This window comes from Meiothermus rufus DSM 22234, from assembly GCF_000423425.1.
In the GTDB taxonomy this organism is placed as follows: Bacteria; Deinococcota; Deinococci; order Deinococcales; family Thermaceae; genus Meiothermus; species Meiothermus rufus.
Genome location: NZ_AUHY01000004.1, coordinates 1 through 56,270 on the forward strand (window position 1 = coordinate 1; position 56,270 = coordinate 56,270).

Annotated in this window: 52 protein-coding genes and 2 pseudogenes (1 of these 54 running past the window's edge); 30 read left to right on the plus strand and 24 right to left on the minus strand. The window is 63.4% G+C overall.

Features of this window, described 5'->3' with window-relative positions; genetic code table 11:
• Positions 1–220, plus strand: a pseudogene (locus tag G552_RS17035) (hypothetical protein); the annotation flags it as partial.
• Between the two features lie 97 nt (positions 221–317).
• On the opposite strand, the pseudogene G552_RS0100435 reads toward G552_RS17035, so the two are convergent.
• Positions 318–509, minus strand: a pseudogene (locus tag G552_RS0100435) (IS481 family transposase); the annotation flags it as partial.
• A gap of 129 nt (positions 510–638) precedes the next feature.
• Here G552_RS0100435 and G552_RS17040 point away from each other — a divergent pair.
• Both G552_RS17040 and G552_RS14495 read left to right on the plus strand, forming a co-directional pair.
• On the plus strand, positions 639–857 hold the full coding sequence (locus tag G552_RS17040) for a hypothetical protein (protein ID WP_425411424.1): 219 nt from the start codon (positions 639–641) through the stop codon (positions 855–857).
• Positions 857–1,303 carry an LOG family protein gene (locus G552_RS14495; protein ID WP_425411425.1) on the plus strand — a complete coding sequence of 149 codons (447 nt, stop codon included), beginning with the start codon at positions 857–859 and terminating at the stop codon, positions 1,301–1,303. Before G552_RS17040 ends, G552_RS14495 begins: the two co-directional genes overlap by 1 nt.
• A 78-nt stretch (positions 1,304–1,381) precedes the next feature.
• Here G552_RS14495 and G552_RS0100445 read toward each other — a convergent pair whose 3' ends face one another.
• A complete protein-coding gene (locus G552_RS0100445; protein ID WP_027881218.1) occupies positions 1,382–3,301 on the minus strand; it encodes a sensor domain-containing diguanylate cyclase in 1,920 nt (639 codons plus the stop codon).
• Positions 3,302–3,945: 644 nt separating this feature from the next.
• The gene (gene lon, locus G552_RS0100450; protein WP_027881219.1) at positions 3,946–6,393 is read right to left on the minus strand and encodes an endopeptidase La; all 2,448 of its coding nucleotides are present in this window, start codon (positions 6,391–6,393) and stop codon (positions 3,946–3,948) included.
• Between the two features lie 224 nt (positions 6,394–6,617).
• Here lon and G552_RS0100455 point away from each other — a divergent pair, with 224 nt between their 5' ends.
• The gene (locus G552_RS0100455) at positions 6,618–7,478 is read left to right on the plus strand and encodes a DUF1517 domain-containing protein (RefSeq protein WP_425411427.1); all 861 of its coding nucleotides are present in this window, start codon (positions 6,618–6,620) and stop codon (positions 7,476–7,478) included.
• A gap of 1 nt (position 7,479) precedes the next feature.
• On the opposite strand, the gene G552_RS0100460 is transcribed toward G552_RS0100455, so the two are convergent.
• Positions 7,480–7,956 (minus strand): redoxin domain-containing protein, encoded by a 477-nt coding sequence (locus tag G552_RS0100460; protein WP_027881221.1) that lies wholly within the window; start codon positions 7,954–7,956, stop codon positions 7,480–7,482.
• 448 nt (positions 7,957–8,404) lie between these two features.
• Between G552_RS0100460 and ispG the strand changes: the two genes are divergently transcribed.
• The 3 genes from ispG (at position 8,405) to G552_RS0100475 (ending at position 11,853) form a co-directional block, all read left to right on the plus strand.
• Entirely contained in the window at positions 8,405–9,631 is a 1,227-nt protein-coding gene (ispG, locus tag G552_RS0100465) for a flavodoxin-dependent (E)-4-hydroxy-3-methylbut-2-enyl-diphosphate synthase (protein ID WP_027881222.1), read from the plus strand.
• A 175-nt stretch (positions 9,632–9,806) separates the two neighbouring features.
• Positions 9,807–10,001: a hypothetical protein gene (locus tag G552_RS0100470; RefSeq protein WP_027881223.1), complete on the plus strand. Its 195-nt coding sequence runs from the start codon at positions 9,807–9,809 to the stop codon at positions 9,999–10,001.
• Positions 10,002–10,203: 202 nt separating this feature from the next.
• Complete coding sequence (locus G552_RS0100475) at positions 10,204–11,853, plus strand: CTP synthase (protein ID WP_036270085.1); 1,650 nt, start codon at positions 10,204–10,206, stop codon at positions 11,851–11,853.
• A 63-nt stretch (positions 11,854–11,916) separates the two neighbouring features.
• Here G552_RS0100475 and G552_RS0100480 read toward each other — a convergent pair whose 3' ends face one another.
• Positions 11,917–12,984, minus strand: a complete 1,068-nt coding sequence (locus G552_RS0100480) for a DUF815 domain-containing protein (RefSeq protein WP_027881225.1) — start codon at positions 12,982–12,984, stop codon at positions 11,917–11,919.
• A 125-nt stretch (positions 12,985–13,109) separates the two neighbouring features.
• Here G552_RS0100480 and G552_RS0100485 point away from each other — a divergent pair, with 125 nt between their 5' ends.
• Together G552_RS0100485 and G552_RS0100490 are read left to right on the plus strand one after the other, a co-directional pair.
• A complete protein-coding gene (locus G552_RS0100485) occupies positions 13,110–13,379 on the plus strand; it encodes an AbrB/MazE/SpoVT family DNA-binding domain-containing protein (RefSeq protein ID WP_027881226.1) in 270 nt (89 codons plus the stop codon).
• Positions 13,376–13,774, plus strand: coding sequence for a type II toxin-antitoxin system VapC family toxin (locus G552_RS0100490; RefSeq protein WP_027881227.1), 399 nt, complete (start codon positions 13,376–13,378; stop codon positions 13,772–13,774). The genes G552_RS0100485 and G552_RS0100490 overlap by 4 nt, the downstream gene beginning before the upstream one ends.
• Before the next feature lie 448 nt (positions 13,775–14,222).
• Here G552_RS0100490 and G552_RS0100500 read toward each other — a convergent pair whose 3' ends face one another.
• From G552_RS0100500 to ftsH, 7 genes are all read right to left on the minus strand, one after another.
• The gene (locus G552_RS0100500; protein ID WP_027881229.1) at positions 14,223–15,266 is read right to left on the minus strand and encodes a phosphotransferase family protein; all 1,044 of its coding nucleotides are present in this window, start codon (positions 15,264–15,266) and stop codon (positions 14,223–14,225) included.
• A 7-nt stretch (positions 15,267–15,273) separates the two neighbouring features.
• On the minus strand, positions 15,274–16,452 hold the full coding sequence (locus tag G552_RS0100505; RefSeq protein ID WP_027881230.1) for an acyl-CoA dehydrogenase family protein: 1,179 nt from the start codon (positions 16,450–16,452) through the stop codon (positions 15,274–15,276).
• Between the two features lie 71 nt (positions 16,453–16,523).
• Positions 16,524–16,826 carry a Rieske (2Fe-2S) protein gene (locus tag G552_RS0100510; RefSeq protein ID WP_027881231.1) on the minus strand — a complete coding sequence of 101 codons (303 nt, stop codon included), beginning with the start codon at positions 16,824–16,826 and terminating at the stop codon, positions 16,524–16,526.
• A 64-nt stretch (positions 16,827–16,890) separates the two neighbouring features.
• On the minus strand, positions 16,891–18,225 hold the full coding sequence (gene sufD, locus G552_RS0100515) for a Fe-S cluster assembly protein SufD (RefSeq protein WP_027881232.1): 1,335 nt from the start codon (positions 18,223–18,225) through the stop codon (positions 16,891–16,893).
• 1 nt (position 18,226) lies between these two features.
• Positions 18,227–19,636 carry a Fe-S cluster assembly protein SufB gene (gene sufB, locus G552_RS0100520; RefSeq protein ID WP_027881233.1) on the minus strand — a complete coding sequence of 470 codons (1,410 nt, stop codon included), beginning with the start codon at positions 19,634–19,636 and terminating at the stop codon, positions 18,227–18,229.
• A 12-nt stretch (positions 19,637–19,648) separates the two neighbouring features.
• The gene (sufC, locus tag G552_RS0100525) at positions 19,649–20,410 is read right to left on the minus strand and encodes a Fe-S cluster assembly ATPase SufC (RefSeq protein ID WP_027881234.1); all 762 of its coding nucleotides are present in this window, start codon (positions 20,408–20,410) and stop codon (positions 19,649–19,651) included.
• Positions 20,411–20,551: 141 nt separating this feature from the next.
• Complete coding sequence (ftsH, locus tag G552_RS0100530; RefSeq protein ID WP_027881235.1) at positions 20,552–22,423, minus strand: ATP-dependent zinc metalloprotease FtsH; 1,872 nt, start codon at positions 22,421–22,423, stop codon at positions 20,552–20,554.
• A gap of 219 nt (positions 22,424–22,642) precedes the next feature.
• On the opposite strand from ftsH, the gene dnaK reads away from it, so the two are divergent.
• The 3 genes from dnaK to G552_RS0100545 all read left to right on the plus strand — a co-directional run bounded on the left by dnaK (position 22,643) and on the right by G552_RS0100545 (position 26,030).
• Entirely contained in the window at positions 22,643–24,508 is a 1,866-nt protein-coding gene (dnaK, locus tag G552_RS0100535) for a molecular chaperone DnaK (RefSeq protein WP_027881236.1), read from the plus strand.
• 66 nt (positions 24,509–24,574) lie between these two features.
• Positions 24,575–25,132: a nucleotide exchange factor GrpE gene (locus tag G552_RS0100540; RefSeq protein ID WP_027881237.1), complete on the plus strand. Its 558-nt coding sequence runs from the start codon at positions 24,575–24,577 to the stop codon at positions 25,130–25,132.
• A 22-nt stretch (positions 25,133–25,154) separates the two neighbouring features.
• Complete coding sequence (locus tag G552_RS0100545; protein ID WP_027881238.1) at positions 25,155–26,030, plus strand: DnaJ C-terminal domain-containing protein; 876 nt, start codon at positions 25,155–25,157, stop codon at positions 26,028–26,030.
• Here G552_RS0100545 and G552_RS0100550 read toward each other — a convergent pair.
• The gene (locus tag G552_RS0100550) at positions 26,017–27,216 is read right to left on the minus strand and encodes an MFS transporter (protein ID WP_027881239.1); all 1,200 of its coding nucleotides are present in this window, start codon (positions 27,214–27,216) and stop codon (positions 26,017–26,019) included. The two genes, G552_RS0100545 and G552_RS0100550, sit on opposite strands and share 14 nt — an antisense overlap.
• A gap of 58 nt (positions 27,217–27,274) precedes the next feature.
• Between G552_RS0100550 and G552_RS0100555 the strand changes: the two genes are divergently transcribed.
• From G552_RS0100555 to G552_RS0100565, 3 genes are all read left to right on the plus strand, one after another.
• A complete protein-coding gene (locus G552_RS0100555) occupies positions 27,275–28,162 on the plus strand; it encodes an SIS domain-containing protein (protein ID WP_027881240.1) in 888 nt (295 codons plus the stop codon).
• Positions 28,163–28,207: 45 nt separating this feature from the next.
• Positions 28,208–29,356 (plus strand): MFS transporter, encoded by a 1,149-nt coding sequence (locus tag G552_RS0100560; protein WP_027881241.1) that lies wholly within the window; start codon positions 28,208–28,210, stop codon positions 29,354–29,356.
• Between the two features lie 162 nt (positions 29,357–29,518).
• Positions 29,519–29,956 (plus strand): CBS domain-containing protein, encoded by a 438-nt coding sequence (locus G552_RS0100565; RefSeq protein ID WP_027881242.1) that lies wholly within the window; start codon positions 29,519–29,521, stop codon positions 29,954–29,956.
• Between the two features lie 261 nt (positions 29,957–30,217).
• Here the strand turns inward: G552_RS0100565 and G552_RS0100570 are convergent, their stop codons facing one another.
• From G552_RS0100570 to G552_RS0100585, 4 genes are all read right to left on the minus strand, one after another.
• On the minus strand, positions 30,218–30,904 hold the full coding sequence (locus G552_RS0100570) for a glucodextranase DOMON-like domain-containing protein (protein ID WP_036270086.1): 687 nt from the start codon (positions 30,902–30,904) through the stop codon (positions 30,218–30,220).
• Complete coding sequence (locus G552_RS0100575; protein WP_051195620.1) at positions 30,901–32,244, minus strand: gluconeogenesis factor YvcK family protein; 1,344 nt, start codon at positions 32,242–32,244, stop codon at positions 30,901–30,903. The genes G552_RS0100570 and G552_RS0100575 overlap by 4 nt, the downstream gene beginning before the upstream one ends.
• Positions 32,245–32,255: 11 nt before the next feature.
• Positions 32,256–33,086, minus strand: a complete 831-nt coding sequence (rapZ, locus tag G552_RS0100580) for an RNase adapter RapZ (protein ID WP_027881245.1) — start codon at positions 33,084–33,086, stop codon at positions 32,256–32,258.
• Positions 33,087–33,225: 139 nt separating this feature from the next.
• The gene (locus tag G552_RS0100585; protein WP_027881246.1) at positions 33,226–33,717 is read right to left on the minus strand and encodes an FKBP-type peptidyl-prolyl cis-trans isomerase; all 492 of its coding nucleotides are present in this window, start codon (positions 33,715–33,717) and stop codon (positions 33,226–33,228) included.
• Positions 33,718–33,868: 151 nt separating this feature from the next.
• Between G552_RS0100585 and G552_RS14500 the strand changes: the two genes are divergently transcribed.
• Both G552_RS14500 and G552_RS0100595 read left to right on the plus strand, forming a co-directional pair.
• The gene (locus G552_RS14500; protein ID WP_051195621.1) at positions 33,869–35,248 is read left to right on the plus strand and encodes an HD-GYP domain-containing protein; all 1,380 of its coding nucleotides are present in this window, start codon (positions 33,869–33,871) and stop codon (positions 35,246–35,248) included.
• Entirely contained in the window at positions 35,245–35,841 is a 597-nt protein-coding gene (locus tag G552_RS0100595) for a ferritin-like domain-containing protein (RefSeq protein WP_027881247.1), read from the plus strand. Before G552_RS14500 ends, G552_RS0100595 begins: the two co-directional genes overlap by 4 nt.
• Here the strand turns inward: G552_RS0100595 and rlmN are convergent.
• The 4 genes from rlmN to G552_RS0100615 all read right to left on the minus strand — a co-directional run bounded on the left by rlmN (position 35,819) and on the right by G552_RS0100615 (position 40,189).
• The gene (gene rlmN / locus G552_RS0100600; RefSeq protein WP_027881248.1) at positions 35,819–36,868 is read right to left on the minus strand and encodes a dual-specificity RNA methyltransferase RlmN; all 1,050 of its coding nucleotides are present in this window, start codon (positions 36,866–36,868) and stop codon (positions 35,819–35,821) included. The genes G552_RS0100595 and rlmN overlap by 23 nt on opposite strands.
• A 28-nt stretch (positions 36,869–36,896) precedes the next feature.
• On the minus strand, positions 36,897–37,169 hold the full coding sequence (locus G552_RS0100605; RefSeq protein WP_027881249.1) for a hypothetical protein: 273 nt from the start codon (positions 37,167–37,169) through the stop codon (positions 36,897–36,899).
• Between the two features lie 26 nt (positions 37,170–37,195).
• Positions 37,196–39,193, minus strand: a complete 1,998-nt coding sequence (locus G552_RS0100610; RefSeq protein ID WP_027881250.1) for a GGDEF domain-containing phosphodiesterase — start codon at positions 39,191–39,193, stop codon at positions 37,196–37,198.
• 99 nt (positions 39,194–39,292) lie between these two features.
• The gene (locus G552_RS0100615; protein ID WP_027881251.1) at positions 39,293–40,189 is read right to left on the minus strand and encodes a diacylglycerol/lipid kinase family protein; all 897 of its coding nucleotides are present in this window, start codon (positions 40,187–40,189) and stop codon (positions 39,293–39,295) included.
• A gap of 82 nt (positions 40,190–40,271) precedes the next feature.
• Between G552_RS0100615 and G552_RS0100620 the strand changes: the two genes are divergently transcribed.
• A complete protein-coding gene (locus G552_RS0100620; RefSeq protein ID WP_027881252.1) occupies positions 40,272–41,138 on the plus strand; it encodes a GNAT family N-acetyltransferase in 867 nt (288 codons plus the stop codon).
• Positions 41,139–41,260: 122 nt separating this feature from the next.
• On the opposite strand, the gene G552_RS0100625 is transcribed toward G552_RS0100620, so the two are convergent.
• Both G552_RS0100625 and G552_RS0100630 read right to left on the minus strand, forming a co-directional pair.
• Positions 41,261–42,352, minus strand: a complete 1,092-nt coding sequence (locus G552_RS0100625; protein ID WP_027881253.1) for an enolase C-terminal domain-like protein — start codon at positions 42,350–42,352, stop codon at positions 41,261–41,263.
• Positions 42,330–43,079, minus strand: a complete 750-nt coding sequence (locus tag G552_RS0100630; protein WP_027881254.1) for an AAA family ATPase — start codon at positions 43,077–43,079, stop codon at positions 42,330–42,332. Before G552_RS0100630 ends, G552_RS0100625 begins: the two co-directional genes overlap by 23 nt.
• Before the next feature lie 25 nt (positions 43,080–43,104).
• On the opposite strand from G552_RS0100630, the gene pyrE reads away from it, so the two are divergent.
• The 4 genes from pyrE (at position 43,105) to G552_RS0100650 (ending at position 47,179) form a co-directional block, all read left to right on the plus strand.
• Entirely contained in the window at positions 43,105–43,656 is a 552-nt protein-coding gene (gene pyrE / locus G552_RS0100635) for an orotate phosphoribosyltransferase (protein WP_027881255.1), read from the plus strand.
• Between the two features lie 82 nt (positions 43,657–43,738).
• Positions 43,739–44,767, plus strand: a complete 1,029-nt coding sequence (locus G552_RS0100640; protein WP_051195622.1) for a hypothetical protein — start codon at positions 43,739–43,741, stop codon at positions 44,765–44,767.
• A 15-nt stretch (positions 44,768–44,782) separates the two neighbouring features.
• A complete protein-coding gene (locus tag G552_RS0100645; protein ID WP_084640340.1) occupies positions 44,783–45,817 on the plus strand; it encodes an NAD(P)H-dependent glycerol-3-phosphate dehydrogenase in 1,035 nt (344 codons plus the stop codon).
• Between the two features lie 30 nt (positions 45,818–45,847).
• Entirely contained in the window at positions 45,848–47,179 is a 1,332-nt protein-coding gene (locus tag G552_RS0100650; RefSeq protein WP_027881258.1) for a DUF3422 family protein, read from the plus strand.
• Between the two features lie 3 nt (positions 47,180–47,182).
• On the opposite strand, the gene G552_RS0100655 is transcribed toward G552_RS0100650, so the two are convergent.
• Positions 47,183–48,076, minus strand: coding sequence for a LysR family transcriptional regulator (locus tag G552_RS0100655; RefSeq protein ID WP_027881259.1), 894 nt, complete (start codon positions 48,074–48,076; stop codon positions 47,183–47,185).
• A gap of 86 nt (positions 48,077–48,162) precedes the next feature.
• On the opposite strand from G552_RS0100655, the gene glpX reads away from it, so the two are divergent.
• The 8 genes from glpX to G552_RS0100695 form a co-directional block, all read left to right on the plus strand.
• Positions 48,163–49,152 carry a class II fructose-bisphosphatase gene (gene glpX, locus G552_RS0100660; protein ID WP_084640341.1) on the plus strand — a complete coding sequence of 330 codons (990 nt, stop codon included), beginning with the start codon at positions 48,163–48,165 and terminating at the stop codon, positions 49,150–49,152.
• A 10-nt stretch (positions 49,153–49,162) separates the two neighbouring features.
• Positions 49,163–50,605 carry a ribulose-bisphosphate carboxylase large subunit gene (locus G552_RS0100665; protein WP_027881261.1) on the plus strand — a complete coding sequence of 481 codons (1,443 nt, stop codon included), beginning with the start codon at positions 49,163–49,165 and terminating at the stop codon, positions 50,603–50,605.
• A 9-nt stretch (positions 50,606–50,614) separates the two neighbouring features.
• Positions 50,615–51,037, plus strand: coding sequence for a ribulose bisphosphate carboxylase small subunit (locus G552_RS0100670; protein ID WP_027881262.1), 423 nt, complete (start codon positions 50,615–50,617; stop codon positions 51,035–51,037).
• 9 nt (positions 51,038–51,046) lie between these two features.
• Positions 51,047–51,952, plus strand: coding sequence for a CbbX protein (cbbX, locus tag G552_RS0100675; RefSeq protein ID WP_027881263.1), 906 nt, complete (start codon positions 51,047–51,049; stop codon positions 51,950–51,952).
• Positions 51,942–52,910 (plus strand): phosphoribulokinase, encoded by a 969-nt coding sequence (locus tag G552_RS0100680; protein ID WP_027881264.1) that lies wholly within the window; start codon positions 51,942–51,944, stop codon positions 52,908–52,910. Before cbbX ends, G552_RS0100680 begins: the two co-directional genes overlap by 11 nt.
• Positions 52,903–53,577: a ribulose-phosphate 3-epimerase gene (gene rpe, locus G552_RS0100685; RefSeq protein WP_027881265.1), complete on the plus strand. Its 675-nt coding sequence runs from the start codon at positions 52,903–52,905 to the stop codon at positions 53,575–53,577. The genes G552_RS0100680 and rpe overlap by 8 nt, the downstream gene beginning before the upstream one ends.
• Positions 53,558–54,481, plus strand: coding sequence for a class II fructose-1,6-bisphosphate aldolase (gene fba, locus G552_RS0100690; protein WP_027881266.1), 924 nt, complete (start codon positions 53,558–53,560; stop codon positions 54,479–54,481). The genes rpe and fba overlap by 20 nt, the downstream gene beginning before the upstream one ends.
• 251 nt (positions 54,482–54,732) lie before the next feature.
• A protein-coding gene (locus tag G552_RS0100695) for a GMC family oxidoreductase (protein WP_027881267.1) crosses the window boundary here: on the plus strand, positions 54,733–56,270 show its 5' portion. The gene runs 43 nt beyond the window's last position; the window shows 1,538 of its 1,581 coding nt (coding positions 1–1,538); the start codon lies at positions 54,733–54,735; its stop codon lies beyond the right edge, outside the window.

Consider the following 56,270-nt stretch of genomic DNA (forward strand, 5'->3'; position numbering starts at 1 on the left):
TGCGGGACTGGCTTCCTCCCTGGGGTTGGAGATGGAGGTGGTGGCTCGTCCCTACGCGGGGGTGCGAGGGGTCTGGGTGCGGGAAGGAGAGGAGACGCCGGAGATTCCGCGGGAGAGTGGGTTCAAGCCTTTGCCCAAGCGGTGGGTGGTGAAAGGACCTTTGCCTGGCTGGGGCGGAACCGACGGTTGGGGAAGGATTACGAGTACCATCCTGAGGTAGGGGAAGCCTGGATGTATTTGAGCATGATACGCTTACTGGTGAAGCGGCTGGCCAGGGCCGCGTAGCCTCTCGTGGAGGGCTTTTACGACAGCCTCTAATAGGTGGCCCGGCTGATCCCCACCAGGGCCTGGATCTCGGGCCAGCTCACCCCGTGCTTCCTGAACGCCTCCACCTGCTTGAGCTTGCGTAGCCGTTCCTGGACCAGGGGGTCGCTGGCTCCGGCCGCTCCCAGCTCCTGGGCCTTCCTCGCTCCTTGCCATATCGCTTTGCCAACCGTGGTAAGCTGCACTTGGGGGACCTCCTTCAGGAGTCGGTCCCCCTCTTTTTATCCCACCTGGGGCTTCTAGAGTCTCACATGTGTTTGTCCGGGTTCAGATTGGTGGTTTTGGGTAAATCCGCTTTGCCCTAAAGTTTGCGTATGGATCAACCCGAGATCGATCAGCTACAACACCGGGACTCCTGGCGGCTTTGGCGCATCATGGCGGAAATTGTGGAGGGCTTTGAGGTGTTGGGCGAGCTGGGCGTGCCGCTGGTGACGGTCTTTGGCTCAGCCCGGCTGGGCAGCGAAAGTCCCTACTACGGCCAGGCCCTGCTGCTGGGGCGGGGCAGCGGCTGGCCGAGGCGGGCTACGGGGTAGTGACGGGCGGTGGTCCTGGGCTAATGGAGGCGGCCAACCGCAGGGCCTATAACGCTGGGGGTATCTCGGTGGGCTTGAACATTCAACTTCCCCACGAGCAAACGGCCAACCCCTTCCAGACCCACAGCCTGAGCTTTCGCTACTTCTTCACCCGTAAGCTAATGCTGGTTCGCTACGCCAAGGCTTTTGTTCTGCTGCCTGGGGGGATTGGTACCCTGGATGAGCTGGCTGAGGTATGGGTGTTGGTGCAGACCAGCAAGGTGCACCCCTTCCCCATCTTTGCCCTGGATCGGGGCTACTGGGGTGGGCTGCTCGCATGGATGCGCCAGAGCATGCTAACGACCAGAGCCATCTCCCCCAGCGACCTCGAGCTCATCACCCTGGTGAACAGCCCCGAAGAGGTGTTGGAAAGCCTATCCGGGCTCAGCCGGCACAACCCCTCCTGAGTTCGTAGGGTAGGAACCTCGGCCATCCCCTCAAGGCCATATCTTTTGTTCCGGTGGTGAAGGGTTCGACGAAAACGCTCATGGCTCCAGATCCTCCTGCCAGAGCAAGCGCAGGGCTTCTTTTACCTCTGGATCAAGGTTCGACCTGGCCTCCTGGCCTATCTCCCGCAAAGCCCCCAAGCCCTTTTCCAGCAAGCGCTGGGCTATCCACAGCAGTTGAACTAACTTAGGAGCCTGCCTGTCTGTTCCCCGCTGAAGCTGCAGCAACACCCCCACAGCCTCTCGCAGCAACCTACCCGGCCACCTGAGCTCGTTGGGCATCACCGTTCCACGGGACAACAGCAGCAGGTAAAGGCTCGTTTGTAGCACCTGCCACTCCTGTGAACCCATTCCCAAGTTCTGGCTCAAGCGGTGCAGCAGACGGGTCAGGGGGATGGAGGGCAATCCCACCCAGGTGTCGGCCCCTCCCTCAGGCTCGAACAGAGGAATGCGGCTCTTGCGCCAAGCCTTATCGCGGTACATGCGGTCATCAGCAGCACGCCACAGGGCTTCCATATCCTGCCCATCGGTAGGGTAGAGCGCATAGCCCAGACTTACCCTTAGATGAAGGTTTTCCGAGACCCGTATCCCCTCCACCAGCGAGCGGTAGCGCTCGGCAGTACGGGCAGGCTCGAGGTTGCGCAAGCCTTCGATAACCAGAGCAAACTCATCGCCCCCCAGGCGGTAGGCCCGGTCGCCTGCCCGAACCCTCGAGCGCAACACCCCGCCCAGCCGCGCCAACACGTGGTCGGCATGCACATGGCCGTAGGTGTCGTTGATACTCTTAAAATCGTCCAGGTCGAGCAGCACCAGCAGCACCTCACGGCCCTCACTTTGACCGATCAGCCTTTCTAAATCCCGCTCGAAAGCCCGCCGGTTACCTAGGCCCGTCAGAGAATCGGTATAGGCCGCCCAGGCCAGTTCGCGCCGCAGGCTCCACTCGGTTTGCACAACAGCGATGGCCGCGGCCATATCGCCCAGCTGTTCTTGGGCCTGCACATCCGGCAGCGAATGCGGCCGGGAACTGAAGAGCGCCAGGACGCTTAACGCGCCATGCTGACGCAGAATGGGCAGAAAAAACAGGCTGCGGAGGCCCGCTTCTACCAGTCCGGGGCGGCAGTGGGGGTACAGGTCGTAGCGGGGTATCCCTACCTGCTGACCCTTACGCAGGCGCTCGCCAAGATGGCGGGTAATGGCCGTTTCTACCGGCAGGCTCGAGCCCCAACCAACCTGCACCCAGGTGCGAGCCGTCCGCCCCTCAAAGGCAATCAAGCAGGCCCCCTCAGCCCCTGCCAGACGGCAAGCCTCGGCCAGCGCATCCTGTAAAGCTTGCTCGAGGGGCTGCTCATGGGAAAACCGCAGCAAAGCATTGATGGCCGATAACCATTGGGAGCGGCGCTGGGCCGACTCACAGCGGTAAAGCTCGTGTAGAATTAGGGCCGTCCCAGCGAAATACCGCTTCGCCAAGGCGGCCTCGGCCTGGCCCAGAGCGGAGGCCAAGGCGTGTAGGTGCACAACAGCCCACACCTGCCCCTCAGCCACCAGGGGCAGGGTAAGGTTGGCCACCTCTTGCCCATTGGGCCCTAGACCAGAAGGAAGGGTACCCAAAAGCCGTTGCAGGATATGCCCCTGCTGATCCAAGTAGGCTTCGCCCGCCAGCCAGGCCCCGGTTGTGCCCGGATAAGCGGTCCTGAGGGTAGCCTCCGGCAGGGCTTCTACACCCTCCAATACCTCGGGGGAAAGCCCGACCAAAGCCCTGAGCCTAAACAGGCTCAACCCGTCCCGCACCCACAAATACCCCTGGGTTCCCTCCGGCAACTCTTGCAGCAACTGCTCCAGGGCTAGTCTAAAGGCCTGAAGAGCATCGGATGAAAGCAACCGCTCAATCAGATGAACGGGGAGTACGTCATCGGTAGATGGCTTGGCCTGTTGCCGGGAGTGCTTGGCTTGGTCGGACATAAACCCTCTTCAATACATTTGGCCATATCTATACTTAGTGCATTTTTAGCGAGCAAGGCCCACTTGGTTGGTACAAGTAGGCTAAAGCTTTCAGCGGGCCCTGGCCTCACCCCTTACCCTCCCCCCATAAAACAGCAGGGGCAGCAAACCAGGCATCCGCCCAGGAAAAACCAGCCTGCCCAGCATGCGGTGGCTCCAGCAGCGGCCCCCATGACAGGGCCCCTCCTGCGAATCTACAGCAGACGGAATTTCACGGTAAGTAGATGCTCTCACTGTAAAGACCTCCCAGTTCAAGGGTAATTCCCTGCCTTTTAGGATAGAAAAGCACAGCCGCTTTAGCCCCACAAATAACCGTTACGTGGTATTCCCCACACCCCGCCTATAAAGGCTAACTCAGGAGCGGCCCTTCGCTACAAAAGGCATTTCCGCGCCTTTATCAGGCCAAACTGAGGCCTCCTCCCGTTACGTCACTAGAGGCGATACCCACCCAGGGTGGGCAAAACGGGCGCATCCCCAAGAGCGGAACACGCCCGTTTGCCTGCCCTCGAGGGTTTAGGGTTTGGCGGGACACCCCCTCGTCTTGCTCAAGGAACGCTTCAAAAGTCTATAGCGGGGCGTTCGGGCCCCGGGCATCCCAGTCTGCCTCAAGCCATCGCTGCGGGCTGGGTTTTGCTACGTCGACCCCTTTTGCTCTGGGCCAGGGTTGCCTTGCCCTCCAAGGCCTTCAGCCCACCCAGCAAAGCCCAGTCTAGGGCCTGGTCTAAGTTCTCGGCAAAATGGAAGACTAGGTTCTGCCGCAAGTAGGGCGGAATATCGGAAAGATCGGCCTGGTTCCGCTGAGGCAGCACCACCTCGCGGATGCCCGCCCGTCGAGCCCCCAGCACCTTTTCCTTCACCCCACCGATGGGCAGCACCCGACCGGTCAGGGTAATCTCCCCAGTCATGGCCACATCGTTGCGCACCGGCACCTCGGCCAGGGCCGAGACCAGCGCGGCGGTGATGGCGATTCCGGCGGAGGGCCCCTCCTTGGGGATGGCCCCTGCGGGCACATGAATGTGCAGGTCGCTCTTGTCGAAGCGCTCGAGGGGGATACCAAAACGCCGAGCGTTCTTCTTAGCGTAGCTGAGGGCGGCCCGGGCCGACTCCTTCATCACCTCGCCCAGCTGGCCGGTGAGGATCAGGTTGCCCTTGCCCGGCATAACCGAGACCTCGATGAACATGATATCGCCCCCTACCGGGGTGTAGAACATCCCGGTAGCCACCCCGACCTGGGGGCTACGGGCCTCAGATTCCGGCTGGAAGCGGGCCGGGCCTAAGAATTTCTCCAGGTCACCCTCGGTGATGCGCACCCGTTTCTTACCGCTCTCCAGAATTTTGCGGGCGGACTTGCGCAAAAGGGTGCCAATCTCCCGCTCGAGGTTGCGTACCCCGGCCTCACGGGTGTAGTGGGTGATAACCCGCATCAAAGCCGCCTCGGTAACCACTACCTGGTTTTCCTTCAAGCCGTTTTCCCCAAGCTGGCGCGGCAGCAGGTAGCGCTTGGCGATCTCCAGCTTCTCCTGCTCGATGTAGCTGGTGAACTCGATCAGCTCCATGCGGTCAAACAGCGGGCCTGGGATATGCTCGGGGAAGTTGGCGGTGCAGATGAAGAGCACCTCGCTCATGTCGAAGGGCACCCCCAGGTAGTGGTCGGTAAACTCCTTGTTCTGAGCAGGGTCTAAAAGCTCGAGCAACGCCGCCGCGGGATCGCCCTGGTAGGAAACCCCCAGCTTGTCCACCTCGTCCAGCAAAATCACCGGGTTTTTGCTGCCCACCTGGCGCATGCCCTGAATAATGCGGCCCGGCATGGCCCCAATATAGGTGCGGCGGTGCCCGCGGATATCCGACTCATCCCGCGCACCCCCCAAGGAGATTCGGTGGTATTTGCGCCCCAGGCTCTTGGCGATGGACTTGGCGATGGAGGTCTTACCCACCCCCGGCGGGCCCACAAAGAGCAGGATGGGGCCTTTGGAAACCTCCTCCGGGGGAATCTCGCCCTTTTTCTGGCGCTCTAGCTTCAGCTTGCGCACGGCCAGGTATTCCAGCACCCGATCCTTGACCTTTTCCAGCCCGTAATGGTCCTCGTCCAGAATGCGCTGGGCCTCCTTGAGGTCGATGCGGTCCTCGGTGCGGGCGTTCCAGGGCAGGTTAACAATCCAGTCCAGGTAGGTGCGCACCACGCTGGCCTCGGCAGAGTCGGGGTGCATGCGGGCAAAGCGGGAAAGCTCGCGCTCGACCTCGGCGCGCACGCTATCGGGCAGGTTGAGGGCGGCGATTTTCTGGCGGAACTCCTCCACCTCCATCTCGCCCTCTTCCCCGTGCAGCTCGCGCTGAATGGCCTTCATCTGCTCGCGCAGGTAGAACTCGCGCTGGTTCTTGTCGATCTCCTCCTTGACCTGCTGCTGGATGCGCCGCTGCGTCTCGAGCAAGTCCAACTCGGCATCGAGCAAGACCGCAATGCGCTTGAGGCGGTCGGTTACCGAGGGGGTAGCCAGGATTTTCTGCTTGTCCTCGAGCTTGAAGTCGAGGTGAAAGGCGATGTGGTCGGCCAGCTGCGAGGGGTCCTCGAGGTTCATCACAAACTGGGCCACCTCCGGCAGCAGGTACTTACCCTCCTTCAATAGCTGGGCAAAACGCTCCTTGACCTCGCGGAACAAGGCCCGCACCTCGGTCTCCCGCCCCTGCTCCTCCGGCAGGTGCACCACCCGGGCTTCCAGGTAACCATTGGCCCGGGTATAACTCAGCACCCGTACCCGGGCAAAGGCCTGCACCAGCATCTGCACCGAGCCGTCGGGGTTTTTGCGCATCCGCAGGATATTGCAGGCGGTGCCCACCTCGTACAGGTCTTCCGGGCCAGGTTCTTCGACTTCCTTATCCCGCTGGCTCACGATAAGGATAACCCGTTCCTGGCCCAAGGCTGCCTCAATCGCCCGGATCGAGACCGAGCGCCCCGCATCAATGGGCATCACCATGCTGGGGTAAATTACCGAGCCACGCACCGGACACACCGGGAGAATCTCGGGAAGTTGTGGGATTTTATCGGCTTTTTCCATAACCAAAGGATTCTCCGTTCAAGTCTACAACCTAAGCGTCGTGGGTCATCATGAATCGGCCCAAGGCCAAACGTGAGTCTACCTATATCAAGTTTAGTGAATCAAGTCTTAGCAATAAGAACCCGCAACACAATGCCGCGGCCAAACCGGGGGCTTCCTCCGAAGCGGGTATGCTGATAAAGATGCACCTGCTACGGGTCGGCCTACTGGTCTTGTTATGGGTGATGGCTCCCTTACCTTGGATGAGCCCGGGCTGGAACAGCGCCTTAGCCCAGCGCAGCGGCGGCGGGGTAGGCGGACGGGGGGGGTTCTCCTCTCCCACCTTGCCCCGGGTCAACCCCTCCCCGGCCCCCTCCTTCCCCTTGCCCACGCCGCGCAGCTACCCCACCTACCCCAGCCCTGGCCCGCCGGTCTACATCCGCCCTGTGGGGGGTTCTGGCCTGGATCTCATGGCCCTGATTTTTATCGTAGGTATCGTTCTGGTTAGCCTTTCGATGATACGGGGACTACAGCGGGCTGGCTCGAGCAGCGAGCCCGAGAGCACAGTGGCCCGGCTGCGGCTGGCCCTCCTCCACTCCCCCCAGCTACAAAGCGACCTGCGGGCACTGGCCGATATGGCCGACACCGAAAGCGCGCGAGGCCTGGCCGATCTTATCGACAACGCCGCAGTACGGCTACTGCGCGAACAGGCTGCTTGGCGCTTTGGCCAGTACCAGGTCTGGACAGGAAGCCTACAGAAAGCCGAGGGGCAGTTCGACGCTTGGATGACCGAAACCCGCTCCGAGTACATTGAGACCTACCGCCATTTCGAGGGTAAACGGACAGCTCAGGCCAACTACCAGCCCAAGGCCGAGCCTGATGGGCGCTACCTCCTGGTCACCTTGCTGCTGGCTGTGCATGGGAACCTCCCCCCCGTGCCCACCCCCCTACGGCGGGAAGGGGCCCGGCAGGCCCTTCTGGCCCTGGCCACCTCGAGCCCGGTCAACACCCTGGCTGCCTACCTGGCCTGGACCCCCGAGGCCCCAGGCGAGGCCCTCAGCGAGGCCGACCTACTGGCGGGTTGGCCTGCCCTCGAGCTGCTCTAAATCAAGCAGGCTCGAGCAGGTTTTTCACCGCTCTGGCCACTGCTTCGTAGGGTGGCTCCTGGGCTGGCACCTCGGCCACCCAGGCCCAGGCAATGCGTCCTGTGGCATCCACCACATAGGCCGCCCGCTGGGCAAAGCCCGGTAAGCCCCTTAGGCTAATCTCCAGACCGAAAGCCCGGGTAGCCTCCCGGTTGTAGTCGGAAAGCAAGGGAAAGGCCAGGCCCAAGGCCTGAGCATAGGCCCCTAGAGTCCAGGGGGTGTCCACACTGAGGCCGTAGACCTGAACCCCCAGCGTGTTGTAGAGGGCCAGGCCATCGCGGAAGGTGCAGAGCTCCTTCTCGCAGACCCGGGTATGGGCTGCCGGGAAAAACAAGAGCAGCAAAGGCCGCCCTTGGACCAACTGAGGCAATAAAACCGGTTCGACAGCCGGGGTATAGACGGTGGCTGCAGGCAGCGGATCGCCAATTGAAAGGGCCATAGCCCCTCAAGGATACCCAAGCCCTCCCACCCTGGTCTACTTTTTGCCCCTGGCTAGGGTATTAGAGAAAAGGGGGGTGTGGGGGGCTATAATCCCCCGGTTTTCAAACCGGGCCTTGCGCCGGGCCCGGCGCAATGGAACCCCCCACGTTCACCGCAGGTGAACCCGCCGTGTGGAGCAACAGGTATGCTACAATTCCCTGTGGGGACGCAAGTCCTCGGCGAACCTTGAAACCTGGGGTAGGGGGTTCCATCGGGTAGTCCGATGGGTAAAACTCCAGACGCCAACCCATGGCAGAGCCAGAAGCATAGCGCTCGCCTGCCGATACGGAGTCAAGGTATTGCATCGCGATGCGATGCTGGGCCTGGACGGGGCCTTCGGGCATAGTCATGCTATGATTCCCGAGAAGCCCTGGACTTTAGTCCGGGGAGTCGTCACACTTGGAGGCATGGTAGTGAACCGCCGCAAAACCCCCACCGTCTGGGTAGGGCGGGTGCCCATAGGGAGCAACCACCCGGTGGTGGTGCAGTCTATGACCAACACCGATACCGCCGATATCGAGGCCACTGTAGGACAGGTCTGGGCCCTGGCCCGGGCCGGCTCCGAGGTGGTGCGCATGACGGTCAACAACGACGAGGCCGCCCGGGCCGTACCAGAGATCAAACGCCGGCTGACCGACCTAGGCGTAGAGGTACCCTTGGTCGGCGACTTCCACTTCAATGGGCACATCCTGTTGCGCCAATATCCCCAGATGGCCCAAACCCTCGACAAATACCGCATCAACCCTGGCACGGTGGGCCGGGGAAAACAACAGGACCCCAACTTCCGCACCATGTGCGAGGTCGCGCTGGAGTATGGCAAGCCGGTGCGCATTGGGGTGAACTGGGGCTCGCTCGATCAGAGCTTGCTCGACGAGATGATGGATGCCAACGCTACTCGGCCCGAACCCAAAGCGGCCCACCAGGTCACCTTGGAAACCATCGTGGAATCGGCGGTTCGCTCTTACGAATGGGCCCTCAAGTATGGCTTGAGTGAGGACAAAATCATCCTCTCAGCCAAGATTTCCAACGCCCCCGATCTGTGGTGGGTCTACCGCGAGCTAGCCAAGCGCACCCCGGCCCCCCTTCACCTGGGCCTAACCGAAGCTGGCATGGGGATAAGCGGCATCGTCACCAGTACCGCTGGCCTGGTTCCCCTGCTGAGCGAGGGCATTGGCGACACCATCCGGATCTCCATCACCCCCGCCCCCGGCGAGTCCCGCACCAAGGAGGTGGAGGTAGCCTTGGAAATCCTTCAGGCGGTGGGCATCCGCCAGTTCACCCCTAGCGTGGCCAGCTGCCCCGGCTGTGGCCGCACCACCAGCACCTTCTTCCAGGAGCTGGCCCAGCAAGTCTCGAGGCGGCTCAACGACCAGATGCCCCTCTGGAAAACCCTCTACCCTGGGGTGGAGAACCTGAAGGTGGCGGTGATGGGCTGCGTAGTTAACGGACCCGGCGAATCCAAGCACGCCGATATCGGCATCTCCCTCCCTGGCACCGGCGAGGCCCCCCGCGCCCCGGTTTACATCGATGGACAGCTAGCCACCACCCTGAAGGGTGAGCGTATCGCCGAGGAGTTCATGGCCTTGGTGGAAGACTACATCCAACGGCGCTTTGGCAAACCGGTAGTGGAGTAGGTTCAACCGTCATTACACGGCTTTAGGGTCAAAACTGTGTAAACTTATAAAGGGTACAAGCAAAACAAAGGAACACCTTGTGTGTATTTGCTACACAAGGTGTATCTTTTCTTCATTTGGGCATAGCAAAAGAAACACGGGTTTGAACTATCCTGCTGCCATAGGAGGTACTGCTGTGGAAACCACCCTTATGCAAGTCAAAAGCCAGCCCTTGGGACAAGGTTCGGTTTCAACCGGGGTGGTGCGCCCAGCCCGGTTGGTGCTGATGCGTCCACAGCCCAAGTGCGCGGTCAAGGTCATTTGGGACTCCTTGCGCCTGAGCAAGGCCTGGGGAGAGGCCCTCGAGCTTTACGACCTTGGGCAGGAATAAGGCCATGGCCTATTCACCGGGGGGCTTCGCCTCCCCGGCTTTTTCTTCGCTGCATTTGGAAGTTCGGCTGGACAAAAGAACCCCCCACCGTGGTACGATGAAGTCCCGTGAAAGTTAAGCGGCTCGCCTAAGCAAAGGGGGCCAACAGCGCAGCTTCACAGGCGTTGGGCCAATACCCAGCGCAGCGCGGGGGTTTTTGGGTATGAAATACATCTTCGTAACCGGCGGCGTGGTCAGCAGCTTAGGTAAGGGCATCCTCACCTCCAGCCTGGGGGCCATCCTGCGCGGGCGCGGCTACCGGGTGACCGCCATCAAAATCGACCCCTATGTCAATGTAGACGCCGGCACCATGCGGCCTTATGAGCACGGAGAGGTCTTCGTCACCGGGGATGGGGCCGAAACTGACCTCGACATCGGCCATTACGAGCGTTTTTTGGATATTGATCTCGCCCGAGCCAACAACATCACCACCGGCCAGGTGTACCTGTCGGTCATCCAAAAGGAGCGGCGCGGGGAGTACCTCTCCCAGACCGTGCAGGTTATCCCCCACATCACCGACGAGATCAAAGAGCGCATCCGTCGCACCGCACAAGAGCAGAACGCTGAAATTGTGGTGGTGGAGGTAGGGGGCACGGTAGGCGACATCGAGAGCCTGCCTTTTCTGGAGGCCATCCGCCAGTTCCAGTTCGACGAGGAAGAGCAGGACCTGATGTACCTGCACCTCACCTTGGTACCCTATCTGGCCACCTCGGAAGAGTTCAAAACCAAACCCACCCAGCACTCGGTCTCCACTCTTCGGGGGGTGGGTATCCAGCCCGATGTGCTGGTGCTGCGCTCCGACAAGATGGTGCCCGAGGATGTGCGGAAAAAGGTCGCCCTATTTACCAACCTGCACCCCGAGGAGGTTTTTAGTAGCCCCACGGTGGAGTTCCTCTACGAGATGCCACTGGTGCTGGAGGCACAGGGGCTAGGCCGGATGGTGGAGAAAAAGCTGGGCCTAAGGCCCATCCAACCCAACTTGAGCTTCTGGCAAAACGCGGTGCGCAAGCTCAAGGAGCCAGCCCACGAGGTCACGGTGGCCTTTGTGGGCAAGTACGTCAAAATGCCCGATGCCTACCTGAGCATTCTGGAAGGCTTTCGCCATGCCGGCATCGCCCACGATGCGCGGGTCAATGTGAAGTGGGTCAACGCCGAGGAGCTGACCGACCTGGCTCAGACCGCCCAGTGGCTAGGCGATGTGGATGGCATCCTGGTAGGGCCAGGCTTCGGCATTCGCGGGGTGGAGGGCAAGATACTAGCCGCCCGTTATGCCCGCGAGAACCGGGTGCCCTACTTCGGCATCTGCCTAGGGCTACAGGTAGCGGTCATTGAGTACGCCCGCCACGTGCTGGGCCTCGAGGGCGCGCACAGCACCGAGTTCGACCCCTACACCCCCTACCCGGTGATCGACCTGATGCCCGAGCAGCTCGAGGTCGAGGGCCTAGGCGGCACCATGCGGCTAGGCAACTGGCCCATGCGCATTCAACCCGGAACCCTTCTGCACAAGCTGTATGGCAAGGAACTGGTCCTCGAGCGACACCGCCACCGCTACGAGGTGAACCCCCAGTACGTAGAACGCCTGGTCGAAGGTGGTCTGGTGGTCTCGGCGGTAACGCCCGGGGTGCAGGGGCGGGGCGAGGGCCTGGTCGAGGCCATTGAACTCGCCGACCACCCTTTCTTTGTGGCTCTACAGGCCCACCCTGAGCTTTCCAGCCGCCCCATGCGGGTCTCCCCCCCCTTCTACGGCTTTATCGGGGCCGCCCTCGAGCGCAAACGGCACAGCTTGTTTCACCCCATAGGGCAGCCCCTCTAACCCTACCCCGACTTCGCCGGGTGGGACTCTGACGGAGCGTGCGCCTTGAGGGCTTTGGCCCCCTCATAGTAGCTGCTGGACAAAATGCCGTGCGGTGCGGCCCGAGAAGCCCCGCCCCTCCAGGGCGAAGCGCAAGGCCGCCTGGCGGGTGGCCTCGTCGAGAGGGCACCCTAGGATGTGGGCCACCGCCTCGAGGTAAAGGGACTGGTCGAAGGGGGGGAAGGTCAACACCAGACCGAAGCGGTCGGCCAGAGCCAGCTTGTCCTGCAGGGTATCCCAGGCGGCAGGGTCGGGGGCGTGGGGGTCGGGCCGGTCGGCCCAGTGCTGGGCCACCAGGTTACGCCGGTTGGAGGTGGCCACCACCAGCACATTGGCAGGCTGCTGGTACACCGCCCCCTCCAAAAGAGCCTTGAGCCGGTGGAAACGGGCATCCTCGCTGGCAAAGGCCAGGTCGTCGAGGTAGAGCACAAAGCGGTAGGGTAGCAGGGCCAGCAAGGCCAGCAGAGCCGGAAGCTGCTCCAGCCCGTCGGCCAGCACCTCCACCAGCCGCAGCCCCCGCTCGGCGTACTGGGTGCGCAGGGCCTTGACCGAGGTCGACTTGCCCGAGCCTCGAGCCCCGTACAGCAGCATGGGCACCGCGGGTTTGCCCTCCAGGAAGCGCTCGGTGTTGGCCCGCAGGGCCGCGATCTGCCGGGCATAGCCCACCAGGTCGTCGAAGGATACCGGGTCAGGCCGGGCCACCGCCTGCATCCGGCCATCGTAGAGAAAGGCGGTATGGTAGGCGTAGATACCGTAGCCGTAGGTTCGGTATAGACGGGCTACCTCAGCCGCCGAACCCTGCAACAGCACCTCTAGCGCGGCACTTTCCGCAGGGGTCGGGGCCCGCTGGCCAAAATCGGCGAAGGGGTGCTGCTGCCGCAGGCCCTTTAGCTCTTCTCGCAGCCGCCCTAGTTCCTGTTCGACCCAGGAGGCCAGCCCAGGGCTCAGGGGTTCCTCGAGGAGGCGCCGGGCCAGGGCCTCGTCGGCCAGGATGCGCTGGCTGAGCACCCAGGCCCAGGGTTCCCCGGCGGGCAGCCGGGCTTGAAAGAGTTCGGTCAAAGGGGTGGGGCCAAGTGGAGGAAAAAGCCGCATCGCTGGCTATATTACCCACCCTTCCCCGGCTTACAAAATGCCCACACCGGGCCCGCGCCACTGGTCAAGGGCGGTGAGCGGAGGAATGCGCTCGAGGCCCTCTACCGCTGTGGCACATTTTGAATATGGGGCACATTTCTATTCAGCACACCATACAGCTTGGGGTGCGGGGCCGCCTGGTGCTCCCCGCTGCCGTGCGCAGGGCCTTGGGTCTGCGGGAAGGCGACCGGCTGGTGCTCCGCCTGCGCGAGGATGGGGTCATCGAGCTAGTGGGGGCTAGGGAGGTGGTGCGGGAAAGCAAGGGCCTGCTGGGCCGCCTATACCCCGACCTGAAGGGCAAAGCCCTAGCCCAGGAACTCCTCCAAGACCGCCGTAGGGAGGCCCTGCAGGAATGAGGGTGGTACTGGATGCCTCGGCCTTCTTAGCTTATTTGAACCAAGAACCAGGAGCTGAGGAAGTCGCCCGGCAAATGGTAGGGGGAGGTTTCATCAGCGCGGTCAACCTGGCCGAGGTCTACAGCAAGGTGGCGGAATGGGGCCAGGACGCGCACCTGCTGGAGGAGGCACTGGTGCGCCAGGGGGTGCTGGGGGGCGTGGTGGAGGTGGTGCCCTTCCGCTCGGAGGATGCGCTAGCCGCAGCGGCCTTGCGCCCGCTGACCAAGGTCCAGGAGCTATCCCTGGGCGACCGGGTCTGTCTGGCGCTGGCCCATAGGCTCAAGCTACCGGTTCTCACCACCGATGCCGCCTGGCAGCAGATAGCGGTTGGGGTGGAGATCCAGGTGGTGCGTTAGGGCCGCCGGCATGGCAAGACCTCGGCTAAAAGAGCCTCCTGCGCCCTACTACCGATGGGCAGTGTCTTTCTGAGCTGAGCTTTACTACCCTGACTCCGGTAGCGGCGGGTGCGGTGGGAGTTGCCGCGGCTGTCCCTCGCGGAGGCCTCCCCCTCTATGCTGGGGTTTTGCGCCCAGTACAGGACTTCGGCCCGGCCGTTCATGCCAGGCAGCGGTCGGCCTGAGGAGGCTAAAATGGCAACATACTAGAAAGCCAAGCATCCACCCACACAGGCCCCTCGAGCCTTGCCAAAAAGGTTTTGCCGAGGGCCTGCTGCTACCCGCCAGAAAGCCCCCCAAGGAAGCCTGCCCCTCTACGAGGGGGGGCTGATCCTGGCCCTCACGGTCTGTCCGCACCTGTGGGGCTGGCGCCACCTCTGCAGGTGCGGCTGTGGCGATAGGGCTCGAGTCAGACCTTCCCCTTGTCCATAGCCCTGTCCAGCATCTGCCCCACCTCGCGGATGAGCTGGATCAGCAGCCCGAAGCGGGCATCTTTGCTCAGGCCCTTCACATAGCGGGCGTAGATCTGCTGCATGATGACCCCCACCTTAAAAAGGCCAAACACGTAGTAGAACACCACGCCCGAAAGGTCGCGCCCGGTTCTTTCGGCGTAGTGCTGCACCAGCTCGGCTCGAGTCAGGTTGCCGGGCAGGTGGGTCAGGCCAAAGCTTTTTAGCCCCGGCGGGTCGCCCTCTTCGGCCCAGTAGGCCAGGGTGGTGCCCAGGTCCATCAGGGGGTCGCCAATGGTGGCCATCTCCCAGTCCAGCACGGCCACCACCCGTTCCAGCGCGGGGTCGAAGATCAGATTGTCGTACTTGAAGTCGTTGTGGATCAGGGCTGCCCCCGACTCGGGCTGCAGGTGTTCGGCCAGCCAGGCCATGGCCCGCTCCATGCCGGGAATGTGCTCGGTGCGGGCGTTCTGGTAGCGCTGGCTCCAACCTTCCACCTGCCGGCGCACGTACCCTTCGGGCTTGCCCAGGTCGGCCAGGCCAGCCTGGCGGTAGTCGAGGGCGTGCAGCTCCACCAAAGCCTCCAGCGCAGCCAGGGAAAGCTGTCGCATGCGCGGCGGGGTCAGACTTTCTAAGGGCTCATTGCGCAGGATAACCCCCTGAAGCCGCTCCATCAGGTAAAAAGGTGCCCCCATCACCCCTTCGTCGGGGCAGTACAGCACGGGCCGGGGCACCTTGGGGTAATGGGGGTACAGGGCCGAGAGGATGCGGTACTCCCGGCCCATATCGTGGGCGCTTTTGATCTGGGCCCCAAAGGGTGGGCGGCGCAGCACCAGTTCCTGCTGGCCCAGGCGCACAAGATAGGTCAGGTTGGAGTAGCCTTTGGGAAACTGCCACACCTCGAGGTTTTCCCAGGCCCCTGGCAGGTTTTCCCGCAAGTAGGCCTCTAAGCGGGCGGTGTCCAGTTCCTCACCAGGCCGGATGGGGCTGGGCTGGTCGATCATGGCACCCTCACAAGGCCACCTCGAGGCCGTACTTCTTCAGCTCGGCCCGGGCCACCACGGTCTTGTGCACCTCGTCGGCCCCATCGTAGATGCGGGCAGCCCGCTCGTGGCGGTAGAAGAAGGCCAGCAAAAGATCATCGGACAGGCCCAGCCCCCCATGGACCTGGATAGCCCGGTCCACCGCCCGCTGCAAGACCCCCGCCACGAAAAACTTGATGAGCGAGATTTCCACCCGGGCCCGCTCGGCCCCCTCGGCTTCCACCTTGTGGGCGGCATCCAGCACCATCAGCCGGGCCGCGTGCACCTCGGCCTTAGTCTCGGCAATGAGGTGCTGGATGGCCTGCTTGGAGCCCAGGGGCTGGCCTGGGGCCAGCTCGCGCCGGGCGGCATAGGCGCACATCATCTCCAAGCAGCGCTGGGCGATGCCCACCCAGCGCATACAGTGGTGTATCCGCCCAGGCCCCAGCCGCTCCTGGGCGATGGCAAAGCCCTTGCCCCTGGGGCCCAGTAGGTTTTCCGCCGGCACCCGCACCCCTTCCAAGCGCAGCTCGGAATGGCTCATCCAGCCCTGGCCCTCCTCCCCCATCACCGGAATCTTGCGCACCGGCACCAGCCCTGGGGTATCGGTAGGCACGATAATCTGGCTGGCCCGGGCGTAGGGGCTGGGGGCCTCGGGGTCGGTCATGGCCATCACAATCACGAAGGCCGCCCCCTCGAGGCCGGTGGTATACCACTTGTGCCCGTGGATCACCCACTCATCCCCTTGCAAAACCGCCCGGGTCTCCATCCAGGCCGGATTAGAGCCGGGGCGCTCCGGCTCGGTCATGGCGAAGGCGCTGCGAATGCGCCCTTCGGCCAGGGGCTTCAGGTAGCGGGCCTGCTGCTCCGGGCTGCCGTGCCTGAGCAGCACCTCCATATTGCCGATGTCCGGGGCCTGGGTGTTGAAGACGTAGTGCCCCAGGGGGCTCTGGCCCAACACCTCGCTCCAGCGGGCAAACTCGCCCAGGCCCAGGCCCAGCCCCCAGGGGGGTGGCAATGGGGGCAACCACCAGCCCCGCGCCCTGACCTCCTGGCGCAAGGCCAGTAGCTCGGGCTCCACCGCAGCAAACCCTTCTCGCAAAAACCGCGCCTCGAGCGGGAATATCCGCTCCTGCACAAACGCCTGTACCGCCTCGAGGGGGTGCATTTGTACTTAGTTTAAAGCGAGTTTTTCAAGCCGTCCACCCGCAAAGCAGGCCCCATGCGGCACTCGGGGGCTCAAACTTCCAGCCAAACCTGACCCTGCTCTATTCGGGTCTTGTAGGCCTTGACCGGACGGGGCGCGGGTAGGGTGGCCTTGCCGGTGCGCAGGTTGAAGCGGGCCCCATGGCGCGTACAACGGATGGTCTCCCCCTCGACCGGCCCGTCGGAGAGAGGATTTTTGTCGTGGGTGCAGATGTCGGAAATGGCGAAAACCTCCTCCCCGGTATAGATCAGCAACACTGGGGTTTTCTCCTCCTCCACCCGCACCACCAGGCGGCCATTCTGGAATTCCTCGAGCTTAGCCACTGGAATCCACATATCTCACCTACCAGAACCCCGGAGGCTGCGACCCCCGGGGCTTCCAAAGGCCATCCACCAAACCCTATATCCGCACCTTTTCCTCGATGATGCTCTCGATGTACTGGCGCAAAGGTTCAATGGGAATACGGGTCAGCACATCGGTCATGTGGCCCTTGACCAGAATCTGCTGGGCCATGTGGCGGGGCAAGCCTCGGCTCATCAGGTAGAAAAGCTCCTCGGGGGCTACCGGTGCGGTGGAGGAACCGTGGGAGCAGCGCACGTCGTTGGCGCCAATCTCGAGCTGGGGCACACTGTCGGCCCGGGCCTCCGCCGAGAGCAGCAGGTTGCGGTTGGTCTGGTAGGCATCGGTTTTCTGGGCTCCTTGCGCCACCTTGATCAACCCAGCGTAGACCGTGCGGCTCTGATCCTTGGCCGCGCCTTTGTAGAGCACGTCGGAGTGGGCGTGGTCGGCCACGTGGTGCTGCAGGGTGTAGTGGTCCACATGCTCGGTGCCCGAGGTAAAGTACAGGCCCAGCATCTCCGAGAAAGACCCCGGCCCCAGCATCTCCGACTGCACCTCGGCCCGGCTCAGGCTCGAGCCCATGTTCACCACCAGGTCGTTGAGGGTGGCATCCCGCTGGAGGAGGGCCCGCTGGCGGTGGAAGTGGTAGAAGCCGCGGCCCAGCAGCTGGATGTGGGCGTGGCGCACCTTGGCCCCATCGGCTAGCACGATCTCGGTAGCCGAGGTGTTCACCGAAGGGGGCACCTGGCTGGGCGAGAGGTACTCTTCGATGTACACCGCCTGGCTGTGGGCCTCGGCCACAATCAGGGTACGCGAGCCCGAGAGCTGGCCCCCTTCCAGGTACTTAAACACCCCCAGCGGCTTGCTGAAGGCCACATTTTTGGGAACGTATAGAAAGACCCCGTGGGTGAAAAACGCCGCATTGAGAGCGGGAATCTTGGCGTTCTCCGGGCGGTTTTGCTGGGGGCCCACCCAATCGGCCCAGTTCACCGCCTTGAAAAGATGGGCCTCGAGCAGGTCAGGATACTGGGCCAGGGCCTGGTGCAGGCTGGTGAGGATAACCCCTTGCTGCCGTAGCTCCTCGGGCAGCTCGAGGTGCACCAGCTCAGCCCCCACAAACACCGCATAGCCCGCCAGCTGGGCCTGGGCCAGCCGATCCCGCACCGCTTGAGGAATGGCCTTGGGCTTACCTGTTGGCAGCTCGAGGGGTAGCTCCTCGAAGGGCACCTCGGTGATGTCGGTGTACTTCCACTCCTCGGTGCGGGGGGTGGGGTAGGGCAGCTTGGCAAAGGTCTCCCAGGCCGCCAAGCGCTTTTGCAAAAGCCACCTGGGCTCGCCCAGCTTGGCCGAGACCTCGATCACCTGGTCGCGGGAAAGAGCTGCTGTGCGTTCCATGCTAACCCACCGACCCTTCCATCTCCAGTTCAATCAGCTTGTTCAACTCCACGGCGTACTCCAGCGGCAACTCCTTGGCCACCGGCTCGATGAAACCCCGCACGATCAGGGCCGCCGCCTCATCCTCGGGCAGACCCCGGCTTTGCAGATAGAAGATCTGCTCGTCGTTGAGGCGGCTCACCGTAGCCTCGTGGCCTACGGTGGCGGTATCGTCCTCGATCTCCATGTAGGGGTAGGTATCGGTGCGCGACTCCTCGTTGATGAGCAAAGCGTCGCATTCCACGTTCACCTTGACGTGCTTGGCCCCCTCATAGACCCGGATCAGGCCGCGGTAGCTGCTGCGGCCCGAGCCTTTGGAGATGCTCTTGGACACGATGGAGCCACCCGTATGGGGCGCAGCAAAAATGAGTTTGCCCCCGGCGTCTTGGTGCTGGCCGCTGCTCGCGAAGGCAATGGAGAGGATGTCCGAGCGGGCCCCTTCCTCCACCAGGTAGGAGGAGGGGTACTTCATGGTCACCTTGGAGCCTAGGTTGCCATCCAGCCACATGTGGTAGGCGTCTTTCTTGACCAAGGCCCGTTGGGTCACCAGGTTGTACATGTTGTGCGGCCAGTTCTGAATGGTGGTGTAGCGGCTCCTGGCCCCTTCGTTCACCACAATCTCGATGACCCCCGAGTGGAAGGAGTCGGTGGTGTAGACCGGGGCCGTGCAGCCTTCGATGTAATGAACCTCGGCGCCCTCATCCACGATGATGATGGTTCGCTCGAACTGGCCCAGCTCCGCGGTGTTGACCCGGAAGTAGGCCTGCAGGGGGAGTTCCACCTTGACCCCCTTGGGCACATACACAAACGAGCCGCCCGACCAGACCGCCGAGTTGAGCGCGGCGTATTTGTTATCCTCCGGCGGTACCACGGTGGCGAAGTACTCACGGAACAAATCCTCGTGCTGCTTGAGGCCCTCCTCGATGGAGACGAAAATTACCCCCAGGCGCTTTAGCTCCTCCCGCACCTGGTGGTAGACCATCTCCGAATCGTACTGCGCCCCCACCCCTGCCAGCACCTTGCGCTCAGCCTCGGGGATGCCCAACCGCTCGTAGGTTTTGCGAATCTCCTCGGGCACCTCCTCCCAGCTCGTGGCGTCGCGCTTCTCGGTGGGCTTGGCGTAAAAGTAAATCTCGTCCATGTTGAGCCCCGAAAGGTCGGGGCCCCAGGTGGGCACCGGCTTGGACTGGTAAATTTCTAGGGCTTTGAGGCGGAACTCGAGCATCCAGGCGGGCTCGTCCTTGTGGTAGCTGATGGCCTCCACCACCCGGCGGCTCAGCCCCTTTTCCGCCTTCCATACCGGCTTCACCTCGTCCACGAAGCCGTACTTGTACTCGCTGCCTATCTGTTCGATTTCCAGAGTGTCGGACATATCGACCTCGCCTTAGCTGCCCGTCACGGCCAGTTCTTTAACCCATTCGTAGCCCCGCTCCTCGAGCTGTAGGGCCAGCTCAGGGCCACCCGAGGTAACGATGCGGCCATCCATCATCACGTGCACTGCGTCGGGCACGATGTAGTTCAGAATGCGCTGGTAGTGGGTGATCAGCAGGGCCCCAAAGTTGGGGCCGCGCATGGCGTTGACCCCCTTGGCGACCACCTTCAATGCGTCGATGTCCAGGCCGGAGTCGGTCTCGTCCAGGATGGCATAGGTGGGCTCGAGCACCATCATGTGCATGATCTCGTTGCGCTTCTTCTCGCCCCCGCTAAAGCCGTCGTTGAGGTAGCGGGTGAGGATGCTCTCGTCCCAGTCCAGGGTTTTCAAAGCCCTCTGCAGCCGGTCGTAGAACTCCATCATGCTCACTTCCTCGCCCTTTTTGGCCTGCAGGGCTAGGCGCAGGAAGTTGGCGTTGGAGACCCCTGGCACCTCCACAGGGTACTGGAAGGCCAGGAAAAGCCCTTTGCGGGCACGCTCGTCGGGCTCGAGCTCTAGGATGCTCTCCCCATCCACCAGAATGTCCCCAGCGGTCACCTCGTAGCTGGGGTCGCCCGCGATAATCTTGCCCAGGGTGCTCTTACCCGCCCCGTTGGGGCCCATCACCGCGTGAATCTGGCCCTTGGGTACTACCAGGTTGACCCCTTTCAGGATGACCTCACCGCTGTCGGCAATCTTGGCGTGCAGGTTGCGGATTTCCAGTTGGTTGACCATGCTTTCCCTCTTCTAGACTAGACTTTAGCCACGGAACCCTTACTGCGAATCACTCGCAATAAGAGTATAAACCCCGTTTCCCAGAAAATATAGTAATTTAGTCGGGATTTAGGAAACCCGGCTTACAAAGCCGGATCTGGCTCAAGCGCCCCCCAGGTTGGGCTTGACCTTGGGCACCACCCGCGGTGGCTCTTTTTCTTCCTTGGGCGGTTCAGCGGCTGGCTCACTCTCCAGAGGCTCACCTTCCACCACCCGCACAAACTCCTCAGCATTGAGGGTCTCCCGCTCCAGAAGGGTTCGTGCCACCCGCTCGAGCACCTCTTTTTTCTCCGAGAGCAGCTGCAATACCTTGTCGTGCTGCTCCTGCAAAAGCTTCTGCACTGCCTCGTCTATGCGTCGGGCGGTATCCTCGGAGTACTGCCGGGTATCGTAGCCCCCCAGGTAGGTGTCCTCGCGCACCTGATAGGCCACCATGCCAAACTCGGGGTGCATGCCCCACTCGGTGATCATCCGCCGGGCCAGGTCGGTAGCCTGGCGGAAATCGTTTTCTGCCCCAGTGGTCACATCATCGAAGATGAGTTCCTCGGCCACCCGCCCGGCCAGGGCTACTGCAATCTGGTCGGTCAGGCGTTTTTTGCTCCAGTGCAGGGTGTCCTGTCGGCTAGGCATCATAAAGCCCATAGCCCTACCCCGGGGTACGATGGTTACCTTGTGCACCTTGTCGGCATGCTCCAGGAAATGGGCCGCCAAGGCATGGCCGGCCTCGTGATAGGCGGTCACCTCGCGGTCCTTCTGGCTCAGCACCAGGCTCTTCTTGGCGGGCCCCATGATAACCCGGTCGGCGGCCTCCTCGAGGTCTTTCATGGTGATTTTCTTACGCCCATCGCGGGCCGCCAGCAAAGCAGCCTCGTTGAGCAGGTTCTCCAGGTCTGCCCCCACAAACCCCGGGGTGCGCTTAGCCAGAAGGGCCAGGTCTACATCCTCAGCCAAAGGCTTACCCTTAGCGTGGATTCTCAGAATCTGCTCCCGCCCCCGCACATCGGGAGCGTCAATAGCAATCTGGCGGTCGAAGCGGCCTGGACGCAACAAGGCGGGGTCAAGCACGTCGGGGCGGTTGGTCGCCGCCATGACGATAATGCTGGACTCCTTCTCGAAGCCGTCCAGTTCCACCAGCAGTTGGTTGAGGGTCTGCTCCCGCTCGTCGTTGCCACCGCCCACCCCACCGCCACGGCGACGCCCCACCGCATCAATTTCGTCGATGAAGATGATGCAGGGGGCGTGGCGCTTGGCCGTTTCGAATAAATCGCGTACCCGGGCTGCGCCCACCCCCACAAACATCTCCACAAAGTCTGAGCCGGAAGCAGCGATGAAGGGCACCTTGGCCTCCCCCGCTACCGCCCGGGCGATGTGGGTCTTGCCCGAACCGGGCGGCCCCACCAACAGCACCCCTTTGGGGATGCGGGCGCCCATCTCGTGAAAGCGGGCCGGCGACTTGAGGAACTCCACGATCTCCTTGAGCTCTTCCTTGGCCTCCTCACAACCCGCCACGTCCTTAAAGCTGGTCTTGGGGGCCTCGGTCAGGACCCTGGCCCGGCTTTTGGTAAAGCTGAAAGCGCTATCCCCCGAGGGACTGCGGTTGCGCGAGAAGAAAAAGAAAATCCCTATTAAAAGGCCCACCAGCAACAAGGGAATGAGAAAGCCCAGCATGGGGTTTTCCCTTCTGGGGGGGGCGATCTCCACCACGATTTTCTTCTCGCCCCACTCGCGAATGGTGGTGGTGTCGATGGGCCCTGGAGCAAAGGTCAGGTAAGGTTCGCCGCCGTCCTTAGGGGTTACGTTGAGCTGCCGTCCATCGACCAGAATTTTGGCTACCCGGCCTGCTTCCACCTCGTTGAGGAAGTTGGTGTAGGCCACCTGACCAACCGGTTGCTGGCCTGAGGTCAGGCTGAACGCCCAGGCAATCAGAATAGCCACCAGCAGGACAAACCACAGGTTGAACGGCAAGCGGTTCATTGCTTCTTTAGCGTACACCGAATTACAAGGGCAAAGGTAGCGGAAACAACCGTGGGGGGGTTAGGATGGCGAATCCCCTCGAGCCCCCCAGAAGCGCTCGCCCGAACCCACTCACCCGCTCGACTTGACAATAGTAGACTCAACTCTATTGACAAACTAACTAGAAATAGCTACCATTTAGGGTAGTGAACCGCGCTTAGTGCGGTCATTGGAGGAGATATGGCCAAAGCCGTAGGAATCGACCTGGGAACCACCAACAGCGTCATCGCCATTATGGAAGGCGGGGCGCCCGTAGTATTGGAAAACGCTGAAGGAGAGCGAACCACCCCCAGCGTGGTGGCCTATAAGGGAAGCGACCAGCTTGTAGGCCGGGTAGCCCGGCGGCAGGCGGTGTTGAACCCCGAGGGCACCGTGTTCGAGATCAAGCGCTTCATCGGGCGCCGCTGGGAGGAGGTGCAGGAAGAGGCCAAGCGCATGCCCTACAAGGTGGTGCCTGGCCCTGATGGCGGGGTACGGGTAGACATCCAGGGCAAGCTCTATACCCCCGAGGAAATCTCTGCCATGATTCTGCGCAAGCTGGTGGAGGACGCCTCCAAGAAGCTGGGCGAAAAGATTACCAAGGCGGTGATTACCGTTCCCGCCTACTTTAACAACGCCCAGCGCGAGGCTACCGCCAACGCGGGCCGGATCGCCGGCCTCGAGGTCTTGCGCATCGTCAACGAGCCCACCGCTGCTGCGCTGGCCTATGGGCTGGACAAGAAAGGCCACGAGACCGTGCTGGTCTTCGACCTGGGTGGGGGTACCTTCGACGTGACGGTGCTGGAGATCGGCGAGGGCGTCTTCGAGGTCAAGTCCACCGCCGGGGACACCCACCTAGGCGGCTCCGACTTTGACCACGCCATCGTGAACTGGCTGGCTGAGGAGTTCAAGAAGGAGTCCGGTGGGGTCGACCTAAAGGCCGACCGCCAGGCCCTGCAGCGTCTGATTGAAGCGGCAGAGAAGGCCAAGATCGAGCTTTCCAACGTCACTGAGACCACCATCAGCCTGCCCTTCATCGGCCTGGACCCGGTCTCCAAGACCCCGCTGCACCTCGAGCGCAAACTAACCCGGGCCAAGTTTGAGGAGCTCATCCAGCCCCTGCTGAAGCGGATTCGCGGCCCGGTAGAACAAGCCTTGCGCGATGCTGGGCTGAGTGCCGCCCAGATTGATGAGGTGCTGCTGGTCGGCGGTTCCACCCGGGTGCCTGCGGTGCAGCAGATCGTGAAGGAGATGCTAGGCAAGGAGCCCAACCGCAGCGTGAACCCCGACGAGGTCGTCGCCTTGGGAGCTGCTGTGCAGGCTGGGGTGCTCACCGGGCATGTAGAGGATGTGGTGCTCCTGGACGTGACCCCGCTCTCGCTGGGGGTGGAGACCAAAGGTGGGGTTTGCACGGTTCTGATTCCGCGCAACACCACCGTGCCTACCCGCAAGTCGGAAATCTTCACCACCGCTGAACACAACCAGCCCTCGGTGGAGATTCACGTGCTGCAAGGGGAGCGCCCCATGGCGGCGGACAACAAAAGCCTGGGCCGCTTCCGCTTAGACGGCATCCCACCCCTGCCGGCAGGGGTGCCCCAGATCGAGGTGACCTTCGACATCGATGCCAACGGTATCCTGCACGTAACGGCCAAGGAGAAGTCCACCGGCAAAGAGGCCTCCATCACCATCCAAAACACCACCACCCTCTCCGAGCAGGAGATCGAACGCATGATCAAGGAAGCCGAGGCCAACGCCGAAGCCGACCGGCGGCGCAAGGAGCACGCCGACCTCCGGAACAACCTCGACACTGCCCGCATCCAGGCCGAGCGGGTGATGGGCGAGAAGGAAAGCACCCCTGAGGCCAAGAGCCGGCTGGAGGCGGCCATCAACCGGGCCAAGACCCTGGTGGAAAACGATGCTGCCGACGCTGAGCTACGCAGTGCCACCGAGGAATTGCTGGCGGCCTTGCAGGCTTACGAGCAAGGGGCCACGGCCCGAGCGGGCCAGGCATCCAGCAGCCCCCGCTCCGACGACGTGATTGACGCCGATTACAAACCCGCCGACTAGACCCTTCTCCACCCCACGGTGGGCCCGCACACCCTGCCGTGGGGTCTCCAATCTTGAGGAGCCCCTATGGAAAAAGAAAACCTGGCCCCCGAACCTACTACCGAACCCGCAGGCGAGGCCTCGGAAGTGGATCGCCTCAAGGGCGAGGTGGAGTTTCTTAAGGCCGAACTCGAGGCTTCCAAAGACAAGTTTCTGCGCCTTTACGCCGATTTTGAAAACTACAAAAAGCGCATGGTACACGAACTGGAAGCCGCCCAGCGCAACGGAAAGTTTGAGGCCGTGCGAGCCCTCCTTGGCACCATGGACGACCTCGAGCGGGCCCTGGGCTTCGCCAGCGTTAAGCCCGAGGACCTGATTCCCGGGGTTAGGTCGGTGCTGGACAACTTCGTTCGCAACCTCAAGAGCCTGGGCGTGGAAAGTGTACCTGGAGCAGGGTCCGAGTTCGACCCACGCTACCACGAAGCCATCGGAGCTGTGGAGGGCGAGGAGGGCAAGGTAGTCCACGTATACCAGCAGGGTTTCAAATATGGCGATCTGCTGGTACGCCCAGCCCGGGTGGTGGTGGGTAGTGGGAAAACCCAGAACGAGGAAAGCCCAAGCCAAAACAGCGAACCTAGCGCTTAACTAAGCCAAGCCCCAAACCCATATGGCCTACAAGGACTACTACAAAATTCTAGGGGTAGCCAAAAACGCCTCGGAAGAGGAGATCAAAAAGGCCTTCCGACGGCTGGCCCGCAAGTACCACCCCGACGTGAACAAAGAGCCGGGGGCCGAGGAGAAATTCAAGGAGATCAACGAGGCCTACACGGTTCTTTCCGACCCAGAAAAGCGCCGGTTCTACGACACCTACGGCACGTCGGTGGGGAGTGGCCATTGGCAGGGCCCCCCTCCAGGCCAGGGAGGGTTTGGCGGTTTCAGCGGCAATGCGGGGGATTTCTCCGATTTCTTCCAACAGCTCTTTGGCCACTTTGCGGGAAGGGGCGGGTTTGGCGACCTGTTCGAAGAAACCGCCCGCCCAGGTCCACGCCGGGTGGCCCGCGACCTCGAGGCTGAGCTACCCTTGAGCCTGGAGGAGGCCTACCGCGGGGGCGAAAAAACCATCTCGGTAGGCGCAGAACGCCTTACCGTGCGGATTCCCCCTGGGGTGCGGGAAGGGCAGAAAATCCGCCTGGCGGGCAAAGGGCGGGGCGGAGGAGATTTGTATCTACAGGTGCGGTTGCAGCCCCATCCGCAGATGCGCCTCGAGGGCGACGACCTCTACTCGGTGGTAGAGGTGCCGGCCCCTATTGCCGTACTGGGGGGCAAGGTGCGGGTACAAACCCTCGATGGACCCGTAGAGCTTACCATCCCCAAAGGCACCCAGGCTGGCCGTAAGCTGCGCCTGGTGGGCAAGGGCTGGCCCCGCAAGGATGGCCGCCGGGGCGACCAGTACGCCGAGGTTCGCGTCGTTATCCCTACCCATCCCAGCCCAGAGGAAGAGCGCTTATATGGCGAGCTAGCCCGGTTGCTTAAGGTACCCTAGGCCCATTCCAGCTCCGCTCTACCACGTTCGAAAGCAGCCAAGCCCCCAAGCCAAAAACCCCCGCCTGGGCAATCCAGCCCAGGGCGTAATTTTGGCTCAGGTCCACCAACAGGCCAAACAGGGGCGGGGCCGCAGCGATGCCGATGGAGGTAAAAACCAGGCCAAACCCCACTACCCGACCCTCCCAGCCTGGGGGTGAAAGCTCGGTAAGCAAGGAAAAGTGCAGACCCTGCCAACCTAGCGCGGTAGCCCCGTAAAGCACCACGACCAGGCCCTTGAGCCACAAGGGGGTGCCCAAAGGGAGCCAGGCCAGCAGCAGCGCGCTGAGGCTAGCTAGGCCCACCATCATCACCAAAAGCGGTTTGCGCGCTCCCCCCAGCCGGTCGGAAAGCCACGACCAGAACACCCGGCTAAAGGCCCCGGCAAACTGGGCTAAGGTCAGAAGGGCTGCCCCGGTCAGCTCGGGAACCCCATAGCGCTCCTTGAGGTAGAGGATGAGGTAGGTGATCATCACAAACTGGCCCGTAGGCAAGGTTACTCCCGCCACCGCTGCCAACAGGATGTTCCGCTCGCGCAACACCTGCCGCAGGGTGGGGCGCTGGGCAGGGCTATGGGGCTGGGCACGAGGCAGCAGGCTTTCGTAATAGAGCCGAGCAGCTATCCAGGCTGCCAGCACCGCCAGCAAGGCCGCGGCCAGCGAGGCCCAGCGCCAACCAGCCACATAAGCCACCGCGGGCAAAACCATGGCCGCTAACGCTCCCCCCAAAGGAACCGACATCTGCCGCAAGCCAATCACCAAGCCGCGTCGCTCAGGGGGAAACGACTGGGCTACCGCCTGCGAGCCAGCCGGGGTAGCCGAAGCCACCACCAGGCCCAGCAAAAAAAGGAAGGGGATAAACACCCAAGCGCTACGGGCCAGCAGGGCAATGGCCACAGCTAAGGCCGCCCCCGAAAGCGTGCCGGCAATCATCACGGTGCGGCTACCCAGCCGGTCGGTAAACCAGCCCGAAGGCAAGGCCCCTAGCATAGTACCCAGGTAGATGTAGGTATTGAGCAGACCCACCGCCGCCAGGGAAAGCCCTAGATCGGCGCGGATATAGGGAGCCAGGGTGGGGTAGGCCTGTCCAATGAGGGATACGGCGGTTCCTGCAGTCATGGCAGCGAGGAGGACAGCCCAAGGCGACATGCGAGCTCTAGGCTACCGCAAAACCCTTTGGGCTCCCAGGGCAGGTAAACTAGGCTGGATGCGCGACCTCGATGCTCAGGAAACCTATCTAGCCGACCGTCTGGGTCTGGCCCTCGACCTGCGTGATCTGGTGGGCAGCGGGCCAGTGCCCCAAGGCCCATATGCCCCACCGTATGGGGTGGTGGGGTTTGGCGAGGGCTGGTGGGCCGCGCAGCTTGCCCGCGACTTCGCCCCGGAGTTCACCGCCCGGGGCACCCAGTTCGTCCTCGAGGGCGGCTACGATTTTGGCCGCGCTGCCGGGGCTGGGCTTTATGCCGCCTTGGGCCAGAGCGAGGTCGTGCGCCTGGGCTTCCAGGAAAACGTCGAGGTGGAGGTGCCCTCCCACCCTCTTTCCGCCTACCGCTACCTGCGCTTTTTACTGCTGGCCACCCAGCAGCCCGAGGCGCTGGCCCGCATCGACCGGGCCTTGCTGCTGGAACGGGAGCGGTTACGTCCCGAGGTGAGTCTGGACAAAAACCCCGCTAAGTTCCTGGCCTATACCCTGCTCGAGCGCACCCCTTTGTGGGTGGTGCCCGAGCACTACCCCGGCCTGGCCCAGGCTCTCCAGCAGACCTTTGCCCGTATCGGCAAAAGCCTCTCTCTTACGCCCCCACCCTCGGCCCTGGAGTTTTTTGTGACCGGCCTCGAGGCCCGCCACGAACAGGGCGACCCCATCGCCGCGGTTATTCTAGGAGAAGGTGAGAGCCAAGCCTATGCCCAGGAAATCCTGGAAAGCCGAGTAGACACCCTCATCGAGCTGCCCGAACCCGAGGCTGAAGGCACCCTGGCCAAAGCCCTCTGCTACTGGTACCGCATCGCCTGGACCAGCTACTACCTGGCCCTCTTGTATGGCGTAGAGCCAGGCGACTGGGAGGTGCTGCACAACCTGCGCCGGGCCGCTGGATGAAAGCCAGTGCACCTTAGGCCCGCTAGGCCCGGGATATGCTGAGCTGTGCTGCCGTTTCTCCTTGCTTGGCTTCACGCCACCAACGATCTGTTCGGCGCTTTCCTAACCCCTCTGCTCCCCAAACTCCAGGCCGCCTTTAGCACCAGCTACGGTGCGGTCTCGCTGCTGGTAGCCCTACAATCCCTCACCGGCAGCCTCTTGCAGCCCTTGGCCGGGCTGGTGGCCGACCGCTACGACCGGCGGGTTCTGGCCGCCCTAGGCCCCCTGCTGATGGCCATGGGCGGGGGTCTACTGGGCTTCTTCCCCAATCTTTGGGTCGCCGGGGCCATGCTGGCCTTGTCCGGCCTAGGCTCAGCCCTATTCCACTCAGCAGGCGCAGCCTTGGTCGGCCAGTACGCCGACCCGGCCCGCCGGGGATTCTGGATGAGCTTTTTTGGCACGGGGGGCTATATCGGTCTGGCCCTGGGCCCTATCGTCTCGCTAAGTGCGGTCAATCAGTGGGGGCTACCCTCTTTGGCCTGGTTTATCCCCCTGGCCTTGGTACCGGCTTTTTGGCTGCTGCGCCAGGCTCCCCCAGCCCAGCTACAAACCCGTCCCTCCTCTCTAGCCGACCTAAGGCGGGTCTTCCACGGGCAAGTGGCCCGGTTATGGGCCGTCTCGACCTTACGCAGCATCGTCTTCATGAGCTTTTCCACCACCATTCCCTTTTGGTTCCACCAGCGGGGTATCCCCGATGGGCAGGTGGCCCTTACCCTCTCGGTCTACAGCCTCTCAGCCACGGCGGGTGCCTTCCTGGGCGGGACCCTCTCCGACCGTTTGGGTCGGCGCAACGTGCTGGTAGGCACCATGGTCTTTGCCATTCCGCTTTACCTGGCGCTATTGCTCCTGCCACCGGAAAACTGGCTTTACGTGGGGCTGCTGGCCCTTACCGGGGCGCTGATGAACGCCGGGGTGCCGGTGGCGGTAGCCATGGCCCAGGAGCATGAGCCCAGCCAGATGGCCACTGTCTCGGGGCTTCTGATGGGCTTCACCTGGGGCTTTGCTGGGCTCTTGTATGGGGTCGTGGGGCCCCTTATCGAACGCTTTGGGGTGCTCGAGAGCCTGAGCGTGCTAGGCCTGCTGCTTATTCCAGCCCTTACCCTGTCGCTGGCGGTGCGCGAGGCCAACCCTCGCTTGGCAGGCAAGGGTACCTGAAGCGCAGGCCCCCTATTTCCCCCGCGGCTTTGAGGGAGTAGAATAGGGCCAACGTTCAGAGCGAAGGGGTTGGCCAAGAGGTACTTGCCCGGTGGGTAGGGCCATTCCATAGCCCAAGCCCCATCCCTCACTTGGCCTTACCAAACCCTGGGAGGTGAGCGTATGACCAGCACCGTACGGCAGCTACTCCAAGCCAAGGGCCACCTGGTTCACACCATCCCCGCCGAGGCCACCGTGTTCGAGGCCTTAGAGCGCATGGCCGCCTACGATGTGGGCGCTTTGATGGTGGTGGAGGGCAACCAGCTCGTAGGGGTCTTCTCCGAGCGGGACTACGCCCGCAAGATCGTACTGATGGGCCGCATCTCCAAGGACACCCTGGTGCGGGAGGTTATGACCGACGAATTAGTCACGGTCAGCCCAGAGGCCACCTTGGCCGACTGCATGAACCTGATGACCGGCCACCGGGTACGCCACCTGCCGGTCATCGACAATGGGCAACTAGTAGGCGTCGTCTCCATTGGGGATGTGGTCAAAGCCATTATGACCCAGCAGGAGTTTATGATTGCCGAACTCGAGAGCTATATCACCGGCTCGCGCTAACCCCTGGAAAGGCAAGCAGAAAGCCTCGTAAAACGCCCCAGTAAACCCACCGGGGTCAGGGCAGCCACCACCCATAAGGGCATTGACCACAACAAAATAAAGCAAGCCACAGCAGGAGATAAAGAGCATTGGCCCAGCCGAAGACCAGCCCGGCCAGCCATCCACTGCCGGCTTCCCAGTAAAGACCTCCGCACCCCTGGGCCATCAGCCATGGTGTTGAGCAACAGCCGCAATAGGAAGGTCTGCACCGGCCCAGGATACTTAGCGCCGGGGAAAGCGGAAGGCCAGCAGAATAGAAAGAAGCCCCAGGGCTGCGCTCAGAAGGGCCCAGGGCATGCGGTTCTGCACCGCCCGCACAGGGGGCAAGACCCCGCTCTGATAGGCCTGGTTTTGGTTGAAGGCCAGCACATCCACCGCCGCGGGAGCCCCCGCCGGGCCCTCGAGCACCCAAGACCCCCCACCAGGCCGCACCGGGCGGAAGTGCCAGGGAGTAAAGGGGTCGTAGAGGCCCACCGCCACGTAGTAGCCGTAGTCGCCTGGGGGAAGGTTGGCGGCCACCTCGAGCCACTCCCCACGCCGGCTCAGAACCACCGGCTGCGCCCGGCCATCGGGGCGGTGCTCCTCGGCTTTCCAACCGGTGAGCAGATAGGCCCAGTTCCAGCCCTGCCCTGGCGGGGTTTTGAAACCGGCTCCGGGCAATTCTTCCTGGCCGCCTGGCTCGGTGTCGATGTAGATGGCCACCGTGGCCAGGGAAAAACCATGGGGTGCATTGGCGGGGTTGGGGTAGCGCTGAAGCCGAACCCGCAGCACCACCTTCTCGCCGCTCTGCAGGGCCTCAAAGCCGGTCAGGTCGGCGAAGCCTCCCTCGGCATACAAGGCCGCGCGGGGATAGGCATAGGCCAAGCCGTAGTCGTCGCCTATGGGGTCGGTAAAGAGCAGGGGCATCATAGTAGCGAGCGCGGTTGGCACAAGGCCATAAGAGCCCGAACCAGCCGGCTGGGGTCGTGCTGGGCCTGACCGGGCTCGAGGAAATCGTCGGCCACAATCCGCACCCCTAGCCCCCTGAAGCGCTCGGGATTGAAGCGCACCGGCTGCTGGCCTTCCGCCTGGTAACGCTTGAGCACCCCTATAGGGATGGGCGCGTTGTTCACCAGCACCACACCAGGCCTACGCCCCAGGTGCTGCTCGATGGCCCGGAGGTGGTCGAAGGCATCCATACCCTCGGTCTCGCCCCGTTCGCTCATGATGTTGACGATGTAGACCAGCTTGGCCTGGGAAAGCTGAATGGCGGTCTGGATGCCCTTAGGCAGAAAACTGGGAATCACACTGGAGTACAGGCTACCCGGCCCTAGCACAATCATCTCGGCTTTTTGCAGGGCCTCTATCGCCTCGGGCATGGCCGCCACATCCATAGGCGCTAGGCCCACCTTGAAGATGCGACCCTTCCGCTCGCGCAAAGCGGTCTCACCCTCCACCCGGCTGCCGTCGTCGCGTTCGGCCCAGAGCCGGGCTGCTTCGTAGGTCGCGGGCCAGACCGCCCCCCGCAAGCGCAACACCTGGTTAGCCTGACGTATGGCCTCAGCAAAATCCTGGTGAAGCTCGGCAAGCGAGACCAGCATCAGGTTGCCGAAGGTGTGACCAGCCAGCTCACCGCCCCGCTGGAAGCGGTACTTCATCAGGTCGGGTAGGCCCCCGGCGTCGGACAAAGCCGCCAGGCAGTCCACCAGGTCGCCCACCGCCGGCACACCGAACGAAACCCGCAAGCGGCCTGTGGAACCCCCATCGTCGGTAACGGCCACAATCGCCGTGGTGTTGGCGGTCTCCTGCTTAAGCCCGAGAAGCACCCTCGAGAGCCCCGTCCCACCCCCCAAAGCCACGATGCGTGGGCCGGCCTCGAGCCGGCGGCGGATATAGACCTGCTTGGAGACCAAGGCAGGATCGGTGAAGGTCGAAAGCAGGCTGCGGTTCATGGCCCGCAGGCCCAGCAGGAAAAGCAGTACCCCCAGCCCCAGCCACACCGACCCCGAGAGCCACATGGGTACGGCCCAAGGCCCAGTCCAGCGAACCACCTGTAAAAACCAACCCCACAAGGGGGTGTGCCAGGAAAAGTGCACCACCCCTACGAACATGGCCAGCAGCCCCAGGAAGGCCAGCAGGGCGTAGCGCTTGACCCGCATTCCCGGCAAAAGCCAGCGGAGCAGGCTAAAGAAGCGGTCGTCAGCAGGGCTGGCTCGCAGGCCCTGAAGCAAGCTGCGCAGGCTTAGCGGTTTGGCCTTATTCCCGATCACGCCTTCGCCTCTCAGAGCACCATGGCTTTTTCCAGATCGCGGTGCTCGAGCTCTACCCGAAAGCGGCTGGAAAGCTCCTGGGCCAGCCGCTCAGCCACCGCCACACTGCGATGCTGCCCGCCGGTACAGCCAATAGCCACGGTATAAGCCGCCCGCCCGCTCTGGCGGGCTGCTTCCGCGGAAAGGCCGATGGTGGCCAGCAGGCTTCTGTACAAGGGCTCCTGGTTTTTATCCGAAAAAACGTAGGCGGCCACCTCGGGGTCGGTACCGGGGCGGGCCTTGAACCGTGGGTCGTAGTGGGGGTTGGGCAAAGCCCGCACGTCCAAAACCAAATCAGCGTCCTGGGGCGGCCCCCACTTGAAGCCAAAGGAGAACAGGCGCAACAAAAAGCTCTCCTCCTCGCCCAAAGCAGCCTCGAGGGCCTCCTTGAGCTGGCGCGGGGTGCGTTCAGAGGTGTCGATCACCAGATCGGCCCGGTCGCGCAAGGGGGCCAGGGCCAGCCGCTCCTGCTCGATATCACGCAGCAGGTTGCCCATGCCCAAGGGGTGTAGCCGGCGGGAGAGGTTGTAGCGCTTGAGCAAGACATCGGTTTTGGCCTCGAGGTAGATGATGAAGGGCCTAAGGGCCAAAAGCACCACCTCCACCTCGCCCAACAGCGCACCGGCGCGGATATCTATCACCACCACCACCTTGTGAATGCCTTGCTGCTCCACCGTGCGCAACAGCTCGCTCCAGAGTTGGGGAGGCAGGTTGTCTACGGAAAAGTAGCCCAGATCCTCCAGGGCCATGCGGGCCGAGGTCAGGCCAGCCCCGCTCTGTCCGCTAAGCACTACAAACCGCATGGCTACTCAAACCCGCTTCCCAGTATACCCACCACAAAAAAACACCCGGGTTCAACCGAGCGGGTTACCATCCTCTTGTGGGGCTATGGTTTTGCGACAGCATACCCCTGGACAATGCCCCCGCTTTGCGCCAGACAGGCTAGTGAATCTCTAATAGCTCCACGTCAAAGATAAGGGCCGAGTTGGGCGGGATGCTGGGGCTGGGGCTACGCTCACCGTAGGCCAAAGAGGCCGGAATGTACAGGCGGCGCTGACCCCCTACGCGCATACCCACGATACCCGAGTCCCAACCAGGGATGACCTGGCCCGCCCCCAAGGTGAACGCAAAGGGGGTGCGGCCCGGCTGGCAAGAGGTGTCGAACTGCTGGCCGTTGACCAGCCGCCCGATATAGTGGACCCGCACCGTATTTGAAGTAATGGCTTGAGGGCCGCTGCCTTCCTTGAGGTCCTCGAGGCGCAAGGCCGCGATACTCTCGTTGGTTAGGCCCCTCGCCGGCGCGGGCGGGTTGTTGCATAGGCTGCTGCCAGCCCCTGCCGTCTGGCCCCCCTGGCGCTGTGCCAAGAGCCAGTACGCCCCCACCCCTAGCAAGGCCAGTACCGCCACCACAACAAGAAGAAGGTTTCGCCTCATACCGCCGCCCATTGTACAGACCCTGACGCAGACCCACCGCGCCGTTACGCCCAAGAAAGCCCATCCAGGGCTGGTTTGGCAGAAGGAAAGGGCCCGGGGCTGCGGCAAATGTACCTGTGGAGGCGGCGAGGGTTGCTATCCTCAGGGGCAAATGAAACCTCTGGCGCTACCCTCGACCCCCGGTGGATGGGCTGGCCTGACCCCCTACCGGCGCTTCCTGGTCAGCCTGGGATTGTGGATCGGGCTTGCGGCTCTGGGTCTGGTCGCCTGCATCAATAGCATGATTGGTCGCTTCCTGGTCAGCAACACAGCCGAGGTAACCGAGGCGGCTGTGGAAAAACATCTTCACCTGATCTTGCCCAACCTGTTTGACCCCTCGGTAACCGGAAGCCACCCAACCGAGTCGAACCATGCCGCTCACCCCCCGGCCTCTGAACCTACCAGCGATCCCTATGGCAGCCTGCTTTCGGGTGACGCCCTACACGCCATCGTGCGGCTGCACTTCGACCTCTACAACATCACCGATGCCACCTTTTATACACCAAATGGCCAGATTACCTATGCCTACCAACGAGAGCGAGAGGGCCAACGCGCCAGCGGAGTCGAACTCGAGTATCTGCACCAGGTCATCCAGCGCGGCCCGATAATCCAGGCCAAGAACCAGCGGGTGAAGCTATGGTTTTCCATCCGCAGCCAAAGCGATCCCCACCAGATCGAGGGGCTGGTGTCGATCGAGCGCGACCTGCGCCCAGAGTGGGCCGCCGTGCGCCGCATCGAGATGGCCACGGTGCTGGGTTCAAGCTTGGTAGCTCTGGTACTCTTCCTAGCGCTACGGGGGGTATACCTGCGCTCAAGCCGCAAGCTCGAGGACAAGAACCGCAAGCTCGAGGCCTTATTGGAAGCCCTAGAACAAAGCTACGATGACCTACTACGGGCCCTCTCTAACGCCTTGGATTCTCGCGACAACGAAACTGCCGACCACACCGAGCGGGTGGCCCGCTACGCGCTGCGCCTGGGTAGGGAACTAGGGCTTAGCGAGGAGGCCCTGGCAGTCCTGCGACATGGCGCGCTGCTGCACGACGTGGGCAAGATCGGGGTGCCCGATGCCGTGCTGCTCAAGCCCAGCAAGCTCAACGAGCAGGAGCTACGCCAGATGCGCTCCCACGTGGAGCTAGGAGATGCTATCCTGAGCGGCATCGCATTTTTGGAACAAGCCCGCCAGGTGGTGCGCCACCACCACGAGCGTTGGGATGGAACCGGCTACCCAGATGGCCTACGGGGGGAAGAAATTCCCTTGCTCGCACGCATCTTCAGCTTGTGTGACACCTATGACGCCATGACCTCGAACCGCCCTTACACTAAGGCCCGCTCAGACGCCGAAGCCCGGGCGGAAATCCTCTCCCAGTCCGGGCGGCAGTTCGACCCAAAGGTGGTCTCCGCCTTCCTGCGTATCCCGCCGGAGGAATGGTTGGAGATCGGCTGGGGTTCCACCACAGAGGACTCTAGGTCAAAGGAGGCTAAGAAAACATGAGCACTAAAGAATCACGCCGCGCCTTCCTAAAGCTGCTGGGATTAGGTGGAATCACCCTAAGCGGGCTGACCCAGGCCAACGAACCCGGCGACCTCGCTATCCTGAGTCTGGCCCTCACCGCCGAGCAACTGGCTACCGCCGCCTACAACAAAGCCGTCGCGGCCAGACACTTTACCGGCCCCCTCAAAACCTACCTGGAACAGGCCTTACGGCAGGAGGCGGAGCACGTGAAGGCTATCGCCAAGGCCATCCGCGCCCTGGAGGGCCGGGTGCCCGATGAGCCTAAATTCACCTTCAACCAAGGAGCGTTCGAAAACCCCCTCCTGCTGCTGCGGCTACTGAACACCCTGGAGGAGGCCTTCGTGGGGGCTTACCTAGGGGCCTTGCCTTTGCTCAGGGATAAATCCTTGGTGGCGGTGGCGGGCTCGATCTTGGGGGTAGAGGCCGGCCACCGGGTGCTGATCCGCGAAGCCCGGCTTGCCTTCCGCGACCCGACTGTGACCGGGGTGCGGGCAGCCAACGACCGCGAGTTTGAGCAAGCGCTCTCGCCCGATCAGGCCCGGGCCGCGCTCACCCCCTTCCTACCGCGGTAGCCCCGCCAGGCTGGGCCAAGGCAAGCTGCCCACAGGCCGCCCCCACATCGCGCCCCCGGCTCCAGCGCACCGAGGTGGGGATGCCCTGCTGTTCCAGCAAAGCGGCAAAACGCAATACCTGGGCCCGGGGGCTACCTTGGTGGGGGGCGCCTTCCCAGGGGTTCCAGGGAATCAGGTTGACGTGCACGCTAAGCCCCTTAAAGTGCTGGGCCAAGGCCCGGGCCTGCCATTCGTGGTCGTTGAGCCCTTTGAGCAGGGTGTATTCCAGCGTAACCCGGCGCTTGGTCTGGGCGTAGTAGTGCCGCACCGCTTCCATAATCTCAGCAAGGCTGTAGCGGTGAGCAGTGGGGATGATTTTTTGGCGGGTTTCGTCGTCGGGGGCGTGTAGCGAGAGGGCCAGGCGCACCCCTAGGCCCGACTCGGCCAGGCGGTAGATGCCCCGGGGAATACCCACCGTGGACAGGGTGACGCGGCGGGGGCTCAAGGCCAGCCCCTGGGGGTGCAGCATGCGCTCCAGGGCGGCAAAGACGTTGTCCACATTGAGTAAAGGCTCACCCATGCCCATCAGCACCAGGTTGCGAATCTCGCGGGGGGCGTGGCCCTGGTGGTAAGCCACAAACAACACCTGGTCGAGGATTTCCGCTGTGGTCAGGTTGCGCCCGAAGCCCATCCGGCCCGTGGCACAGAAGGTGCAGCCTGCTGGGCAGCCCACCATGCTGGAAATGCACAGGGTCTTGCGGTTAGGGTAGGGCATGTAGACGGCCTCGGTACGCTGGCCATCCAGGAGGGTGTAGAGGTATTTCACCGAGCCATCCCGGCTGGGGAAAGCCTGCACCTGGGCGAACTCGCCTAGGCGGTACTGTTCGGCCAGCTCGGCCCGCCAGCCCTTGGGCAGGTCGGTCATGGCCTCCCACTGCCGCGCCCCTTTGCCGTAAAGCCACTCGGCCAACTGGCGCTGCCGGTAGCCCTGGCCCGGCAGGGCTTCAATGGGCAGGGAAAGCAGCGGGGTTTTGTTCCTGGAGGTCATAGCACTTCAGTATAGCCTCTGCGGGCCTTCAGCGTTTCTGCCACTCCTCGAGGCGTTGGCGCAACTCCTGGGCGTAGCGGGGGTTACGCCCCCCACCCAACCCGGCCAGCCCACCGATCAGGGCAAAGGCCAGGCCCACTGGGAAAGGCTTGACCAGAAGGGCCGCCAGCACCCCCCCCAATAGCAAGCCCAGCCCCACACGGCTGCGCCCAGCCAGAAAAGCGCGCACCGCCAGGAACGCCAGCAACCCAGGCAATACCCACAGCAAAAGCCGCAACAGCAGCAAAGCCCCCTCGGTCATGGCTTGTATGGTAGCAGGTAGGGGCCTCAGGTGCCGATGCCCCAGACCAACAAAGCCCCTAGATCTTCGGCAGGCACCGGCCAGCCCAGGATATGCCCCTGGCCATAATCAGCCCCTAGCTCCTTCATACGGCTGAGTTGGGACTGCTCCTCCAGACCCTTGGCCACAGCCTTGGCCCCCACTGCGTGTACCATCTCGATAGCTGCTTTGGCCACAGGAGCGTTTTCCGCGCTGGAAAGGGTGGGGCTGAGTTTGATCCAGTCCAAAGGAATGCGCCGCAAGTGGGTGAGGGGAAGGGGGTTGGTGCCGAAGTTGTCAAGGGCCAAGGCAACCCCCAGGTGTTTGAGGATTTCCAGGCTACGGCTGGTGGCCTCGAGGTCGGCCAGAATGGCTTCCTCTCGCAGCTCGAGAACAAGGACATCCGGCGGCAACCGCCTAGCCGAGAGCATCTCCTGCAAGAGTATGGGAAAGTTGGGATCAAGCAGGGTTTCGGAGGAGATGTTCACGCTGAAACGCGCATTGACCCCAGAAGGCTTCCACAGTGCGGCCTGCTCGAGTACGCGCTCAAGTGTCCAGCGATCCTGGGCGCTCATCAGACCCACCTGCTCGGCCAGGGGCAAAAACTCCTCCGCCGGGTGCAGCCCCTTGGGCTTAGGCCAGCGGACTAGGGCCTCTACCGCCACAAGCTCGAGGTCGCCCAGGTTGAAAAGCGGTTGGAAGTGCAGGGTCAGACCATTTTGCGCCAGGGCCTCTTGTAGCTCGGAAGCACCTGGGGTCAGCAACCGGATACCGCCGCCAGCCTCGAGGGCCTTGGTACAGGCCTGTTCGGCCTGGTTCCACAATCCCTCGGCGGTAGTGGCATCTTGAGGGAACAAGGCAATGCCAATCCCCACCTTCAACCCAGACAAAGCGGCCCGCAAGCGGCTCAAAAGGCGGTGGGCCACCCGGCTGGCCCCGGCAGTCCAGCGCACCTCGGAAAGCAGCAAGGCAAAGCCCTGTTCACCCAGGTAAGCCAGCGAGTCACTCTGGCGCAGGGTATAGGCAATCTCGCGGGCGGCTTGCTCGGTCTGGGCTCGGTTCATGCCCTCGATGCGGATACGCAATAGGGCCAGCGAGCGCCCGTGGCGCTGGGCTAGGGAAAGGGCTTGGGCCAGGTTAAGCTCAAACTCACTGCGCTTGACGGCCAACGAGCGGCGTTCGGCGGGCTGCACGATGCGCAGCTCGTCCTTAAGCGGGCGCAGGATACGCTCGATAACCTGGACTACGGCCAAGGCTAGGGTTTCGTCGGCGGGGCTCCACTGGCGTGGCTCGCGGTTTTCCAACCACAGCACCCCGCGTAGACCCCCCTCGCCATGCAAAACCACCTGCATAACAGCTCCCAGACCTCGGCTCAAAAGCAACTCGCGCAGTTCGGTCAGACGGGCATCCTGCCGGGCATCCTCGGCAGCAATAAGCAGGTTATGCTCGAGTACCTGGAAGTAGACCGGGCAGCGCTCGGGGGTAAGGTCCTCGGGAGGGGTGGCTTCGGGGTACTGCCCCACCCACTTCAGGGTGCGTTCGTTGCTATCGCGCAGCCACAGGCAGATACCCTTGAAACCCAGGGATAAAATTAGCTCTCCCAGCTGGGGCAGGGCCTCCTCCACGCTATCGAAGTGACGCTGACTCAGCTCGAGCAAGGAGCGCTGCCAGGTCTCCTTGGGCATGGGGTTGACAGCCACCCCCTGAGACTCCACCAAGAGCGACTGCAGGGTCTCGATTAGAGCCAGCTTGGCTCGCTCGTTCAGGTTGTAGCCCCGCTGGCCAATGTGCAGCCGAGGAGCCGCCCAGACCAACCGGCTGCTCACCCACGACTCGCCGGTGAGCAGGTTAAGCAAAAGCTCCTGGGCTTCCTGGGGCTTCAAAACCACTCCCCCGGCCCCACCCAGGCGAATGGCCACACCGGAGGGCAGCTCCTGGTGCTCGATCAGGAGGGTGGACCCTTCAATGGAAAGCGGCGCGAATAGCTTCCAACCCAGTTCGTTCACCGAAATGCCCATTCCTTTCATAAGCGGCTCGAGGCCTTTCGTTATCCAACTCTACCAAGGGGAGGTATGGCGCATCTGGTTATATATCACCGTAACACCTCAGGCCATCTGGCCCTGAACCACCCGTAGCCCCCCGGGCCGCAGGCCCACCCTGTATTCCCGGGCAGGCTCGAGGAGTTCACCGTCGGCATGGGCCGGTATGGGCCGGTCGAAGCGAACCTCGAAGCTATCCCCTTGAAAGAAGCGCACCCGGGGATGGCCCACGTGCCAGCCTGCCAAAAGCCGGGGCAGAATGCCCACCACCCCCAGTCGGCTGAAGGCCCCGGCCACCGCCACCGAGAGCAGCCCATCGGCAGGCAGCGCATCGGGCACAATGGGAATGCCTCCCCCATAGGTCGGGCCGTTCATCAGGGCCACCAGCAAGGCGGGGCCCTGGTAGAGGGTCTGGCCCTTTTGCACCAGCTCGAGCCGGGGCAGCTCTAGCTCCTTGAGCACGGCAAAGAGGGAGTAGAGGTAACGCGGCATACCCCGCAGAAAGGAGGGGGCCTCTAGGGCCTTGCGGGCCACCGCTGCGTCGAAGCCGATGCCCAGGCTAGCCCCGTAGGGCTGGTCGTTGACCAGACCCAGGTCGACCGAGCCGACCCGCCCCTGGAAAGCGGTACGCAAAGCGGCCTCGAGGCCCAGGCGATGTAGGCCCAGCATGCGGGCAAAGTCGTTGCCGCTACCAATAGGCACTACCCCCAAAGCCTTGTCGGAGCCGGCCAGCCCCCGCACCACCTCGTGCACGGTGCCATCGCCCCCAACGGCCACCACCCGGCTGCCTGGGGGGGCCTGGTGGGCCAGGGTGGTAGCGTGGCCGGGGGCCTGGGTCAGGGCTATCTGGAAGGGCTGGCCTTGGGCCTGTTGCCGGATGGCCGCCTCGAGGCGATCGCGCATCTGGCCTACCCGCCCCCGTCCTGCCGCCGGATTGATGATGAAGAGTACGGTGGCTTGCATTGTGTGTGCCAAGATTGTAGCAAAAACTGCGATTGGGTTTACAATACCTCACAAAGCGGAACGCCGTTGGTTGGAGGTTTAGGTGAACCGGCCCTTAGCCCAAAGCCACCTCTCACAGCTCGCCGAGCTGCTGGCTTGGATGGATGAGGACCCCTCCCGCCAGGCTCTGGCCCCGGAAGCCCGCACCCCCGAGGGACTATGGTGGGAGCTGCTGGCCGGCGAGGGGGAGCGGGCCTGGGTCTGGCTGGAACAGGGCCGGGTTCAGGGCTACGGGGCCTTGGTGTCTTTCTGGGAAGGGGCAGCCCTCGAGGGGCCCATCGTGCGCGGCGGCGATGGCCAGGCCCTGCTGGCCCACCTGGTGCGCAAGGCCCGCCAGAAAGGCTACCCCACCCTCTATGCCTTCCCCGAGGCGCGCAACCTAGCCCTAAAAAGGCTGCTCGAGGGCGCTGGGTTCTCGGCGGAGCACACCACCTACTTTTACACCATTGGCCGCACCAACCTGGCCTACCCCACCCCCGCAGGCTTTAGCATCCGGCTGGCGGAGCCCTGTGACCCCCAGGTTTACCGCGAGCTATACAGCCGGGCCGAGGATGGCTGGAGCCTGCGCTTATCCTGGACCGACGAGGAGCTGCGCCAGCACTTCCTGGGCGGTGAGGTAGAGCTTTTCATGGCTTACCACACCGACAATGAAAAACCGGTGGGCCTGGCCGAGCTTGAACTTGACGACAGCAAAGCCGAGATTGCCTACATCGGGGTGGTGCCGGAGGCGCGGGGGCGGGGGGTGGGCCGGGCCCTGCTGGGGGCCGCGGCGGAGCGGGCTTTTAGCTACCCGCAGATCCAGAGCCTTCAGGTTCGGGCACACGACCACGAAAAAGCGGCCCAGGCGCTTTACCAGCGCTTGGGCTTCCGCCAGGAGAGCGCGGTGGTGACCTACGCCCTCGAGCTGTAGCCCCAGCGCTTGGCCTTCCTCCCTAGGTCTGGCGAACTTTGAGGTTGTCCACTGCTACTTCGGGAACCCAGTAGTGAACTGTAACTGTATAGGAGCACACCCCCTTGGAAACACTCAGGCGGTCATGGCGCGGTGAGGCCTAGGGCATAGGCCGCAAAAGCCTGGGGGTCGAAGCCGCAGGACTGCAGGTCCTCCCAGTAGAGCCAGCCGTCTTTGAGGGGAGGGAAAGCGCAAAACCCCCCCTCTGCCTTGAGGTGGAAGGCCAGCTCACAGGGCTCCGTCACCCCTTCCTGGAAGGCCAAAAGGGCGCTTTGAAAGGCCCCAAAGCTGGATAAGGCCTGCGAGCCCACCATTACCCGCTTGCCCTCCTGGCGGGCCAGAGCCAGCATCTTCAGGCTCTGGGTATAGCCACTGCGGGCTGGCTTGATGTTGAGCACGTCGAAGGTCCGAAGCTGGATTTCCCGCCACAAATCGCCCAGGGTAAACGCCGAGTCGTCAGCAATAAGGGGTAGAATACCCGCCCGGCACAGCTTTTGACGGGCCAGTACCTCGGCGATGGGCAGAGGCTCTTCCACGTACAACAGACCGGCCTCGGCCCAGCGGCGCAGGTAGGCCTCGGCCTCCTGGGGGGAGAGGGTCTCGTTGGCATCAGCATAAAGGGCTACCTCGGGAAAGCGGGCTTTCAGGGCAGAAAGCCGCTTCAGGTCGCCCGATAGATCGCGCCCTACCTTTACCTTGAAGACCCGTACCCCAGCCTGGTAGGCCACCTGGGCATCGGCCAGCATCTCAGCCTCCTCGGCAATCCCCAGGATGTAGCTGACCCGCACCCTAGGGTGGTGGGGCGGCCAAAGCTGCCAAAGCTCTTGCCCCCGGCTTCTGGCCCGGGCCTCCCACAAGGCGATGTCCAGCCCCCCTTTGAGGGTGAGGTGGTTAGGGAACTGGCGAAAAACCTTGTGCACGGCCTCGGTGTCCTCGGCCTCCAGGCCCAGCAGCCGAGGGGTTAGGTAGTCCAAAGCGGCCTGCACCGTGCCTATGGTTTCGCCGTAAATGGTGGGGCGGGGGGGCACCTCGGCCCGGCCCAACGCCCCGTCGGAAAGTTCGACCTCGAGCAGTACGTGTTCTAAGGCCGAGATCTCCGAGGCTGCTCCCCAGCGCAGGCTGCCGCGCAGTGGCAGGCGGAAAGGCCGGGCGCTAATGCGACGGATGTAGGGCATGGCGCTCCTCCAGCCAGTCGCGCACGGCGGCGACCTCCTCGGCCAGGCTCAGGGCCTCGGTGTCCAAAAATAAAGCCCGCGGTGAACCCTGCAAAACCCGCCGGGCCCCTGCAGGGTCGTAGTTTTTACGCTCTTCGGCCACAATCTTGAGTTTGGCCGCCAGCTCCCCGTGGGCCCACCCCCAGGCCAGGGCCTCGGCCAGTTCTGCTGGGCTCAGCACCCCCTGGGCCAAGGCCTGAAGTGCCGCCTGCTCCTCGGGGCGCACCTCGGCTCGGTCGAAGGTATCGCCCCGGCCCAGCAGGCGGGAAAGCCGGGTGATGTCGCGGGCCTCGAGCACCACAAAGTAGCTCTGCGGCAGGTGCTGTAGGGCATAGGCCACCTCGGCTTCTCCCCGCAGGCCATCGAACAACAAAGGCCAGCGCGGTTCCACCCAGCTTTGGGCCAGAATCTCCGCCACCCCCCCGGGGTGCTCCTGGCGAAAGCGCCGGGTAAGGGCGAAGCGCTGGCTGCGGTCTAAGGGCTGGCCGGGAACATAGCCATAGCGCGGCAGCACAAAGCGGTCTACCAGCTCGCGCCGGTCAGGCAGGGTGGGGTACCCCAAGGCCCCTATCAGGCTGCTTTTGCCCACTCCGGTAAGCCCTACCAAGACCAGCAGCGGCTGTTCGGTCAAAGGGCGAGCCCCCAGGGGCCGGGCCTCGCCCGGAAGAAACAACAAAGCAGCGCTCATCGACCCTTAGAGTAGCATGAAGGCTGTGGATGTTCTGAAGCTCTACCAGGAAACCGGAGCCCTGCTGGAAGGGCATTTCCTTCTGCGCTCGGGGCGGCACTCGCCCAGGTTTTTACAGTCGGTCACCCTGCTGCAGCACCCCTTCTACGCCGAAGCGGTAGGCCAGGCTTTGGGCAATTTGTTCGAGGAGCTAAAACTCGATTTCGTCATCGGGCCGGCCATGGGCGGAGTGGTGCTGGCCTTCGTGACGGCCAAGGCCCTGGGGGTACGGGCCCTGTTCGCCGAAAAGGACGGCCAAGGAGGAATGTACATCCGCGAAGGGCTGAGCGTTCACCCTGGCGAGCGTTTCCTGGCCGTAGAGGATGTGGTGACTACCGGGGGCTCGGTGCAGAAGACCATCCAGGCCGCCCAGGCCAAGGGGGCCCATTGCCTGGCGGTGGGGGCCATCGTGGATCGTAGCGGTGGACGCAGCGAGTTTGGGGTGCCCTTCCGGGCCCTAGCCCAGCTCGACTTCCCTACCTATGCCCCCGCCTCGTGCCCGCTGTGCCAGCGCGGCCTGCCCTTGCAGGAAGTCTGATACCACCCCACCCTGGCCTCGGTCAGGGTGGGCATAGGGCTAGATGCTGGCCTTCAAGCAGGCTAGAGTGTTTGTGAGGTATATGCGCCTACTCACCCTGTTTTGCTCGCTGGCACTGGGCCTGGCCGTGGCCCAGGGCCCCCTCGAGCTGGCCCGTCAAGCCGTCGTGGACTGGCAGGCCGGAAAATACACTACAGACCCCGCCCAGGCCATCGGCAAACCCCCCGAAGAGGCCATCCGCCTGCTCGAGCAAAGCCTGGCCTTCGCCCCACCCCCGCGCGACCTGGCCGTGAACCTGGAAGCCCCCGAGGAAACCCCCATCAGCGGGGGCGTGGTGGTGCGTTTCCCCGCCACCGCAGCGGGCCGGGGGGGCGATGTGCAGGTGGTGATCCGCGGGAGCGAGATCACCCGCATCGGCTTCGTACCGGAGGGGGGGCTGCTGCCCGGCTGGCTCAAAAGCCCCTTTGCCTGGGCGGTGTTTGTTGGGCTTTCCCTGGCCTGGCTGGTGGCCCTGCGTCGGCCCAGCCGGCTGGCGGAGTGGTGGCGCGAGGGCTGGGCCTTAGTGCAGCAGTACCGGGGCCTTTATCTGGGCGTTAACCTGGGGCTGTATGGGCTGTTCGCCCTAGGAAGCGCCGTGGCCTACACCAATCCCCGTCTGGTCCAGCTCATGCAAGAAGTAGTCGGCGGTGCTCTGCAGCAAATCGGGCTGGGCGGCGCCCTGAGTGGGGGGGTGCTGGGCTTAGCGGTGGTGATCTTCTACTGGAACTTCACCAATGGCCTGGTGTTGACCACCGCGGTACCGGGGCTCCTTTTGGGCCTACCCGCCCTGCTCTTCAATGCGCTGCGCTATTTTGTGCTGGGCTTTGCCCTAAGCCCAGTAGCCCTGCCCCTGGCCAACTACTTACTGCACCTGCCTACCGTGGTCATCGAGCTGCAAGCCTACATCCTGGCCACCTTCGGAGGCCTGGTGCTGCTACTCAAAACCCTGCGGGCCGAAGGCTACCGGGCCGGGCTGCGGGCCTTAGCCCTTACCGTCTACCTGGGGGCCTTTTTCCTGCTGCTGGGAGCCTGGTACGAAGCCTTCTCCATCCTGGTGCTGATGCGCCCCTGAGCCAAGCCACACCTTATGCCCCAATCCCTCACCCTTTCCCGGCCCCAGCCCGAAGCCCAGCCCGAGACCCAGGGCCCCATCGCGGTCATAGGTGCAGGGGCCTGGGGCACCGCTTTGGCCCTACTGGCCGCCGCTAGGGGAATTCCGGTTTACCTTTGGGCCCGCCGGGCCGAGCAGGCTGCCGCCATGCAGGAAGCCCGGCAGAACCTCGAGTACCTCCCCGGCGTTCCCTTTCCTCCCTCCCTCCACCCCACTGCCGATGCCGAAGAGGCCCTGGCCCGGGCCCGCTTCGCGGTGGTGGCGGTGCCTTCCAAGGCCCTAGGCCAAACCTTGGCTACCCTGCCCAAAGCCCGGGCCTACGTCTCGGCCACCAAGGGCTTGCACTACAGCGACCACCAGCTTTTGCGCATGAGCCAGGTTATCCAGGAAACCACCGGGGTCTCGCGCCTAGCGGTGCTCTCGGGGCCCAACCTAGCCGAGGAGATCGCGCGCTTTCTGCCTGCGGCTGCGGTCGTGGCCTCGTCCGATGCCGGGTTAGCCCAGGCGGTGCAGCAGGTCTTCAGCGGGCCCAGCTTCCGGGTATACACCTCGAGCGACGTGGTAGGAGTGGAACTGGGCGGGGCCCTCAAAAACGTGATGGCCCTGGCCGCCGGCATGGTGGATGGCCTGAGGCTAGGCGACAACGCCAAGGCCTCCCTCATCACCCGGGGGCTGCGGGAAATCATCAAGTTCGGCCTGGCCCAAGGAGCCCGCGAGCGAACCTTTATGGGCCTCTCCGGCCTGGGCGATCTGATGGCCACCGCCTATAGCCCCCTCTCGCGCAACCGCAGCGCAGGCGAACGGCTGGTGCGAGGCGAGCGCTTGGAGGGGATTTTGGAGCAAAAAAGCGTGGTGGAGGGTATCTACACCGCTAAGGCTCTGCATCATTGGGATCTGGAAACCGGGGCTGACCTGCCTATTACCGAGGCGGTCTACCGGGTGGCCTACCAAGGAGCCAACCCCCTGGAAGAGCTTTCCCGGCTGATGGGGCGGGAGGCCAAGCCAGAGTAGGGCATAATAGGGGTGGGAGGTATAGGAGGGATGGCCCGCTCGGCTACGGAAAACCGCGAGGTGGGTCTTTTGCCTCCCGACGACCCCTTGCGCGTGCAGCTGCACAACGAGCTTCACGCCCGGCCCACCCCCCGCATCCGCCTACCCGCCTTGGTAGTTCACCTGGCTGTGCGTCACCAGGGAGTTTCGCGCGAGGCCGAACTCGAGCACCTCCGCCGGCTCTCCGGCCTGGGGGAGCTCGAGCTCGACCAGCTCGCCGGCACCTATCTGCGCCTGCGGCTGTCCGGAGGCTCCTTGCGCTGGGAACGGCACACCGAGTTCAGCACCTATACCCTGATGCAGTCCCTACCCGCCCCGGAAACCGACCCCCAGGAGCATCTGGTGGTGGGGGCCGACTGGCTCCGCCACATCCCTGGCCACACCCTAGCCGCCCTCGAGCTGGTCATGCTCCACGGGGCGGTTGAAGAAGCCTTGGAGCTGGCCCGTCCCTGGCTGGGGCCGGGGCCGGTGGTGGCCTCGGTGATGGGCCGGGGTGGGCATAGCTGCGTGGTGACCGATTTTCGCCTGCGCCCAAGCGGTTTTGAGCGGATGGTGGTGGTCGCGCCCCCTGGCACCAGCGAGACCCGCGCCGGTCGAATTGCCGCCCGCCTGCTGGAAATCGAAGCCTACCGCATGATGGCCCTGCTGGGCTTCCCGGTGGCCCGGGCCCTGCGGGAAAGGCTTTTGGGCTGGGAGCAAACCCTGGCCCAGATTACGGCCCGCCTGCGTGAGGCTGACCGGGCCGACGCCGAGCTGCTCGAGGCGCTCGAGGCCCTGGCCGCCCAGGTCGAACACGCCATCGCCGAACACAGCTACCGCTTCAGCGCCAGCGCGGCCTACCATGCCCTGGTCAGGGCCCGGCTGGCCGAGCTGCGCGAGACCCCCATCCCCGGCACCCAGACCCTAGGCGAGTTCCTGCAGCGCCGCTTCAGCCCGGCCATGGCCACTATAGAATCCACCGCCAGCCGCCTGCTGGCCCTTTCGCAGCGCATCGAGCGGGCCGGGGCCCTGCTGCGCACCCGGGTGGACATCGCCCTGGAAACCCAGAACCAAGAGCTTTTAGCCCGGCTGCACCGCGGACAAATCCTGCAGTACCAGCTCCAGCGCACCGTGGAGGGCCTGTCCATCGCCGCTATCTCCTACTACGTGGTGGGCCTGCTGTACTACCTTTTCAAAGCCGGCAAGGAGGCGGGCCTGCCCATTGCCCCCGAGCTAGCCGCCGGCCTGGCCATCCCTGGGGTTATCGCAGGGGTGTGGTGGGTCTCGCGGCGCATCCACCACCAGCTTTTCAGCCGCTACGGCGAACCTTCCAAAGGTTCTTGAAGCCTATGAGGCCAGCATCTCCTTGAGCACTTCAGCGGCGGGGTTACCCAGCTGCTCTGGGTAGACCAGCCAGAACAAGCGCCGCAGCTCCATCCCCTTTATCCGCAAGGCCCGCAGATTACCCACCCGCAGATTGGGGCGCACCACCACGCTGGAGACAATGCCCACCCCAGCCCCTTCCAACACCAGTCGCTTGGTCACCTCGTGGTTGTCGGTGTGGAAGACGGGGTTGATCTGCAGCCCGGCCTGCTCGAGGGCTGCCCCCATCACCCGGTAGGTCATGGCCCCGGGTTCGCGCAGGATGAGGGGGGCCTCGGCCAAACGTTGCGGCTCTATCTCCTCGTAGCGGGCCCAGGGGTGATCTGGCGGCACGATCACCACCAGCTCATCCTCGAAGAAAAGCTGGCGCTCAAAGCCGGGAAACTGCTCTATCTGCTCGATAATCGCAAGCTCGAGCTCCCCCTGCCAAAGCCGCTGCGCCAGGCGCTCCGAGCTGCCGCTTTCCAGCCGCACCCGAATCTCGGGGTGCTGCTGCTTAAACGCGGTCAGGTAGCGGGGCAGCACATAGACCGCCATGGTCGTGGCCGCACCCAGCTCTACCCTCCCCCGCTCCAGCCGCTCGATGGCCTGGGCGGCCTGCATGAACTCCTCCAGGGCCTGCACTGCCCGCCGGGCCTCCGGCAATAGGGCCTGGCCGGTTTTGCTCAAGACCAGCCGGCGCCCCTGGCGGTGGAACAACGGATGGCCGATCTGCTCCTCTAAGGCCCTCAAGTGCTGGCTCACCCCCGGTTGGGTCATGCCCAGGCTGAGGGCAGCCCGTCCTACACTGCCTTCCTGCACAATGCACAAAAACACCCGTAGGGCCTGGGGGTTGGGGAAAGGGCGGCGCTCATTCATAAGTAGATTTTATCAAAAAAAGCATAATCAAACTTGCGCTAAAAATCACAAGAGCCTACCCTGAGGCCACTCGGAGGAGGTGAGAGATGCTGGCTATCGAACGCCCCACGCGCAACCTGTCGCTGGACCTGCTGCGCAGCACCGAGGCCGCGGCCTTGGCCGCAGCCCGCTGGGTGGGGCTGGGCAACAAGAACGAGGGCGACCAGGCCGCTGTCGATGCCATGCGCCTTTTGCTCTCGACCATCCCCATGAAGGCCCGGGTGGTCATCGGGGAGGGCGAGAAGGACCAGGCCCCCATGCTCTACAACGGCGAGGAGCTGGGGAGCGGGGAAGGCCCCGAGACCGAGCTGGCGGTGGACCCCATCGAGGGCACCCGGCTGGTGGCCCACGGGCGGCCTGGGGCCATCAGCGTGATTGCTGCCGCCGAAAAAGGAGGGTTGTTCAACCCCGGCCCCGGCTTTTATGCGGCCAAGCTGGTGGTAGGCCCCCAGGCCAAAGAGGCCATCGACCTCTCGGCCAGCCCGGAGGAAAACCTACGAGCCATCGCCAAGGCTTTGGGCAAGCGGGTACGCGAACTGACGGTCTTCGTGCTGGATAAGCCCCGTCACGCCCGGCTCATCGATCAGATTCGCTACGCCGGGGCCCGGGCCAGCCTGCACACCGATGGCGATGTGGGCGGGGCCTTGGCGGCGGTATTGCCCGATACCGGTATCGACGTGCTAATGGGCACCGGGGGCACGCCCGAGGGGGTGATCGCCGCCGTAGCGGTCAAGGCTTTGGGCGGGGGAATGCAGATGCGCCTCGACCCCCAGAGCGAGGAAGAGCGCTGGGCCCTGGTGAACAGCGAGTACAGCACCCAACGGGTCTACACCCTAGACGAACTCTGCCCGGCGGAGGACACCCACTTCGCCGCCACCGGGATCACCGATGGTCAGTTCTTGCGTGGGGTGCGCTACCGAGGCGAATATGCCATCACCCACAGCCTGGTCATCCGGGGGCACACCCGTACCCTACGCTACATCGAGTCACACCACCACCTCAGCAAGCTGCGCGCGATCAGCGGCGATCTTTACTAAAGGAGGCAGTATGGTACAGGATAAATCGGCCAAGTACAAAAAGGGCGGCGTGGTGGAGTACCGCGAGATGGGGTACTACAACCCCGACTACGTGCCCAAGGACACCGATACCATCGCGCTGTTCCGCATCACCCCCCAGCCGGGGGTGGCCCCGGAAGAAGCCGCGGCAGCAGTAGCGGGGGAGTCCAGCACCGCCACCTGGACGGTGGTCTGGACTGACCGGCTGACCTACCTGGACCGCTACCAGGCCAAGGCCTACCGGGTGGAGCCAGTGCCGGGCAACCCAGAGCAGGTCTTCGCCTGGATTGCCTACGACCTGGCCTTGTTCGAGGAGGGATCCATCGCCAACATGACCTCCTCCATCATCGGGAACGTCTTTGGCTTCAAGGCCCTCAAGGCCCTGCGCCTGGAGGATCTGCGGGTACCGGTGGCCTACCTCAAAACCTTCAAGGGGGCCCCCCATGGCATCCCGGTGGAGCGGGACATGCTCAACAAGTATGGCCGGCCCATCCTGGGGGCCACGGTCAAGCCCAAGCTGGGGCTTTCCGGGCGCAACTATGGCCGGGTGGTCTACGAGGCCTTAGCTGGCGGGTTAGACTTCACCAAGGACGACGAAAACATCAACTCCCAGGCCTTCATGCGCTGGCGCGACCGCTTTCTCTACTCCCAGGAAGCGGTCTTCCGGGCTGAGCAGGTCTCAGGCGAGCGCAAGGGGCACTACCACAACGTCACCGCGGCCACCATGGACGATGTCCTCGAGCGGGCGGCGTTCGCCAAGGAGATCGGGGCCATCATCATCATGGCTGACCTCACCATGGGCTATACCGCCCTGCAAACCCTTTCCAACTGGTGCCGCAGCAACGGGATGCTCCTGCACCTGCACCGGGCTTCCCACGCCACCTTCACCCGCCAGAAGAGCCACGGGATCAACTTCCGGGTACTGGCCAAGTGGATGCGGATGCTGGGGGTGGATCACATCCACGCGGGCACCATCGTGGGCAAGCTCGAGGGCGACCCCAACCTGACCCAGGGCTACTACGCCATTCTGCGCGACCAGTACAACAAAGAGGACTGGGTCAAGGGCATCTACTTCGATCAGGACTGGGCCTATCTACCCGGGGTGATGCCGGTGGCCTCGGGAGGGATTCACGCTGGGCAGATGCACCAGCTCCTGCACCTTCTGGGCGACGATGTGGTGCTGCAGTTCGGCGGGGGTACCATTGGCCACCCCATGGGCATCGCTGCCGGGGCCACGGCCAACCGGGTGGCGCTGGAGGCCATGGTACAGGCCCGCAACGAAGGCCGCGACATCCTGGCCGAAGGACCGGAGATTCTGCGCCAGGCCGCCAAGCACTCCCCCGCCCTGGCCAGCGCGCTGGAGATATGGAAGGACGTAACCTTCGACTTCACCTCCACCGACACCCCCGACGTGCTGCCCACTCCCAGCTTCTAGGAGGAAGACATGCGGATTCACCAAGGAACCTTCTCCTTCCTGCCCGACTTCACCGACGAGCAGATCGAAAAGCAGATCGAGTACATCCTGCGCAATGGCTGGGCCGTCTCCATCGAGTACACCGACGACCCCAACCCCTACAACGTCTACTGGAACATGTGGGGCCTGCCCATGTTCGACCTCAAGGACGCTGCGGGGGCCATGTACGAGTTCCGCAAGTGCCGGGAGGCCTTCCCCAACCACTACATCAAGATCAACGGTTACGACCCTAGCCCCATGTGGCAGGCCCAGCGGGTGAGCTTCATTGCCCACCGGCCCAAAGAGGAGCCCGGTTTCCGCCTGAAGCGCACGGTTTGGAGCGATGGGCGGGTGCAGAAGTATGGCCTCGAGGCCTACGCCACCGACCGGCCCGAGGGCGAACGCTACCGCTAGGAGGAACCCATGACCCAGGCCGTGGACAGTGCCAACCTGCAAGCCCTGCTGCAAGAGACCGGGGTGCCCGAGGTTTTGGAGCACCTGGATCGGGAGCTGGTGGGCCTGGCCCCGGTCAAGGGTCGCATCCGCGAGATTGCCGCCTTCTTGGTGGTGGACAAACTGCGGCGGGAGCTGGGCCTCGAGGCCACCCGACCGGTGCTGCACATGGCTTTCGTGGGCAACCCCGGCACCGGTAAGACCACGGTGGGGCTGCGCATGGCCACCATCCTGCACCGGTTGGGCTACATCCGCCGCGACCACATGGTGGTGGCCAGCCGCGACGACCTGGTCGGCCAGTACATCGGCCACACCGCACCCAAAACCAAAGAGGTTTTGAAGCGGGCCATGGGGGGGGTCTTGTTCATCGACGAGGCCTACAGCCTCTACCGGGCGGAGAATGAGCGCGACTACGGCCAGGAGACCATCGAGATTCTTCTCCAAGTGATGGAAAACCAACGGGAAGACCTGGTGGTCATCCTGGCGGGCTACAAGGACAAGATGGAACAGTTCTTCAGCCTCAACCCTGGAATGCGCTCACGTATTGCCCACCACATCGAGTTTCCCGACTATGGCCCCGAGGAGCTCGAGCAGATCGGCCACCTGATGCTTGCCGCTCAGAACTACTACCTAGACCAAGCCGCCACAGAGGCCTTTCGGCGCTACGTAGCGTGCCGTATGCGCCTGCCCAACTTTGCCAACGCCCGCAGCATCCGCAACGCCATCGACCGCTTCAAGCTGCGCCAAGCCCGGCGGCTTTTCGAGCAGGGCGGTCAGGTGACCGCGGACGACCTACGTCGCATCACCGCTGAGGACATCCTGGCCAGCCGGGTCTTTGCCGAGTGCCAGGAGGAAGGAGGAGAGCATGCCCCATAGACCTTTTATGCTGGGCATTGCGGGAGACTCTGGGGTAGGCAAAACCACCATCAGCAGCGGCATCGCCCGCCTGCTGGGGCAGGAGCGCACCACCAATATCTGTGTGGACGACTACCACAAGTTCGACCGCAAGCAGCGGGCCGAGCTGGGCATCACCCCGCTCAACCCGGAGTGCAACTACATGGACATCATGGAGCAGCACGTGCGGCTCTTGGCCATGGGCGAGGCCATCCTCAAACCGGTCTACAACCACAGCACCGGTACCTTCGACCCTCCGGTCTATGTGCCCGCGCCCCGGGCCATCACCGACGGGGAGCGGCTCATCCCGCGGGCAGTCGTGCTGGAGGGCCTGCTCACCCTGAGCCGCCCGGCCATGCGCGAGCGCTATCACCTCAAGGTCTACATCGAGCCCGAGGAAGAGCTGCGGCGGGAGTGGAAAATTAAACGCGACGTGGCTAAGCGGGGCTATACCCCGGAGCAGGTGGTAGCCGACATCGAGCGACGCATGCCCGACTCCAAGGCCTATATCTGGCCACAAAAAGAGTTTGCCGACATCATCGTGCGTTTCTACCGCCCCCCCGGCTACGACCCCGAGAGGCCCAGCACCCTCTCGGTACGCATTACCCTTAAGCGCAGCCTGCCCCGGCTCGACCTGACCGAGGTGTTGCACTCGGCCTACGAGGACGAGCCGACCGTGCTTCGCCTCGAGGCCCGCAAGGAAGGGGATGTACTGGACATCTCTGGAGGGCTCAACCCCGAACGGGCGGCGGTCTTCGAGCGGCTCATCTGGGAGCAGCTCGGCTCCCATGCCGAACATTTCAACCCCGAGGTCATCGGCACTTTCTGGGACAAAGGCGGACAGAGCTACCCCCTGGCCCTGACCCAACTCATCATCGCGTATTATCTGGTACATATGCGCGAGCACGCCATCCGCCAGGGAGCCCTAAGCTATGCCTGAACTGCTGATCGCCCCTTCCATCCTCACCGCCGACTTTGCCCGCCTAGGTGAGCAGATTCGCGAGGCCGAAGAGGCGGGGGTAGACTGGATTCACTTAGACGTGATGGATGGGCGCTTTGTGCCCAACCTGACCTTCGGCCCGGTGGTAGTGGAGGCCATCCGCCGGGTCACCCAGCTTCCCCTGGACGTGCACCTAATGATTGTAGAGCCCGAGCGGTACCTAAAGGATTTTGCCCAGGCCGGGGCGGACTGGATTAGCGTGCACTTCGAGGCCACCCCCCATGCCCACCGGGCGGTGCAGCAAATCAAGGAGCTAGGCAAAAAAGCAGGCCTGGCCCTCAACCCCGCCACCCCCCTGGAGGCCTTCGCGCCGCTACTGCCCGAGCTAGACCTAGCCCTGGTGATGAGCGTGAACCCCGGCTTTGGTGGACAGAAATACATCGCCCATAGCACCGAGCGTATCCGCCGCCTAGCCCGCCTGCGCAACCAGCTCAACCCGGCCTGCTTAATCGAGGTAGATGGAGGCATCAAACCGGAAAACGTGGCCGAGGTTTTCCGGGCCGGGGCCGATGTGGTGGTGGCAGGAAGTGCTTTGTTCAACAGCCAGCCTGTGGCGGAAAATATGAAACAACTGCTAGGAGAAGTGTATGCCGCTGGTTCTCGGTAAAGATGTTTTGAATAAGGCCCGGCGCGAAGGCTACGCCGTGCCCAGCTTCAACACCAACAACCTCGAGATCACCCAGGCCATCCTCGAGACCGCCGAGGAGATGCGTGCTCCGGTTTTTATCCAGGTCTCGGACGGGGCCCGCAAGTACGCCGGTCTGGAAAACCTCTCTAACCTGGTGCAGGATATGGCCAGCCGGGTGCGCGTACCGGTAGTGCTGCACCTCGATCACGGGGCCGACTACAAGATGGTTTTGCAAGCCCTGCGGGCTGGCTTTACCAGCGTGATGATCGACGCTTCGCACCACCCCTTCGAGGAAAACGTAGCCGAAACCCGCAAATGCGTAGAAGCCGCCCATGCGGTGGGGGTGAGCGTGGAGGCCGAACTGGGACGGTTGCAAGGCATTGAGGACAACATCCAGGTCTCTGCCGCCGAAGCCTTCCTCACCGATCCTGAAGAAGCCGAGCGGTTTGTCGCTGAAACCGGTATCGACTACCTGGCCATCGCCATCGGCACCAGCCACGGCGCTTACAAGGGCAAGGGCCGGCCCTACATCGACCACGCCCGCCTCGAGCAAATTGCGGCGCGGGTCTCCATCCCCCTAGTGCTACACGGCTCTTCGGGGGTGCCGCAGTGGCTCAAGGACAAGATGGCCGCCACCGGGGCCGACCTGGGCGACCCCACCGGCATCCACGACGAAGACGTACGCAAGGCCATTCCCCAAGGCATCGCCAAAATTAACATCGACACCGACCTGCGCCTGGCCATGACCGCCGGCATCCGCGAGGTGGTGGTGGGCAATCCCAAGGAATTCGACCCCCGCAAAATCCTGGGTAAGGGCCGCGAATACCTCAAACAGGTTATCCGTGAAAAGTTCGAGCTAATGGGTACCGCAGGCCGGGCTTGAAGAGTAACGGCGAGCTTTCCGATGCTTAGACCAGACTCCGCCCTCCAGAAAACCGGGCTATTTATCCGCTTTCTTCTCTCCCCAGAGGGGCAGCGTATCTTTGCCGATCTAGGGTACTACCCGGTTATTCCTGGGAGCCCCTGAGCGGCTCCCGGGTATCAAGGGAAGCGCAGACCTAAGCGTGCTGGAGCGTTTCAACACCCTATTTGCCCTGCGACGGTAGGCTCGAGGCTGCTTTAGAATAAGCCCCGATGCGGCCCGCCTACGACTACATCATCGTTGGGGGGGGCTCGGCGGGGTGCGTGCTGGCCTACCGCCTAAGCGCCCAACCCGACCTCGAGGTGCTGCTTCTGGAGGCCGGAGAGCCAGCACAGGGCCTTCGTCACAGAATCCCAGCCGCCTTTCCCAAGCTGTTCAAGGGCCCCTCTGACTGGGCCTTCTACACCGCTCCCCAGGAGGAGTTGCTAGGGCGCAGCCTCTACTGGCCTAGGGGCAAAGCCCTGGGCGGCAGCAGCAGCATCAACGCCATGATCGTCATCCGCGGCAACCCCCGCGATTACGACGACTGGGGCATGCCGGGCTGGTCGTTTGCGGAGGTTCTGCCCTACTTCAAGCGGCTCGAGACCCACCCTTTGGGTCCTTCGGCCTATCATGGCGACCGCGGCCCTTTGCACGTGGAGGTGCGGCGCTACACCAACCCGCTCTCCTACGCCTTTATAGAGGCCGGTGTGCAGGCTGGCCTGAAGCGCAACGACGATTTCAACGGGACCGAGCAGGAAGGGGTTGGCCTGTTCCACGTCAACCAAAAAAACGGGGCCCGCTACAGCGCGGCCAGCGCCTACCTAAGGCCGGCCCTGCCACGCCCCAACCTGGATGTGCAGACTGGGGCCCGGGCCCACCGCATTCTGTTTGAGGGAAGGCAGGCTGTGGGGGTGGCCTATGCCCATCATGGCCAGCGCTGGCAAGTACGGGCCCTGCGGGGGGTCATCCTGGCCTGTGGGGCGGTGCAATCGCCCCAGCTTCTCATGCTCAGTGGGATCGGCCCTGCCGAGGCGTTGCGCAAGCTGGGCCTCGAGGTGCGGCAAGACCTGCCGGTAGGGCAAAACCTGTGGGACCACCTGGCCTTGCCGGTCATCTGGCACTGCAAAGCCCCCATCAGCCTGGATAAGGCCGAAACCCCAGGCAACCTCCTGCGCTACCTGCTGGCCCAGCGCGGCCCCTTGGTGAGCAACGTGGCCGAGGCCGGCGCCTTCGTCCGCCTACAGCCGGGAGCCCTGGCCCCCGACCTGCAGTTCCACTTCGGCCCAGCCTTCTTTAGCAACCACGGCTTCGACCGCGAGGAGGGCTATTTCTTTACCCTGGGCCCCACCCTCATCGCCCCCAAAAGCCGGGGGTATATCACCCTGACCAGCCCCGACCCCGAGGCCCCCCCCTTCATTCAGCCCCGCTACCTGCGCGAACCTGGGGATATGGCGGTTCTGCGGGCAGGCCTGGAGCTGGCCCAAGCGATTGCCGCCCAGCCGGCCTTCGCCCCCTACCGCGGGCCCCTCCACGCCCGGCTGGCCGGCCTGCACACCCAGGCGGAGTGGGAGGCCTACATCCGGCAGTACGCCCAGACCCTCTACCACCCCGCCGGTACCTGCAGCATGGGCCAGGTGGTGGACGAGAGGCTACAGGTCTACGGCTGCGAGAACCTCTACGTGGTGGATGCCTCGGCAATGCCAGGGGTAGTGCGGGGCAACACCCATGTCCCCACCCTGATGCTCGCGGAGAAAGCCGCCGATTTGCT

Coding starts and splice junctions, on each gene's coding strand:
- G552_RS17040 (WP_425411424.1), top strand. CDS start 639: ATGGATCAACCCGAGATCGATCAGCTACAACACCGGGACTCCTGGCGG.
- G552_RS0100445 (WP_027881218.1), bottom strand. CDS start 3,301: ATGTCCGACCAAGCCAAGCACTCCCGGCAACAGGCCAAGCCATCTACC.
- lon (WP_027881219.1), bottom strand. CDS start 6,393: ATGGAAAAAGCCGATAAAATCCCACAACTTCCCGAGATTCTCCCGGTG.
- G552_RS0100455 (WP_425411427.1), top strand. CDS start 6,618: ATGGCTCCCTTACCTTGGATGAGCCCGGGCTGGAACAGCGCCTTAGCC.
- G552_RS0100460 (WP_027881221.1), bottom strand. CDS start 7,956: ATGGCCCTTTCAATTGGCGATCCGCTGCCTGCAGCCACCGTCTATACC.
- ispG (WP_027881222.1), top strand. CDS start 8,405: ATGGTAGTGAACCGCCGCAAAACCCCCACCGTCTGGGTAGGGCGGGTG.
- G552_RS0100475 (WP_036270085.1), top strand. CDS start 10,204: ATGAAATACATCTTCGTAACCGGCGGCGTGGTCAGCAGCTTAGGTAAG.
- G552_RS0100480 (WP_027881225.1), bottom strand. CDS start 12,984: ATGCGGCTTTTTCCTCCACTTGGCCCCACCCCTTTGACCGAACTCTTT.
- G552_RS0100485 (WP_027881226.1), top strand. CDS start 13,110: ATGGGGCACATTTCTATTCAGCACACCATACAGCTTGGGGTGCGGGGC.
- G552_RS0100490 (WP_027881227.1), top strand. CDS start 13,376: ATGAGGGTGGTACTGGATGCCTCGGCCTTCTTAGCTTATTTGAACCAA.
- G552_RS0100500 (WP_027881229.1), bottom strand. CDS start 15,266: ATGATCGACCAGCCCAGCCCCATCCGGCCTGGTGAGGAACTGGACACC.
- G552_RS0100505 (WP_027881230.1), bottom strand. CDS start 16,452: ATGCACCCCCTCGAGGCGGTACAGGCGTTTGTGCAGGAGCGGATATTC.
- G552_RS0100510 (WP_027881231.1), bottom strand. CDS start 16,826: ATGTGGATTCCAGTGGCTAAGCTCGAGGAATTCCAGAATGGCCGCCTG.
- sufD (WP_027881232.1), bottom strand. CDS start 18,225: ATGGAACGCACAGCAGCTCTTTCCCGCGACCAGGTGATCGAGGTCTCG.
- sufB (WP_027881233.1), bottom strand. CDS start 19,636: ATGTCCGACACTCTGGAAATCGAACAGATAGGCAGCGAGTACAAGTAC.
- sufC (WP_027881234.1), bottom strand. CDS start 20,410: ATGGTCAACCAACTGGAAATCCGCAACCTGCACGCCAAGATTGCCGAC.
- ftsH (WP_027881235.1), bottom strand. CDS start 22,423: ATGAACCGCTTGCCGTTCAACCTGTGGTTTGTCCTGCTGGTGGCTATT.
- dnaK (WP_027881236.1), top strand. CDS start 22,643: ATGGCCAAAGCCGTAGGAATCGACCTGGGAACCACCAACAGCGTCATC.
- G552_RS0100540 (WP_027881237.1), top strand. CDS start 24,575: ATGGAAAAAGAAAACCTGGCCCCCGAACCTACTACCGAACCCGCAGGC.
- G552_RS0100545 (WP_027881238.1), top strand. CDS start 25,155: ATGGCCTACAAGGACTACTACAAAATTCTAGGGGTAGCCAAAAACGCC.
- G552_RS0100550 (WP_027881239.1), bottom strand. CDS start 27,216: ATGTCGCCTTGGGCTGTCCTCCTCGCTGCCATGACTGCAGGAACCGCC.
- G552_RS0100555 (WP_027881240.1), top strand. CDS start 27,275: ATGCGCGACCTCGATGCTCAGGAAACCTATCTAGCCGACCGTCTGGGT.
- G552_RS0100565 (WP_027881242.1), top strand. CDS start 29,519: ATGACCAGCACCGTACGGCAGCTACTCCAAGCCAAGGGCCACCTGGTT.
- G552_RS0100570 (WP_036270086.1), bottom strand. CDS start 30,904: ATGATGCCCCTGCTCTTTACCGACCCCATAGGCGACGACTACGGCTTG.
- rapZ (WP_027881245.1), bottom strand. CDS start 33,086: ATGCGGTTTGTAGTGCTTAGCGGACAGAGCGGGGCTGGCCTGACCTCG.
- G552_RS0100585 (WP_027881246.1), bottom strand. CDS start 33,717: ATGAGGCGAAACCTTCTTCTTGTTGTGGTGGCGGTACTGGCCTTGCTA.
- G552_RS14500 (WP_051195621.1), top strand. CDS start 33,869: ATGAAACCTCTGGCGCTACCCTCGACCCCCGGTGGATGGGCTGGCCTG.
- G552_RS0100595 (WP_027881247.1), top strand. CDS start 35,245: ATGAGCACTAAAGAATCACGCCGCGCCTTCCTAAAGCTGCTGGGATTA.
- rlmN (WP_027881248.1), bottom strand. CDS start 36,868: ATGACCTCCAGGAACAAAACCCCGCTGCTTTCCCTGCCCATTGAAGCC.
- G552_RS0100605 (WP_027881249.1), bottom strand. CDS start 37,169: ATGACCGAGGGGGCTTTGCTGCTGTTGCGGCTTTTGCTGTGGGTATTG.
- G552_RS0100615 (WP_027881251.1), bottom strand. CDS start 40,189: ATGCAAGCCACCGTACTCTTCATCATCAATCCGGCGGCAGGACGGGGG.
- G552_RS0100625 (WP_027881253.1), bottom strand. CDS start 42,352: ATGCCCTACATCCGTCGCATTAGCGCCCGGCCTTTCCGCCTGCCACTG.
- G552_RS0100630 (WP_027881254.1), bottom strand. CDS start 43,079: ATGAGCGCTGCTTTGTTGTTTCTTCCGGGCGAGGCCCGGCCCCTGGGG.
- G552_RS0100640 (WP_051195622.1), top strand. CDS start 43,739: ATGCGCCTACTCACCCTGTTTTGCTCGCTGGCACTGGGCCTGGCCGTG.
- G552_RS0100645 (WP_084640340.1), top strand. CDS start 44,783: ATGCCCCAATCCCTCACCCTTTCCCGGCCCCAGCCCGAAGCCCAGCCC.
- G552_RS0100650 (WP_027881258.1), top strand. CDS start 45,848: ATGGCCCGCTCGGCTACGGAAAACCGCGAGGTGGGTCTTTTGCCTCCC.
- G552_RS0100655 (WP_027881259.1), bottom strand. CDS start 48,076: ATGAATGAGCGCCGCCCTTTCCCCAACCCCCAGGCCCTACGGGTGTTT.
- glpX (WP_084640341.1), top strand. CDS start 48,163: ATGCTGGCTATCGAACGCCCCACGCGCAACCTGTCGCTGGACCTGCTG.
- G552_RS0100665 (WP_027881261.1), top strand. CDS start 49,163: ATGGTACAGGATAAATCGGCCAAGTACAAAAAGGGCGGCGTGGTGGAG.
- G552_RS0100670 (WP_027881262.1), top strand. CDS start 50,615: ATGCGGATTCACCAAGGAACCTTCTCCTTCCTGCCCGACTTCACCGAC.
- cbbX (WP_027881263.1), top strand. CDS start 51,047: ATGACCCAGGCCGTGGACAGTGCCAACCTGCAAGCCCTGCTGCAAGAG.
- G552_RS0100680 (WP_027881264.1), top strand. CDS start 51,942: ATGCCCCATAGACCTTTTATGCTGGGCATTGCGGGAGACTCTGGGGTA.
- rpe (WP_027881265.1), top strand. CDS start 52,903: ATGCCTGAACTGCTGATCGCCCCTTCCATCCTCACCGCCGACTTTGCC.
- fba (WP_027881266.1), top strand. CDS start 53,558: ATGCCGCTGGTTCTCGGTAAAGATGTTTTGAATAAGGCCCGGCGCGAA.